At 64.5% G+C, this 55,376-nt stretch carries 39 protein-coding genes; 26 read left to right on the forward strand and 13 right to left on the reverse strand.

Features of this window, described 5'->3' with window-relative positions:
• The coding region (locus HL671_RS33980) for a hypothetical protein (protein ID WP_172242675.1) at window positions 1-691 on the forward strand (691 nt) is incomplete at its 5' end.
• Between the two features lie 72 nt (window positions 692-763).
• On the opposite strand, the gene HL671_RS33985 is transcribed toward HL671_RS33980, so the two are convergent.
• The 4 genes from HL671_RS33985 to HL671_RS34000 all read right to left on the reverse strand — a co-directional run bounded on the left by HL671_RS33985 (window position 764) and on the right by HL671_RS34000 (window position 4,426).
• On the reverse strand, window positions 764-1,804 hold the full coding sequence (locus HL671_RS33985; RefSeq protein WP_172242678.1) for a hypothetical protein: 1,041 nt from the start codon (window positions 1,802-1,804) through the stop codon (window positions 764-766).
• A 490-nt stretch (window positions 1,805-2,294) separates the two neighbouring features.
• Complete coding sequence (locus HL671_RS33990) at window positions 2,295-2,543, reverse strand: DUF3297 family protein (protein WP_006614234.1); 249 nt, start codon at window positions 2,541-2,543, stop codon at window positions 2,295-2,297.
• Window positions 2,540-3,028, reverse strand: a complete 489-nt coding sequence (locus HL671_RS33995) for a glutathione peroxidase (protein ID WP_012046161.1) — start codon at window positions 3,026-3,028, stop codon at window positions 2,540-2,542. Before HL671_RS33995 ends, HL671_RS33990 begins: the two co-directional genes overlap by 4 nt.
• 3 nt (window positions 3,029-3,031) lie before the next feature.
• On the reverse strand, window positions 3,032-4,426 hold the full coding sequence (locus HL671_RS34000; RefSeq protein WP_172242681.1) for an amidase family protein: 1,395 nt from the start codon (window positions 4,424-4,426) through the stop codon (window positions 3,032-3,034).
• 366 nt (window positions 4,427-4,792) lie between these two features.
• Here HL671_RS34000 and HL671_RS34005 point away from each other — a divergent pair, with 366 nt between their 5' ends.
• Together HL671_RS34005 and HL671_RS34010 are read left to right on the forward strand one after the other, a co-directional pair.
• The gene (locus tag HL671_RS34005; protein WP_172242684.1) at window positions 4,793-5,896 is read left to right on the forward strand and encodes a lactonase family protein; all 1,104 of its coding nucleotides are present in this window, start codon (window positions 4,793-4,795) and stop codon (window positions 5,894-5,896) included.
• Window positions 5,897-6,146: 250 nt separating this feature from the next.
• The gene (locus HL671_RS34010; protein ID WP_012046164.1) at window positions 6,147-6,581 is read left to right on the forward strand and encodes a group III truncated hemoglobin; all 435 of its coding nucleotides are present in this window, start codon (window positions 6,147-6,149) and stop codon (window positions 6,579-6,581) included.
• 97 nt (window positions 6,582-6,678) lie between these two features.
• On the opposite strand, the gene HL671_RS34015 is transcribed toward HL671_RS34010, so the two are convergent.
• Window positions 6,679-6,936 (reverse strand): DUF6894 family protein, encoded by a 258-nt coding sequence (locus HL671_RS34015; RefSeq protein WP_006614239.1) that lies wholly within the window; start codon window positions 6,934-6,936, stop codon window positions 6,679-6,681.
• A 305-nt stretch (window positions 6,937-7,241) separates the two neighbouring features.
• Between HL671_RS34015 and pqqA the strand changes: the two genes are divergently transcribed.
• From pqqA to HL671_RS34065, 10 genes are all read left to right on the forward strand, one after another.
• Window positions 7,242-7,322, forward strand: coding sequence for a pyrroloquinoline quinone precursor peptide PqqA (gene pqqA / locus HL671_RS34020; protein ID WP_012029362.1), 81 nt, complete (start codon window positions 7,242-7,244; stop codon window positions 7,320-7,322).
• Between the two features lie 290 nt (window positions 7,323-7,612).
• On the forward strand, window positions 7,613-8,542 hold the full coding sequence (gene pqqB, locus HL671_RS34025; RefSeq protein ID WP_012046165.1) for a pyrroloquinoline quinone biosynthesis protein PqqB: 930 nt from the start codon (window positions 7,613-7,615) through the stop codon (window positions 8,540-8,542).
• Window positions 8,543-8,562: 20 nt separating this feature from the next.
• A complete protein-coding gene (gene pqqC, locus HL671_RS34030; protein ID WP_012046166.1) occupies window positions 8,563-9,318 on the forward strand; it encodes a pyrroloquinoline-quinone synthase PqqC in 756 nt (251 codons plus the stop codon).
• 245 nt (window positions 9,319-9,563) lie between these two features.
• Window positions 9,564-9,872, forward strand: a complete 309-nt coding sequence (gene pqqD, locus HL671_RS34035; RefSeq protein WP_012046167.1) for a pyrroloquinoline quinone biosynthesis peptide chaperone PqqD — start codon at window positions 9,564-9,566, stop codon at window positions 9,870-9,872.
• Window positions 9,869-11,065: a pyrroloquinoline quinone biosynthesis protein PqqE gene (gene pqqE / locus HL671_RS34040; protein WP_172242687.1), complete on the forward strand. Its 1,197-nt coding sequence runs from the start codon at window positions 9,869-9,871 to the stop codon at window positions 11,063-11,065. Before pqqD ends, pqqE begins: the two co-directional genes overlap by 4 nt.
• The gene (gene pip, locus HL671_RS34045; protein ID WP_012046169.1) at window positions 11,058-12,047 is read left to right on the forward strand and encodes a prolyl aminopeptidase; all 990 of its coding nucleotides are present in this window, start codon (window positions 11,058-11,060) and stop codon (window positions 12,045-12,047) included. The genes pqqE and pip overlap by 8 nt, the downstream gene beginning before the upstream one ends.
• Before the next feature lie 151 nt (window positions 12,048-12,198).
• Window positions 12,199-12,870: a DUF4286 family protein gene (locus tag HL671_RS34050; RefSeq protein WP_172242690.1), complete on the forward strand. Its 672-nt coding sequence runs from the start codon at window positions 12,199-12,201 to the stop codon at window positions 12,868-12,870.
• A 471-nt stretch (window positions 12,871-13,341) separates the two neighbouring features.
• Window positions 13,342-15,141 carry an FAD-dependent oxidoreductase gene (locus HL671_RS34055; protein ID WP_012046171.1) on the forward strand — a complete coding sequence of 600 codons (1,800 nt, stop codon included), beginning with the start codon at window positions 13,342-13,344 and terminating at the stop codon, window positions 15,139-15,141.
• Window positions 15,111-16,961, forward strand: coding sequence for a 2-oxoacid:acceptor oxidoreductase subunit alpha (locus HL671_RS34060; protein WP_012046172.1), 1,851 nt, complete (start codon window positions 15,111-15,113; stop codon window positions 16,959-16,961). The genes HL671_RS34055 and HL671_RS34060 overlap by 31 nt, the downstream gene beginning before the upstream one ends.
• A gap of 166 nt (window positions 16,962-17,127) precedes the next feature.
• Window positions 17,128-18,183, forward strand: a complete 1,056-nt coding sequence (locus HL671_RS34065) for a 2-oxoacid:ferredoxin oxidoreductase subunit beta (protein WP_172242693.1) — start codon at window positions 17,128-17,130, stop codon at window positions 18,181-18,183.
• Window positions 18,184-18,313: 130 nt separating this feature from the next.
• On the opposite strand, the gene HL671_RS34070 is transcribed toward HL671_RS34065, so the two are convergent.
• On the reverse strand, window positions 18,314-19,582 hold the full coding sequence (locus HL671_RS34070) for a TMEM143 family protein (RefSeq protein ID WP_041750965.1): 1,269 nt from the start codon (window positions 19,580-19,582) through the stop codon (window positions 18,314-18,316).
• A 356-nt stretch (window positions 19,583-19,938) separates the two neighbouring features.
• On the opposite strand from HL671_RS34070, the gene HL671_RS34075 reads away from it, so the two are divergent.
• Window positions 19,939-20,349 carry a VOC family protein gene (locus HL671_RS34075; RefSeq protein ID WP_172242696.1) on the forward strand — a complete coding sequence of 137 codons (411 nt, stop codon included), beginning with the start codon at window positions 19,939-19,941 and terminating at the stop codon, window positions 20,347-20,349.
• A gap of 15 nt (window positions 20,350-20,364) precedes the next feature.
• Here the strand turns inward: HL671_RS34075 and HL671_RS34080 are convergent, their stop codons facing one another.
• The 3 genes from HL671_RS34080 to HL671_RS34090 form a co-directional block, all read right to left on the reverse strand.
• Complete coding sequence (locus HL671_RS34080) at window positions 20,365-21,903, reverse strand: SpoVR family protein (protein WP_172242699.1); 1,539 nt, start codon at window positions 21,901-21,903, stop codon at window positions 20,365-20,367.
• Window positions 21,900-23,177, reverse strand: coding sequence for a YeaH/YhbH family protein (locus tag HL671_RS34085; RefSeq protein ID WP_172242702.1), 1,278 nt, complete (start codon window positions 23,175-23,177; stop codon window positions 21,900-21,902). The genes HL671_RS34080 and HL671_RS34085 overlap by 4 nt, the downstream gene beginning before the upstream one ends.
• 222 nt (window positions 23,178-23,399) lie before the next feature.
• The gene (locus HL671_RS34090; protein WP_041750966.1) at window positions 23,400-25,343 is read right to left on the reverse strand and encodes a PrkA family serine protein kinase; all 1,944 of its coding nucleotides are present in this window, start codon (window positions 25,341-25,343) and stop codon (window positions 23,400-23,402) included.
• Window positions 25,344-26,491: 1,148 nt separating this feature from the next.
• On the opposite strand from HL671_RS34090, the gene HL671_RS34095 reads away from it, so the two are divergent.
• The 5 genes from HL671_RS34095 to HL671_RS34115 are packed head-to-tail and all read left to right on the forward strand — an operon-like array spanning window position 26,492 to window position 34,014.
• On the forward strand, window positions 26,492-29,338 hold the full coding sequence (locus HL671_RS34095; RefSeq protein WP_172242705.1) for a bifunctional transaldolase/phosoglucose isomerase: 2,847 nt from the start codon (window positions 26,492-26,494) through the stop codon (window positions 29,336-29,338).
• A 15-nt stretch (window positions 29,339-29,353) separates the two neighbouring features.
• Window positions 29,354-30,391, forward strand: a complete 1,038-nt coding sequence (gnd, locus tag HL671_RS34100; RefSeq protein WP_172242708.1) for a phosphogluconate dehydrogenase (NAD(+)-dependent, decarboxylating) — start codon at window positions 29,354-29,356, stop codon at window positions 30,389-30,391.
• Complete coding sequence (zwf, locus tag HL671_RS34105) at window positions 30,388-31,911, forward strand: glucose-6-phosphate dehydrogenase (protein ID WP_012046181.1); 1,524 nt, start codon at window positions 30,388-30,390, stop codon at window positions 31,909-31,911. Before gnd ends, zwf begins: the two co-directional genes overlap by 4 nt.
• A 4-nt stretch (window positions 31,912-31,915) precedes the next feature.
• Window positions 31,916-33,205 carry a 6-phosphogluconolactonase gene (gene pgl / locus HL671_RS34110; RefSeq protein WP_172242711.1) on the forward strand — a complete coding sequence of 430 codons (1,290 nt, stop codon included), beginning with the start codon at window positions 31,916-31,918 and terminating at the stop codon, window positions 33,203-33,205.
• Window positions 33,202-34,014 carry a Cof-type HAD-IIB family hydrolase gene (locus tag HL671_RS34115; protein WP_012046183.1) on the forward strand — a complete coding sequence of 271 codons (813 nt, stop codon included), beginning with the start codon at window positions 33,202-33,204 and terminating at the stop codon, window positions 34,012-34,014. Before pgl ends, HL671_RS34115 begins: the two co-directional genes overlap by 4 nt.
• Window positions 34,015-34,028: 14 nt before the next feature.
• Here the strand turns inward: HL671_RS34115 and HL671_RS34120 are convergent, their stop codons facing one another.
• Together HL671_RS34120 and malQ are read right to left on the reverse strand one after the other, a co-directional pair.
• Window positions 34,029-35,840, reverse strand: a complete 1,812-nt coding sequence (locus HL671_RS34120) for a glycoside hydrolase family 15 protein (protein ID WP_172242714.1) — start codon at window positions 35,838-35,840, stop codon at window positions 34,029-34,031.
• Window positions 35,841-35,882: 42 nt separating this feature from the next.
• Window positions 35,883-37,835 carry a 4-alpha-glucanotransferase gene (malQ, locus tag HL671_RS34125; protein WP_012046185.1) on the reverse strand — a complete coding sequence of 651 codons (1,953 nt, stop codon included), beginning with the start codon at window positions 37,833-37,835 and terminating at the stop codon, window positions 35,883-35,885.
• A gap of 341 nt (window positions 37,836-38,176) precedes the next feature.
• On the opposite strand from malQ, the gene treS reads away from it, so the two are divergent.
• Genes treS through treY form a run of 5 tightly spaced genes read left to right on the forward strand, consistent with a single transcriptional unit; the run spans window position 38,177 to window position 50,270 of the window.
• Window positions 38,177-41,482: a maltose alpha-D-glucosyltransferase gene (gene treS / locus HL671_RS34130; RefSeq protein ID WP_172242717.1), complete on the forward strand. Its 3,306-nt coding sequence runs from the start codon at window positions 38,177-38,179 to the stop codon at window positions 41,480-41,482.
• Complete coding sequence (gene glgB / locus HL671_RS34135; protein ID WP_172242720.1) at window positions 41,479-43,617, forward strand: 1,4-alpha-glucan branching protein GlgB; 2,139 nt, start codon at window positions 41,479-41,481, stop codon at window positions 43,615-43,617. Before treS ends, glgB begins: the two co-directional genes overlap by 4 nt.
• Before the next feature lie 4 nt (window positions 43,618-43,621).
• Window positions 43,622-45,697 (forward strand): glycogen debranching protein GlgX, encoded by a 2,076-nt coding sequence (gene glgX, locus HL671_RS34140; RefSeq protein ID WP_012046188.1) that lies wholly within the window; start codon window positions 43,622-43,624, stop codon window positions 45,695-45,697.
• The gene (gene treZ / locus HL671_RS34145; protein WP_172242723.1) at window positions 45,694-47,463 is read left to right on the forward strand and encodes a malto-oligosyltrehalose trehalohydrolase; all 1,770 of its coding nucleotides are present in this window, start codon (window positions 45,694-45,696) and stop codon (window positions 47,461-47,463) included. Before glgX ends, treZ begins: the two co-directional genes overlap by 4 nt.
• A 2-nt stretch (window positions 47,464-47,465) precedes the next feature.
• Entirely contained in the window at window positions 47,466-50,270 is a 2,805-nt protein-coding gene (treY, locus tag HL671_RS34150; RefSeq protein WP_172242726.1) for a malto-oligosyltrehalose synthase, read from the forward strand.
• Here treY and HL671_RS34155 read toward each other — a convergent pair whose 3' ends face one another.
• Window positions 50,271-50,582 (reverse strand): polyhydroxyalkanoic acid system family protein, encoded by a 312-nt coding sequence (locus HL671_RS34155; RefSeq protein ID WP_012046191.1) that lies wholly within the window; start codon window positions 50,580-50,582, stop codon window positions 50,271-50,273.
• A 171-nt stretch (window positions 50,583-50,753) separates the two neighbouring features.
• On the opposite strand from HL671_RS34155, the gene HL671_RS34160 reads away from it, so the two are divergent.
• A complete protein-coding gene (locus tag HL671_RS34160; RefSeq protein ID WP_006614022.1) occupies window positions 50,754-50,918 on the forward strand; it encodes a DUF3309 family protein in 165 nt (54 codons plus the stop codon).
• Window positions 50,919-50,989: 71 nt separating this feature from the next.
• Here HL671_RS34160 and ligD read toward each other — a convergent pair whose 3' ends face one another.
• The gene (gene ligD, locus HL671_RS34165) at window positions 50,990-53,677 is read right to left on the reverse strand and encodes a DNA ligase D (RefSeq protein ID WP_172242729.1); all 2,688 of its coding nucleotides are present in this window, start codon (window positions 53,675-53,677) and stop codon (window positions 50,990-50,992) included.
• Window positions 53,678-54,439: 762 nt separating this feature from the next.
• On the opposite strand from ligD, the gene ku reads away from it, so the two are divergent.
• Window positions 54,440-55,321, forward strand: a complete 882-nt coding sequence (gene ku / locus HL671_RS34170; protein WP_172242732.1) for a non-homologous end joining protein Ku — start codon at window positions 54,440-54,442, stop codon at window positions 55,319-55,321.
• Window positions 55,322-55,376 lie beyond the last annotated feature (55 nt).

The following is a 55,376-nucleotide window of genomic DNA, read 5'->3' on the forward strand; positions in this document are numbered from 1 at the left end:
GACTCTAGCCAAAAATGGTCCAGTTTTCCGGCCTCAGATCATACCCGAATTAATGACTCGAAGTAACGCAACGGAAATTTCAAAGCATCAACTACCTGACCTTAGCGCGCCATTTTTTCGAATGCCGCTAATGCGAAGAGACCTTTCAAGACAACATCAGAAGCTGGTTGAACTGGAAAAGGAATTTCCCGGCACCGTTCTTTACGCATCACCCGGCATGAAAAACCTGAGTCAATTCAACTTAGGCTATAAAGCCTGCCGCGTGCACGAGCTAACCGCATTTTTCTCACCTGCAGAAATTGGTCTGCTAGCTGACAATGCAGAACACGCAGTTGCCTATCAAATGGACCCACCTCTTGCGTACTTCTGCTCAACGCCGCGAGCTATCAACGCAATGACCTTTGAAGCGCTAACTAGAAATGCGAGGGAGCTGTTCCTCCGCCCAAGATATATGAGGCTGGAAAACTCATCTCACGAGCTCTTAAACGCCGTACGCCAGATGGTGAGCCCAGAGATGAGGGGAGCGGAAGGGGAAGTCAGGCGGCGCATCGGCATCCGACGGTCAGATCGGCGCCGGGAGCAGCCTGCTTCCCAGCGAACGGAACGAGCGATTGAGGACATCTTGCTTGCTCGGGAAATGGTCCGCGTCGATCTGGGCTTGGATGTATTAATCGCGCAACCCCGCGAGTAGCGACTTTCTTTCAGATCATTTGAAGCGGGGAGCGTGACGCGGGAGCCGCGAATTGACGTGCGGCCGGACCTCTTAGGGGCGCAGCCGCTGCACTGAGGTCGGCAGACTCGTGGTGACCCACTCCGCAATCACCTGCTGCTTCCGGTGATACGCCAGCCCCGCGGCCACCACCGCGACCCCGATCAGCGACAGCGCGAACGGGAACAGCAGCGAGTCCTTGAAGACGACGTCGGCGAGATGGCCGAGATACATCGTGATGCCGATGGCGCCGAACACGGCGTAGGCGCGGCGGACGATGATGACGGCGATTAGCAGCAGGCCGACGTTCATCAGGCAGTAGATCGCCTTGCCGAGCTCGGTGGCGCCTTCGGTGGCGCTGATGCCGCCCCAGAAGGCCAGCAGGCCGAACAGGTGCAGCCAGAAGCCGAGGTCGCGGCGGTCGCTGGTGGTGTCGACGATCCAGGCGAGAACGAGCATGCCGAGGCCGAACCAGATCGACACGATGCGGCGCATCTCCCAGTCGATATGGCCAAGGTTGAAGATCCAGGGCGAGAGGTCCATCGACATGAACCACAGCGCGACCGAGATGATCGCGACGATGAAGGGCACGCGGTAGAAGCGCAGCGCGATGCTGCCGGCCGCGATAGTCGCGATTTCCATGAACAGCCAGCTGCCCTTGATCCAGACGTAGAAGTCCTGGACCGTGCCGGGCTTGCCGAATTTGCCCCACCAGCCGAACTCCTCCTGCAGGCCGTAGACGGCGAGCGGCGCCATCGACACCGCGATCGCGATCAGCAGGCCGCCGGGGACGCGCAGATCGCGGCGCCAGAGGTGGTTGCCGGCGAAGCCGAAGGCTGCGGCATAAGCGAGCGCGCAGGCGGTCAGCGCGCGGCCGCCCATCTGCGAGAACGCCACCGTCGAGAACAGGCCCATGGCGCCGATCACGATCAGCGCGCCCGCGTACCAGAGCAGGTGCGCGGCATCGAATGTGGCGCGGGGCGTGGGACCCGCCTTCGCCTGTTGCTCGAGGTAGGTCAGCAACCGCTGCAACTCGTCAGGTGCGATCACGCCGGCTCCGGCGGCGGCGCGCAGATCTCGTTCCGAATAGGACATCGTTATCACCCTTTGCCACTCCGCCTGACGTACGCGCGGTCTGTCGCGGCAACGCCTGGGGCGCTGCGCGTCGCGAACCGGTGCCGACGTGGCGGATAAGGGTGAGTGTAGCGGAGCTTGAGCGACGTTCAAGATAATTATGAACAACGCTCAAAGTTGTTTGCGGTGGCTGGACGTGGGGTAACCTGCCAAGACCAGCATGGCACAGCGGCCTGCCCCACCCTCCGCCGTCATTCCTCGCGAAAGCGGGAATCCAGTACGCTGCGGCCACGCGATCCGTCACTGCCATCTCTGCAATACTGGATCGTCCGCTTTCGCTTTCGCGGACGATGACAGTTGGGGTGGAACGGGCTCCTTCCGCGTCATTGCGAGCGGAATGAAGCAATCCAGAGGCCTTGTGCGGCCCTGGAACGCGTCGCTTCGCTCGCGATGACGGTGTGGAGAAGCAGGCTTCCGAAACAATCCGACAGGCGGCGGACGCGCCCCGCCCTCAATCCTTGAAATACGGCTCCACCGGGCCGTGGACCTTGATGGTCAGCGGGTTGCCGTGCCGGTCCTTGGCGGTGCCGGCGGCGACGCGGATCCAGCCTTCGCTGATGCAGTATTCCTCGACATTGGTCTTCTCGGCGCCCTTGAAGCGGATGCCGACGTCGCGCGACAGGATCTCCGCATTGTAATAGGGGCTCTTCGGATCGACCGAGAGGCGGTCGGGGAAGGTGAAGGTCTCGTTGTCGCTCACAGCAGTGCCTCGATCTCTTTCTTCAACGCCTCGGGCGTGGTGGTCGGCGCATGGCGCGACACCACATTGCCTTGGCGATCGACCAGGAATTTGGTGAAATTCCATTTGATCGCCGAGCCCAAGAGGCCGGTCTTCTCGCCCTTCAGGAACTTGTAGAGCGGATGCGCCTCCGCGCCGTTGACGTCGATCTTCGCAAACAGCGGGAAGGTGACATCGTACTTCGTCGAGCAGAACGCACCGATCTCCTCGGCCGTGCCGGGCTCCTGGGCGCCGAACTGGTTACAGGGAAATCCGAGCACGGCAAAGCCCCTGTCCGCATAGGCGCGGTGCAACGCCTCCAGGCCGCGATATTGCGGCGTGAAGCCGCACGCGCTCGCGGTGTTGACGATCAGGAGCACCTGTCCCGCGAAGCGCTTCAGCGGCACCTCCTCGCCCGTGAGCGAGGCGGCGGTGAAATCGTAGATGCTGGCCGTTGGACTCGCCATGGCTCAGGCTGCCACCGGATCGATCGGCGATGGCGGCGTGCCGCCCGCCTCGATGGCTTCGCCGGCGGCGAGGCACATGTCCTCGCGAAAGCGCTGGCCGACGAGCTGCACGCCGACGGGCACGCGGCCGACCATGCCGGTCGAGACCGTCAGGCCCGGCAGGCCGAAGAACGGAATCGCGATCTGCGTCAGCTGCGCGTGCCAGACCTGCTTGAACGACTCCTCGTCCTTGCGGTCGAGCTGATCGGCGAAGGGCAGCATGCCGGAGACCGGCATCAGCAGCAGCGGATGCTGCTCCATGAACGTCAGCCACTGCCGGGTCAGCGCGGCGCGGCGCGCGAGCGTCTGCGACAGGTCGAACGGATGCACCTTGTCGCGGACGCCGCGCAGGCAGGCCAGCGCGCCGGGATCGCCCTCCTTCTCGGCCGCCGCGAGCTGGGCCTCGTAGCCGTCGCCGAGCCACAGCCGGGTTTGCAGCAGCGCGGCCTCCTGCATCGGCGGCGTGTCCTTGATTTCGTCCACGGTCCAGCCGGCGGCCTCCAGGCGCTTGGCAGCATCGCGCAGCGCGGCGACGACCTCCGGCACCGGATTCAGCCCGTCCGGGTTGACGCAGAGCTTGACGCGCTTCGGCAGATCAGGGCCTTCCAGCGGCACCGGCATCCACCAGATATCGCGGACGTCGCGCGCCGACATCGCCGCAAGCGCGATCCTGACGTCGTTGATGGTGCGGGCGAGCGGGCCGGAGACGGCGCTGATCTGGGGGCCGATCGGGCGCTCGGGGAGACAGGTATTGAAGGCGGGGATGCGGCCGACGGTCGGACGCAGGCCGTGGATGCCGCAGGCATAGGCCGGATAGCGCACCGAGCCGGCGATATCCGTGCCGTGGCCGATATGGCCGATGCCGGCGGCCGTCGCGGAGCCTGCGCCCCCCGAGGAGCCGCCCGGGGTGATGCCGGGATCGCGCGGGTTCTTGGTGTGGCCATGGATGAGATTGCTGGTGAACCAGCGATAGGACACCGCCGGCGTGTTGGTGCGGCCGAGCAGCACGGCGCCGGCCTTGACGAAGTTGTTGACGACCGGATTGTGCGCGGACGCGATCGCGTCCTTCTGCAGATTGAGGCCGTTGGTGGTGGCGTAGCCTGTCTGGTCGACATTGACCTTGATCGTCACCGGCACGCCGGCGAGCGGCCCCGGATCCTCGCCGCGCGCGAGCCGTGCGTCGATCGCGTCGGCCTGCTGCAGGACGTCCTCAGGACGATGGTCGATCACGGCGTTGATCTGATGATTGACCTGGTCGAGCCGCGCCAGCGCCGCGGTCGCGGCATCGCGGGCGGAAACCTGTTTCGACTTGATGAGGGCGGCGAGATCGGCAGCCGGCAGGCGCCAGAGATCGGTCATGGGGAGCTCCGTGGTGACCCCGCGTTCTTAGCGCGCGGAACGGCGGGGAGAAAGCCGTCGCGGCGCGGCACTCCGGGACAGCCTATGCGGCAAAGCGCATAGGTCTGGTTGCTGCTCGCTCTCTCCCCCTCGTCATGGCCGGGCCTGTCCCCGCCATCCACGTTGAGCCGCGCTCGCTGACCGACGTGGATGCCCGGGACGGAGCCCGGGCATGACGGAGACATGAGTTGGCGTCGCATTCAAAGGCGAAAGTCGCGCCGGCGATCAATACCGATCCTGCATCGATCGATCCGGAAACAAGCTTGGCCAAGCTTCGCAAACGACTTTAAGACCTCAAGCAACAACATCATAAACGGAGGAAACCAGATGATCAGATCGGGCACCATCATGGCCGCAACATTCGTTCTCGCCGCTGCAGCAACGCTGGCGCCGCGCGCGGCCTCCGCCGAGACCTACGCCTATGTCGGCAATGCCGACAGCAACGACATCAGCGTCTTCAAGTTCGACGCGATGACCGGCGAGATGGTGCCGGTGCAGACGGCCGCTTTCGTCGGCGTCGAGAAGCCGGGCTCGTCGACCCCGCTCGCGGTCAGCCCGGACAAGACGGTGCTGATCGCCGGCGTGCGCGCGCAGCCTTACCTCGCGGAGAGCTTTGCGATCGACGCCAAGACCGGCCAGCTCAGCCATCTCGGCAACGGACCGCTCGCCGACAGCATGGCCAACATCGCCTTCGACCGCACCGGCAAGGTGCTGTTCAGCGCCTCCTATGGCGGCAACAAGGTGGCGGTGAATCCGGTCCAGGCCAGCGGGGTCGTGGCGGCGCCGAGCCAGGTGATCCCGACCGGGCTCAACGCCCACGCCTTCCTGCCCTCGCCCGACAACCGCTTCGTGTTCGCGACCAATCTGGGCTCCGACCAAGTGCTCGGCTTCGCCTTCGATGCGGCCACGGGCACGCTGACGGCCAAGGAGGCGCTGACGGTCAAGACGCCGGAGAAGTCGGGACCGCGCCACTTCATCTTCCACCCGAACGGCAAGTTCATCTATCTGCTGCACGAGCTCAACGCCGATCTCGCGGTCTATGGCTATGACGCCGACAAGGGCCTTTGGAGCGAGCAGCAGCGGCTCACCACCCTGCCCGCCGGCTTCACCGGCAAGCCCTGGGCGGCCGATCTTCACCTCACGCCTGACGGCCAGTTCCTGTACGCCTCCGAGCGCGGCTCGAACACGCTCGCCGCCTTCAAGGTCGATGCGGCCAGCGGCCGGCTGACCTCGATCGGCAGCGTGCCGACGGAGACGCAGCCGCGCGGCTTCGCCATCGATCCCGGCGGACGCTATCTCGCCGCCGTGGGCGAGGTGTCGAACGGCATGACCGTCTATCGTATCGATGCCGCCAGCGGCGCGCTGGAGAAGATCAAATCATATGCCGTCGGCAAGAAGCCGAACTGGGTGGAGTTCGTCAGCCTGCCGTAATCGGCGACAGCTATTGAAGCGACACCTTCAACGCGGCCATCCTTCGAGACGCCCGCCTAGGGCGGGCTCCTCAGGATGAGGGCGGAGTTCGCAGCGATATTCATTGGCCGCATCGCGGATGTTCACTCTCATGGTGAGGAGCGCCGTCCTCGGCGCGTCTCCGGACGACGCTTCGCATCGCCGGGAGACCCATGAGGCCGGGCAAGCCCCGACATTCCCATCGGCGCGGTTAGCGCCTATATCCAGCGACATGAATAGCCCTGCTGCCCAGACCGACCGCCATCCTCTCGCGGTTCAACATCCGGAACTCGACGACGCCTCCATCCGGCTGCTGGTCGAGACCTTCTACGGCCGCGCGCGCGAGGACGCGCTGATCGGGCCGATCTTCAACCGCGCGGTGGCGGACTGGGACGAGCATATCGACCGGATCAGCGATTTCTGGTCGTCGATGTTCTTGAAGACCGGCCGCTACAATGGCGCACCGATGCGGCCGCATCTGGCCTTGTCACTGCAAGGCGCGCATTTCGATCGCTGGCTGCAGCTGTTCGAGGCGACGGCGCGCGAGCTGTTCGCGCCGGATCTCGCCGACCTCTTCATCATCCGCGCGCGGCGGATCGCCGACAGTTTCGAGATGGGGATCGCCAGCACGCGCGGCGAGCTGATGCGGCCCCGTCATTCGGTCTGACGCGGCCCGGCTGCCGCACGCCGTCATCCATGTGACCGACATCCATATGAGCGACCGACGGCAGGCAATGCCACGCCTGGCGCAGGTCCATCGGCGCTCAATGCCGCGTCATCGATTGCGCGGTCATGTTGAAGATGGCCTCGGAGAACGGAAACTCCAGCACGATCTCGCCATCCTCATCGGTGACCTCGATGACCGCCGTCATCAGGGCAGCATTGCCACCTTCGGTGCGGAGCAGTTCCTTGATCATGTCGCGCGCCACTTCCCAGGCGCGGTCGGGATTGCGTAGCACTTCACCGTCGGTGTCGGAGACCAGTTCCTCGCCGATCCGTGTGTTGAAGAAATATCTAGGCATCGTCAGTTTCCAATGGGGCGCGCGCTGGGATTTTGAAGGCTCGAACGTCTCACATCTGCTTTATCCAGGCAGCTCAGACCCTTGAAGCTAGGGGCTGAACTGAACCGCATTGCGAAGCCATCGATCACGAATCCGTTGTTTTCACGACCCGTTGCGGTGAAAACGGTTGCAATTCGCATCTGCGGCTTCGCACTGCAATAAACAGGCCTGAAAGGCTCAAAACAGAAAATTCCACTGGCGAACTTTTCGTGGCACGGTAGTTTAAATCTGAGGACGATAACCGTCCCGTCTTGAAGGAGAGGACAATGGCCTGGAAAGCACCGAAGATCGTTGAAGTGCCGGTTGGCATGGAAATCAACATGTATGCCTGCGCGGCTCGCAAATAATTCGCGGGTGTGACGTCCAGGTCCCGCCCGACCAGGACGTCGGCGCCAGAGGGTGGGCATCCGTGATCGCGTATGAGCCAGCCCCTACGCAGGTCCGATGTCCACCCTCGTCGCTCCTTTGCTGCTTCGCCAGCAGGCTTTGCTGTGTCGCTTGCTACGCTATCCACCTGCTCGCGCTTTGCTTGCTGCGTCGTGCCCCGCTTCACCCAGACTTGCGTCACTTTGACTGCTGGTCGTCCTGCCGCTGGTAATCGCGTGCGTCACCAGAGCTGAGATCCAGGAGACGGCTCATGCTTCGCCTCGTCGTCCTGGGCGCCGCCGCGGGCGGCGGAGTCCCGCAATGGAATTGTGGCTGCGCGGTGTGCCGTGCCGCGCGCACCTCACATCCCGAGATCCGCAACAGCCAGGCGTCAGTCGCCGTCAGCGCCGATGGCGCCAACTGGTTCCTGATCAACGCCTCGCCCGACCTGCGCCAGCAGGTCACCTCGACGCCGCAACTGCATCCGAAGCCGGGCGCGCTGCGCCACAGCCCGATCGCCGGCGTGATCCTGACCAATGGCGAGATCGACGCGATCACCGGGCTGCTGTCGATGCGCGAAAGCTCACCTTTCTCGATCCATGCGCACCCCAAGGTGCTTGCGATCCTGCGTTCGAACAACATCTTCGATGTGCTGAAGGACGAGACGGTCAAGCGCGTTCCGATCGTCATCGATGTTCCGTTCCGGCCGCTGCTGCAGGACGGCGCGCCGTCCGGCCTCGAGGTCACCGCCTTCGCGGTGTCCGGCACCAGCGCCTGGTATCTGCGTGACAAGCAGCACCCGGGCGGCAGCGCATCGGCCGGCGACACGCTGGGGCTGAGGATCGCCGACCTCGACAGCGGGCAATATTGCTACGTCATTGCCGCCTGCGCCGACGTCGACCATGAGCTGAGAATGAAATTGAAGGGCGCGCCGCTGGTGCTGTTCGATGGCACGGTGTGGCGCGACGACGAGATGATCCAGGCCGGACTCGGCAACAAGACCGGGCAGAGCATGGGACATATCGCGATGTCCGGAGAAAGCGGCGCGATCAAGCAGCTGGCGGACCTCGGGATCGGCAGGAAGATCTTCCTGCACATCAACAACTCCAATCCGGCGTGGCTGCACGCCTCACCCGAGCGGCAAACGTTGGAACGCGAGGGATGGGAAATCCCCGCTGAAGGGATGGAGATCGTATTGTGAGTGAGGTCAATCTGAGCGGAATGACGGCGCTGTCGATCGGACGCGGCGTGACGCTGAACAATGCTGCGGAACTGGAAGCGGCGCTGCGCCACATCGGCGCAACGCGCTATCACAATCACCACCCGTTCCATAAGCTGCTGCACAGCGGCAAGCTGAACAAGGGCCAGGTGCAGGCCTGGGCGCTCAATCGCTACTACTACCAATCGACGATCCCGCTGAAGGACGCGATGGTCATGACCCGCTTCCGCGACCGCGCCACGCGGCTGGAATGGCGGCACCGCATCGAGGATCATGACGGCGATGTCGGCAGCGAGGGCGGCATCGAGCGCTGGCTGAAGCTGACCGAGGGCCTCGGCCTCGACACGGCCTATGTGGAATCCACCGAAGGCATCCTGCCGGCGACGCGCTTCGCGGTGGAGGCCTATGTGCATTTCTGCCGCGACCGCTCGCCGCTGGAGGCGATCGCCTCATCGCTGACCGAGCTGTTCGCCCCGAGCATCCACGAGGAGCGCATCTCCGGGATGTTGGAGCATTACAGCTTCGTCAATCACGACACGATGAGCTACTTCAAGCGCCGCCTCACCCAGGCGCCGCGCGATGCGAATTTCGCACTGCATTACGTCAAGGAGCATGCGACCACGCCGGAGCAGCGCGCCGCGGTGTGCAACGCGCTGATCTTCAAGACCAACGTGCTGTGGGTGCAGCTCGACGCGCTGTATCACGCCTATGTCGAAGGCCACATCCCGCCCGGCGCCTTCGTGCCGAAGGAGGGGTGATCGTGGTCTTCGCGGCTCTCTCAACAGCACCGGTGCCACCATCCCCTGGAGGGGGAGGGTCGGTCCGCGCGAAGCGCGAGGCGGGGTGGGGTGGAGCCACCAGCCGCGGTGTGAATGGAGAGATCACCCCACCCCGCCGCGCATCGCGAGCGATGCGCGGCGACCCTCCCCCTCCAGGGGAGGGTGGGCACCGCCGATGCTGCAGCATCGGACAGAACGCAACCGTTATCGGCTAGAGACCCGCCATGGCCCCGCGTCACATCCAAGTTGCCGAGACCAGCCGCGTGGTACTGCCGCGGCATACCAAGCTGAAATTCGACGAGACGCGCCAGGTCTGGGTGATCCTGGCGCCGGAGCGGGTGCTGGCGCCGGATGAGATCGCGGTCGAGGTGCTCAAACTGTGCGACGGCGTGCGCAGCGTTGCCGGCATCATCGACGAGCTGGCGACGAAATATGCCGCGCCGCGCGACGTGATCGCGACCGACGTCGTGGCCATGCTACAGGATCTCGCCGACAAGGGCTTTCTGACCGAGGTTCGGGAGACGACCTCATGACCGAGCTGACTGAGACGACGCCGCAGGTCGACGCGAATGACGGGCTCGCCGTGCTGGAGCGGCGCGGTTCCGTGGCCGAGACTTACGGCATTCCGCTCGCCGTGCTGCTCGAACTCACGCATCGCTGCCCGCTGCAATGCCCCTATTGCTCCAACCCGTTGGAGCTCGATCGCGCCGGCCAGGAGCTGACCACCGCCGAATGGAAGAAGGTGCTGTCGGAGCTCGCCGAGATCGGCGTGCTGCAGGTGCATTTCTCGGGCGGCGAGCCGACCGCGCGCAAGGACATCGTCGAGCTGGTGCAGCACGCCAATGACGTCGGGCTCTACACCAATCTGATCACCTCGGCGGTGCTGCTGACGCGCGAGCGGCTGAAGGAGCTGGCAGATGCCGGGCTGTGTCACGTGCAGATCAGCTTCCAGGGCAACGAGCCCGTCGTGGCCGATCGCGTCGGCGGCTACAAGGGCGGCCATAGCAAGAAGCTCGAGGTCGCGAAGTGGACCCGCGAGCTGGACCTGCCGCTGACGGTGAACGCTGTGATGCACCGGCAGAACCTGCACCAGCTGCCAGACATCATCCAGATGGCGGTCGATCTCGATGCCGACCGGCTCGAGGTCGCCAATGTGCAATATTACGGCTGGGCGCTGAAGAACCGCGCCAGCCTGATGCCGACCTACGAACAGTTGGAGGAGACCGACCGTCTGGTCGAAGAGGCGCGCGAGCGGCTGAAGGGTACGCTGACCATCGACTACGTCGTGCCGGACTACTACGCGCTGCGGCCGAAGAAGTGCATGGGCGGCTGGGGCCGGCAGTTCTTCAACATCTCGCCGTCGGGCAAGGTGCTGCCGTGCCATGCTGCCGAGAGCATCACCGGGCTCGACTTCATGTCGGTGCGCTCGAACAACTCGATCGCCTGGATCTGGCAGAACTCCGAGGCCTTCAACCGCTATCGCGGCACCGGCTGGATGAAGGAGCCGTGCAAATCTTGCGAGTTCCGCGAGATCGATTTCGGCGGCTGCCGCTGCCAGGCCTTCGCACTGACCGGCGATGCGGCCAACACGGATCCGGCCTGCACGCTGTCGCCGCTGCACGAAAGCATCTTCAAGCAGGCCGAGCGCGACGCGGCCTCGGGCCAGGACCGCTTCCTCTATCGCAACTTTGCCGGCGGCACGCCGGAGAACGGCAACGATGCCTGATGCCGAAGCCGGCCGCGCCGCCGCGCGCCGCACCGATCCGTTCACGCCGCTGACGTCGGAATGGCTCGACGTCTCCGGCGGCCATCAGATCTATGTCGAGAGCGCCGGCCGCGTCGGCGGCATTCCCGCGCTCTATCTGCATGGCGGGCCGGGCTCCGGCTGCCAGCCGGATCACCGCCGCCTGTTCGATCCCGAGCGCTTCCATGCCGTGCTGTTCGACCAGCGCGGCGCCGGGCGCTCGCGCCCCACGCGCAGCCGCGACAACAACACCCTGCCCGACCTGATCGCCGACATGGAGGCGATCCGCGCGAAATTCGGCTTCGAACGCTGGCTCGTCGCCGGCGGCTCCTGGGGCGCGACCTTGGCGCTGGCCTATGCAGAGGCGCATCCGACGCGCGTGACCGGTCTGGTGCTGCGCGCGACCTTTCTCGGCACCCGCGCCGAGGTCGAAGCAGCGTTCGGCGAGACGCTGGCGCGGTTTCATCCGACGCTGCACCGCGACTTCCTGGAGATGCTGCCGGAAGCCGAGCGTGCCAATCCGTGCGACGCCTATTTCCGCCGCATCCTCGATCCGGATCCGGCCATCCACGGCCCCGCCGCGCGCGCCTGGCACGATACCGAGCGCGCCTTGTCCGAGGTCAAGCCGGCGCGCAGCCATCTCGACCGGCTCGCGATCCGCTCCGGCAGCGCGCTGCCGGCGACGCCGTTCATGGAGGCGCATTACTTCTCGCAGGACAGCTTCATGGCGCCGGACCAGCTGCTGCGCGACGCGACGAAGCTCGCCGGCATCCCCGGCATCATCGTGCAGGGCCGCTACGACCTGCTCTGTCCGCCCTCGACCTCGGCGCGGCTGGCGGAGGTGTGGCGCGACGCCGAAATCCGTGTCGTCGAGGCCGCAGGTCACAATCTTTATGACCCCGGCATCCGCGATGCGGTCATGAAAGCCATCTGCGATATGGCTAAGCGCACGGCCGCGCCTTAAACACACCCCTTCTTCCCCTCATGCTGAGGAGGCGCGCCAGCGCCGTCTCGAAGCATGAGGCCCGCGATCCCTCCGGGCCTCATGCTTCGAGACGGCCGCCTATGGCGGCCTCCTCGGGATGAGGATCAGCCACATGCACAGGAGCCTTAAGATGCCCATCGCCGGGAAAGGCATGCTTTTGACATCGATGAACATCGATGCCGAGCATGAAGCTGATTTCAACCATTGGTACGACAGCGAGCATCTCGAAGAGCGCGTGGCCATCCCCGGCTTCATCGAGGCGCGGCGTTATGTCGCCGAGCAGGGCAGCCCGAAATATCTCTGCCTGTATTCGACCGAGACCATCGACGTGCTCGACAGCGCGCCCTATCGCGCGCGGCTGGATGCGCCGACGGAATGGTCGAAGACCGTGATGGCGCGCTTCAAGAACATGATCCGCAGTGTCGCCCGCATCACGATTTCCAAAGGCGCGGGGCGCGGCGCCGTCCTCGGCATCATCCGCCTGCGGCCGAAGCCGGGACAGGACAAGGCGCTGCGCGACGCGCTGAAGATCGAGCTCGACCCGCGCGAACTCAAGGGCGTGATCTCGATGCACCTGCTCGAGGGCGATGCCGATCTCTCAGGGCCTGCCGCAGGCGTGCCCGCGAGTTCTCGCGACGCGGATTGGTTCATCCTGATTGACGGCACCGACAGCCACGCCATCGCCACCTTGATGACGACGCGCTTCGCCGCGATCGATGGTCCGCTGGCGACGCAGATCTCGGCCGGCATCTACCGCCTGATGTGGGATCTGAGCCGGGCTGACATCGCGGCGCATGAGTAGCGCACCTCTTACCACGCGTCATGCCCGGGCTTGTCCCGCCTGCGCGGCCGACGCCGCTTCGGCGCGGCGAAGGCCCGGGCATCCACGCCGCGCTCAGGATGCCGAACGACGTGGATGGCCGGGACAAGCCCGGCCATGACGACTGAGTGCGCGGCGGCTTCCTTGGCACACTCTTTTTCACCCACTCATTCCCATCGTCACATCCCGCATCGCAACACATGGCAGTATCGCGCCTGCAATGCGGCAGCGCACCACTGTGTATGACCAGCAGCGTTGCAAATTTGCCTTTGTGCGCGCCTTGGAATGGCTCTAGTCTGATAAGACTATTCAATTGAGCCATTCAAAAAACAGAAGGGCGACGACCAGGGCCTGCTCCGGACCTCAACCGATCCTCTGCTGATCCTGAACAAATAGTCGTCCTCATGTCAGGAAGGCCGCGCGCTCGTGGTTCGCCGCGCGGACAGGGTAGGAATGAGAGCGACTGATATTTCGGCCCCCGACTACTTTCACAAAGTGGTCGACTGCCAATGGGCTTGTCCCGCACACACGCCGGTCCCCGAATACATCCGCCTGATCGCCGAGGGTCGCTACAGCGACGCCTACATGATCAATTGGAAGTCGAACGTCTTCCCCGGCATTCTCGGACGCACCTGCGATCGCCCCTGCGAGCCCGCCTGCCGGCGCGGCCGTGTCGAGGAGAGCCCGGTCGCGATCTGCCGCCTCAAGCGCGTGGCCGCCGATTTCAAGGACGACGTGCAGCAGCGGATGCCGCGCCCGGCCCCGAAAAACAGCCGGCGCATCGCGCTGGTCGGCGGCGGTCCCGCATCGCTGACTGTGGCGCGTGACCTCGCGCCGCTCGGCTATCACTGCACCGTGTTTGACGCCGATCCCAGGCCCGGCGGCATGATGCGCTCGCAGATTCCAAAGTTCCGTCTGCCCGACAGCGTGATCGACGAGGAAACCGGCTACGTTCTCAGTCTTGGCGTCGACTACAAGGCCGGTCATCGCATCGACAGCCTCAAGAAGCTGCTGGCCGAGAACTATGATGCCATCTTCATCGGCTCCGGCGCGCCGCGCGGCCGTGAGCTGAACATTCCCGGCCGCAAGGAGGCCGCCGCTAACATCCATCTCGGCATCGACTGGCTGTCCGGCGTCTCGTTCGGCCACACCGACAAGATCGGCAAGCGCGTGATCGTGCTCGGCGGCGGCAATACCGCGATGGATTGCTGCCGCACCGCGCGCCGGCTCGGCGGCGAGGACGTCAAGGTCATCGTGCGCTCCGGCTTCGAGGAGATGAAGGCCTCACCCTGGGAGAAGGAGGACGCGCTGCATGAAGACATCCCGATCCTCAACTATCTCGTGCCGGTCGCCTTCACTCACGACAATGGCAAGCTCACCGGCGTCACCTTCCAGAAGGTGAAGGCCGTCTATGACGACAAGGGCGACCGCTTGCTGGTGCCGTCGGGCGAGCCTGATGTGACCTACGACTGCGACGATGTGCTCGTCGCGGTCGGCCAGGAGAATGCGTTCCCCTGGATCGAGGCCGATTGCGGCATCGAATTCGACAAGCGGCACATGCCCAAGGTCGATCCGACCACGTTCGTCTCGACCAATCCAAAGGTTTTCTTCGGCGGCGACGCCGCATTCGGCCCGAAGAACATCATCTGGGCGGTGGCGCAGGGCCACGAGGCCGCGCTGTCGATCCATCGCCTGCTCTCGGGCGAGGACATCACCGAGCGGCCATTGCCCGAGGTGCACATCTCCTCGCAGAAGATGGGCATCCACGAATGGAGCTACGACAACGACGTCTCGCCGGAGAAGCGCTATAAGGTGCCGCATCGCGACAAGGTCGTGGCGCTGAAGGACATCCGCACCGAGGTCGAGCTCGGCTATGACGTCAAGCTCGCGCTCGGCGAGGCGCATCGCTGCCTGAACTGCGACGTGCAGACGGTGTTCTCCAACACGCTGTGCATCGAGTGCGACGCCTGCGCCGACATCTGCCCGATGGACTGCATCACCTTCACCGACAATGGCGAGGAAGCGGATCTTCGCTCCCGGCTGAGGGCACCATCTGTTCATCCCGACCAGAGCCTCTACGTGTCGTCGGATCTGAAGACCGGCCGCGTGATGGTCAAGGACGAGGACGTCTGCCTTCATTGCGGCCTGTGCGCCGAACGCTGTCCCACCGGTGCGTGGGACATGCAGAAATATTTCATCGAGACGACTCACGCAGGTCACGCATGTCCCAGCAAGCGCCGCTCAGCAGCGTAAACGATTTCGTCGTTCGCTTCGCCAACGTCAACGGCTCCGGCTCGGCCAGCGCCAATGAATTGTTCGCGCGCGCCGTGCTCCGCCACGGCGTGCCGGTGTCCCCGCGCAACATCTTCCCCTCCAACATCCAGGGCCTGCCGACCTGGTACGAGGTGCGCGTGACTGAAGCGGGCCATCTCGGCGCGCGCGGCGGCGGCACCGATCTGATGGTGGCGATGAACCCGCAAACCTGGGACAATGACGTCGCCGGCATCGTGCCGGGCGGCTATCTGTTCTACGATTCGACCAAGCCGATGCCGTCGAGCAAGTTCCGTGACGACGTCACCGTCATCGGCGTACCGCTGACGGCGATCACCAACTCGACCTACTCAGATCCGCGCCAGCGCCAGCTGTTCAAGAACATCATCTATCTCGGTGCCCTCTCCGCCTTGCTCGACATGGATCCGAAGCTGATCGAGCAGCTGATCGGCGAGCAGTACAAGGGCAAGGAAAAGCTGCTCTCCTCCAATGTCCATGCGCTGCATCTCGGCCGCGACTGGGCGCTGCAGAATCTGAAATGTCCGATCGGGCTGCGCATTCGGAAGGCCGACAAGGTCGGCGACCGCATCTTCATCGAGGGCAACAATGCCGCCGCGCTCGGCGCGGTCTATGGCGGCGCCACGGTGTGCGCTTGGTATCCGATCACGCCGTCGTCGTCACTGGCGGAGGCCTTCACCAATCACTGCAAGAAGCTGCGGCACGATCCGGACACGGGCCGGGCCAAATATGCCATCGTGCAGGCCGAGGACGAGCTCGCCTCGATCGGCATGGTGGTCGGCGCGTCCTGGAACGGCGCCCGCGCCTTCACCACGACGTCCGGCCCCGGCGTATCGTTGATGACCGAGTTCATCGGCCTGTCCTACTTCGCCGAGATCCCGGCCGTGATCATGAACGTGCAGCGCGCCGGCCCCTCGACGGGCATGCCGACCCGCACCCAGCAATGCGACCTGATCGCCTGCGCCTATGCGTCGCATGGCGACACCAAGCATGTGCTGCTGTTCCCCGAAGATCCGGCGGAAGCGTTCGAGTTTGCCGCCGCGGCGTTCGATCTCGCCGAGCGGCTGCAGACCACGATCTTCCTGATGCTCGACCTCGACATCGGCATGAACCAGCGGCTGTGCCGGCCGCTGAAATGGGACGATGCCAAGCAGTATGACCGCGGCAAGGTGATGACGGCAGACATGCTCGAGGAAGGCCGCGATTTCGGCCGCTACCTCGACGTCGATGGCGACGGCATTCCGTTCCGCACCTATCCCGGCACGCATCCGACCAAGGGCTCCTACTTCACCCGCGGCACCTCGCGCGACCGCTACGCGCGCTATTCGGAAGAAGGCGCCGTCTATGCCGACAACGTGCAGCGCCTGCTGCGCAAGTTCCAGACGGCGCAGGACATGGTGCCACGGCCACTGCAGGCGAACGCGGCGAAGCCGACCAAATATGGCGTGATCTATTTCGGCTCGACCGCGCCGGCCATGGACGAGGCGATTGGCCTGCTGGAGGCGCGCGGTCATCAGCTCGACCGCCTGCGCATCCGCGCCTTCCCGTTCCATTCCAGCGTGGCGAGCTTCATCGCCGAGCACGACTTCGTCTACGTCGTCGAGCAGAACCGCGACGCCCAGCTGCGCCAGCTGATCGTCAACGAGAACGGCATCGATCCGGTGCGCCTGGTGCCGATCCTGCATTATGACGGCACGCCGATCACCGCACAGTTCATCGCGGCCTCGATCGGCACGCACCAGGACCAGATCAAGGTCACCCCGCTACGCAAGGCAGTGTCGTGATGGCCCCGCTCTCTCCACCATCATGCCCGGGCTTGTCCCGCCTGCGCGGCCGAAGCCGCTTCGGCGCGGCGAAGGCCCGTGCATCCACGTCTATCTTTCTCCGGGCACCCACGTGGATGGCCGGGACAAGCCCGGCCATGACGGCCGTGGGCGACAGGGTGCTCTCATGACCTACATCGCAAAGCCGAAATTCCAGCATCCCGGCATCAAGAAGAACGCGCTGGGCTACAGCCATCGCGACTACGAAGGCAAGATCTCGACCTTGTGCGCCGGCTGCGGCCACGATTCGATCACGGCCTCGATCATCGAGGCCTGTTTCGAACTGTCGATCGAGCCGCATCGGGTGGCAAAAATCTCCGGCATCGGCTGCTCGTCGAAGACGCCGGACTATTTCCTCGGCAATTCGCACGGCTTCAACACCGTGCATGGCCGCATGCCCTCGGTGCTGACCGGCGCCAACCTCGCCAACCGCGAGCTGATCTATCTCGGCGTGTCCGGCGACGGCGATTCCGCCTCGATCGGCTTCGGCCAGTTCGCGCACGCGATCCGCCGCGGCGTCAACATGACCTATATCGTCGAGAACAACGGCGTCTACGGCCTGACCAAGGGCCAGTTCTCGGCGACCGCCGACCGTGGCTCGAAGTCGAAGAAGGGCGTCACCAACACCGACAACCCCATTGACCTCGTCGGCATCGCATTGCAGCTCGGGGCCACCTACGTCGCGCGCTCGTTCTCGGGCGACAAGAAGCAGCTGGTGCCGATCATCGAGGGCGCGATCCGGCACAAGGGCGCGGCGTTCATCGACGTGATCAGCCCGTGCATCGCCTTCAACAATCACGCCGGCTCGACCAAGAGTTTTGACTATGTCCGCGAGCACAATGACGCCGTGAACCGGCTCGACGTGCTGACCGGCCGCGACCCGATCGAGATCGACCAGGATGCCGGCACGGTGCAGATCGTCGAGCAGCATGACGGCTCGCGGCTGGCGCTGCGCAAGATCGATGCCGACTACGATCCGCACGACCGCCTGGGCGCCATGACCTTCCTGCAGAAGCACGCGGCGCAGGGCCAGATCGTGACCGGGCTGCTCTATGTCGATCCCGAAGCCGACGATCTGCACAGCCACCTCAACACTGTGGAGCGGCCGCTCAACCGGCTGGGGGCGGCGGATCTGTGTCCGGGGCAGAGCGTGCTCGACAAGATCAATGCGAGCCTGCGCTGACGGTTGTCGCGACGCCCCTGCTGGCAGCAGCAGTGAAGCACACCTCTCCCCGACGGGGAGAGGTGGACGGAGATCGCGGCAACGGATCCGCTTCACCACAAGCCGTTGATCGTTGAAATGGATAGAGCTCTTAAGGTCGCCGCAGCGCCTGCGCCCAGACCCGTTCGAGCTGCGCGATAGCGTCCGGCAGCGGCAGTGCGGACAGCGCGTCGTCGCCGCCCGTCACCAGCCCGAACTCCCGCAACCTGATCAGCGCCTCCTCGACATTGAACGCACGCTGCAGTCCGAACATCTGCTGCAGCAATTCCTCGACGTGGCTGCCCAGCGCGGCGCGGCTCAGCGGCACGGACGCCAGCATCAGGCCGCCATAGGCCAGCACCGCCTCCTTCCAGTCCTGGTCCTCGGCCTCGCCGATCAGGTAGTTGAAGATGCCGGAATTGTTGTTGACGTTGCGGAAGTAGATGTTGTCGGTGACCTGCTTCTGATGGATCAGCGACTGGCGGTGGAAATTGCCCCATTGCCTCAAGATGAAGGCGCCGAGCGCGAACAGGCCCGACAGCGCCGCCAGCGCCTGCTCGGTGTCGTTGTCGTGCACGGTGCCACTGAGGCCGAGATAGAAGCCGGCGACGATGAACAGCACCGTCAATGTCGAGGCCAGCTTGAGCAGGATCGGCACGCCGCCGACCAGCGCCGGCACCCCCAAGGTCAGCTGCTCGCGCAAGCCCATGACGACGCGGACGTTCGGCAGCAGCGCCTCGAGGTCGAAGCGGGCGATATGGCGGAAATATTTGAACAGCACCGCGCCGCCGCGGATCTTGTTGCGGCCGCGCCAGGCGGCGATCTTGCGCTTCTTTCTGGCCGGCTCGTCGGGCTTGGTTGCGACCATCAGGACGATGTCATCATAGACCTCGACCTCCTGGGTCCGACGCCGCAGCCCATATAGCGCGGGGACCTCGATCGTCTCCTGATGCTGGCCGCGCCGGAACATGCGGACGGCACGGTAGTCCGAGATCGGCGCCTTCAGCTTGACGCGCACCAGCGCATGCTCCGCAAACGCGCGCTCGATCTCGTCATGCGCGATCTCGATGAAATTGGCGTCGCCGAGCACCCGGACGAATTCGTCGGTCAGGCTGTCATAGGCGGCATCGAGCTCCCGGGAGGAGCGATGGCGCCCGACCGGCACCTCGGGGTCGAAGTCGAAATAGGCGTCACGGAGACGATCGAGCTCGTCGAAATATTCATGGTGGAGAATGGCGCCCAGCATCCGGACGAGCTCGCGCAGATCGCTGGATTGGACGTCGTCCAGGCCGCCATGCAAAATGACCGCATCGAGCACGTCGGACTTGCGCACTGGAATGAACCGGTCCCGCCGGCTCGCCGTCACCTTTGCCTCAACCACGCGCTTACGCCTGAGCTTCGATTGCCGTCCTGCACTCGCCGGCATTTCAGCAGCCAGCCGTTAGCGCGCACCATAGCCGGCCGATCGACCTTGCGCCACTCGCTGCAAAATCCTGCTGGCCGGCTTCCTGATCTCGTCGGAAGATTTAGGCGGCCCCGTCGTTTTTGGCTAGCCCGCCGTGGCCAGCATCATTCGTCATGCCCGGGCTTGACCCGGGCATCCACGCCTTTCCAAAATTTCCGAAGGAGATGGATGGCCGGGTCAATCCCGGCCATGACGCAGCGAGGACTCTCGCAGAAGCCGCGTTTGCCTACTCAAGCGCGTGAACTCGCAATTCGGGAGACAGGAGAACGATCATGACAGACACGCGGCGCACCAAATCCGCGTTCAACGCCGTTCGTGCCATCGACTACACGGTCATCCTGGCGCGCGATTGGCACGCCATGCGCAATTTTTATGAGGAGATCCTCAGCTTTCGGCTGCTGCGCGAGCTGTCCCCGGGCTGGGTCGAATACCAGGTCGGCCCCAACATTCTGACGCTAGCCCGGCCGCAACGGCTGGCATCGGATCAGCCGACACCACCGGGCAGCGCATCGCTTCAACTGGCCTTCAAGGTGGGCCGCGACGATGTCGATCGCTGTGCCGCCGAGCTGACCCGAAAGGGCATCGCTCTCACGGAGCCGCCCACGGATCAGCCCTTCGGCCACCGCACCCTGTTCTTCCGGGATCCCGACGGCAATCTGCTGGAGGTGTACGCGGACATCTAGGGCTTGGCGGCCGCGCTACGCGGCCGCCGGTTGTATCCGGGGATTGAGCACATACTCCTTCAAGACTTTGTCGGTGGCGGCATCGACCTCGACCAGCGACACGTCGTAGCTCCAGAGATCGGCGAGATGCTGCAGCACCCGCTTGGTGTCGGTCTCGCTGAGCTGGGCGCCCTTGACCACGGTATGCCGCAGCATCAGGCGGCGGTCACCGGCGAGGTCGACATCGACCACCTCGATGTTCGGATCGATGTAGCCGACATCGTACTGCTTCGAGAGTTCGCGGCGGATGCGGCGATAGCCGCGCTCGTCGTGGATGGCGTCGACCAGGATGCCGGCCCGCTCGGCCGGGTCGTCATGCAGATGGAACAGCCGGAATTGCCGGATCAGGTTCGGGCTCAGGAACTGGCTGATAAAGCTCTCGTCGCGATAATTCGCCCAGACGTCGCGCAGCACCGCCATCTCGTCGCCGGTGCCGGCGATGTCCGGGAACCATTCGCGGTCCTCCTCAGTCGGGTCCTTCACGATGCGCTCGATGTCCTGCATGATGGCAAAGCCGAGCGCATAGGGGTTGAAGCCGGAGAAGCGCGGATCGTCGAACTCAGGCTGGAACACGACGTTGGTGTGCGACTGCAGGAATTCGAGGAAGTTGCCGTCGGTGAGGCGGCCTTCCTGGTGCAGGCGGTTCATGATCCGGTAGTGCACGTAGGTCGCCGTGCCCTCGTTCATGACCTTGGTCTGGCCCTGCGGATAGAAATACTGCGCGATGTGGCGGACGATGCGCAGCAATTCGCGCTGCCAGGGCGCCAGCCGCGGCGCGGTCTTCTCTAGGAAATACAGCAGATTCTCTTGCGGCAGGCCGAGCAGCGCCTTGCGGCGCTCGACGTTCAGCACCGCGCTGGTCTTGACGGGACCGGTCGGCACCGTGCGCCAGAGATCGTTGAACGTGCCCTCCTCATAGAGCCTGCGCTTGCCGGCGCGCTTCTCCTCCTCGCGGAAGTCGAGCTTCTTCTTGCCGGGGTAGCGGTCGACGCCATGCGACATCAGCGCATGCGCCGCGTCCAGCGTGTGCTCGACCGCGACCCGGCCGTAGCGCTCCTCGCATTGCGCGATATAGCCGCGGGCAAAGTCGAGATAATCGAGGATGCCGTCGGCATCGGTCCACTGCTTGAAGAGGTAGTTGTTCTTGAAGAAGTGGTTGTGGCCGAACGCGGCATGCGCGATCACCAACGTCTGCATCGTCGCCGTGTTCTCCTCCATCAGATAGGAGATGCAAGGCGAGGAGTTGATCACGATCTCATAGGCAAGACCCATCAGGCCCTTGCGATACGACGCCTCGTGATAGGCGAAATGCTTGCCGAACGACCAGTGCTTGTAGAACAGCGGCATGCCGACCGAGGAATAGGCGTCGAGCATCTGCTCGGCGGTGATGACCTCGATCTGGTTCGGATAGGTGTCTAGCCCGAGCTCCTTCTGCGCCACGCTCTCGCAGGCATCGTGGATGCGCTGCAGGGTGAGGAAATTCCAGTCGGCGCCTTCGAACAGCAATCCGCTCATGATGCCGCCCTTTCCTGCGTGGTGCCGCGACGCTGGAACAGGTCGTGGAAGACGGGGAAGATCTCGCTGCGGTCACGCACCTTGCGCATCGACAGCGGCTGGCCGTTGGCACGCAGGCGCTCATACAGCGACCACAGCGCGGAGTCCGGCATTTCGAACGAATAGGTGCCGGACTCGCCGACCTCCAGATAGGCGAAGAACTGCGACACCGGCAGGATGTTGTCGGTCAGGAGCCGCGCGACGTTCTCCGAGTCCGAGGTGGCGTTGTCGCCGTCCGAGGCCTGCGCCGCGTAGATGTTCCAGTCCGACGGGCGGAAGCGGGAGCGGACGATGTCGTGCATGCATTGCAGCGCGCTGGACACCAGCGTGCCGCCGGAGGCCGGGCCGTAGAAGAAGGTCTGCTCGTCGACCTCCTCGGCGCGGTCGGTATGGCGGATGAACACGATCTCGACATGGCGGTAGCGCCGGGTCAGGAACACGTAAAGCAGCATGTAGAAGCGCTTGGCGAGATCCTTCATGTGCTCCGACATCGAGCCGGAGACGTCCATCAGGCAGAACATCACCGCTTGCGCGATCGGCTTCGGCACCGCCTCGAAGCGGCGATAGCGGATGTCGATCGGATCGATGAACGGGATGCGCTTGGCCTTCGCCTTCAAGGTCTCCAGTTCGGCCACGAGCGCGGCCTTCTTCTCCTCGTCGGTCTCCTCGGCGATCCTGGCTTCGAGCTCGGCGATCGCCTCGGGCCGCGGCCGGCGCAGCGCAACGCGGCGGGCCATCGCCCGAGTGACGGTACGGCTGATCGAGATGTTGGCCGGCGAGCCCGAGGTCGAATAGCCGGCGCGCACCAGCCCCTCGCTCTCGGCCTCGGCGAATTTGCGCTTGGCAAGATCCGGCAGTTCGAGATCATCGAGGAAGAGATTGACGAACTCTTCCTTGCTGAGCACGAAGCGGAAGGCGTCCTCGCTGTCGCCCTGCCCCGGCCCCGACTTGCGGCCGCTGCCGTCGCCAGAGCGCGGCAGGATGTCGCCTTCGATGAATTTCTTGTTGCCCGGCAGCACCATGTCGCGGGTGCCGCCCTCGCGGCGGAAGCGCGGCTCGTCCATGCCGTCCAGCGGGATCGAGACCTCGCCGCCCTCCAGCACGTCCTTGATATCGCGGTCCTGCGAGGTCTTCTTGACCGCTCCCTGAACCAGGGCCTTGGCGCGGCGCAAAAATCGCTGACGATTTTCGAGACTTTTGCCGCCCGGATTCAGGCGCCGATCAATGATGTGCATGACCACGTTCCATACGCCTCCTGCTGCAGCGGCTTCGACTCCTGCTCTCCCCCGCCGCGATGCCGCGGTGCAGCGTCAGATCCGACACGGCACCTGCATCACCTCTTGTTCGACGCTCCAGCCAAGCTCGGCGTCGAACCTGTCGCGTCATTCACAGCCCAGGCGCCGATGTCAGACCGATGGCCTGCAGCACATGCAGTGAACACCGGCGCCGGACCATGATCAACCCGCCTGCTTCACCCGCATGTACCACTCGACCAGCCGGCGGACCTGCCGCTCGGTGTAGCCGCGCTCGACCATGCGCTGGACGAAGTCGGCGTGCTTCTTCTCGGTCTCGCCGTCCTTCTTGGTGCCGAAGGAGATGACCGGCAGAAGGTCTTCGACCTGCGAGAATATCCTCTTTTCGATGACTTCGCGGATCTTTTCGTAGGAGGTCCAGGACGGATTTTTTCCGCCATTCTGGGCCCGGGAGCGCAGCGAGAACTTGACAACCTCGTTGCGGAAGTCCTTCGGGTTGGCGATGCCGGCCGGCTTCTCGATCTTGGTCAGTTCCTGGTTCAACAGCTCGCGATTGAGCAACTGTCCCGTATCGGGATCCTTGAAGTCCTGATCCTCGATCCAGGCATCGGCATAATCGACGTAGCGGTCGAACAGGTTCTGGCCGTAATCGGAGTAGGATTCGAGATAGGCCTTCTGGATCTCGTGGCCGATGAATTCGGCATAGCGCGGCGCCAGATCGGCCTTGATGAATTCGAGATAGCGCTTCTCGATCTCCTCCGGCAACTGCTCACGCTTGATCGACTGCTCCAGCACATACATCAGATGCACGGCGTCGGCAGAGACTTCCGACGTGTCGTGATTGTAGGTCGCCGCCAGCACCTTGAAGGCGAAGCGGGTGGAAATGCCGTCCATGCCCTCGTCGACGCCGGCGGCGTCGCGATATTCCTGCACGCTGCGCGCCTTCGGATCGGACTCCTTGAGGCTCTCGCCGTCATAGACGCGCATCTTGGCGTAGAGCGTCGAGTTCTCATGCTTGCGCAGCCGCGACATCACCGAGAAGCGGGCCAGCGTGTCCAAGGTCGCCGGCGCGCAGGGTGCGGCAGCGAGCTCGGAGCCCTGGATCAGCTTCTCGTAGATCTTGCGCTCCTCGGTGACGCGCAGGCAGTACGGCACCTTGATCACGCAGATACGGTCGATGAAGGCCTCGTTGTTCTTGTTGGTCTTGAAGCTCTGCCACTCCGACTCGTTGGAGTGGGCGAGGATCACGCCGTTGTAGGGGATCGCGCCGATATTCTCGGTGCCGATATAGTTGCCTTCCTGCGTCGCCGTCAGCAGGGGATGCAGCATCTTGATCGGCGCCTTGAACATCTCGACGAATTCGAGGATGCCCTGATTGGCGCGGTTGAGGCCGCCCGAATAGCTGTAGGCATCGGGATCGTTCTGCGCATAGGTTTCGAGCTTGCGGATGTCGACCTTGCCGACCAGCGAGGAGATGTCCTGGTTGTTCTCGTCGCCGGGCTCGGTCTTGGCAATGCCGATCTGGCGCAGCCGCGACGGCTGGATCTTGGCGACGCGGAATTGCGAGATGTCGCCGCCGAAGGCTTCGAGCCGCTTGTAGCACCACGGGCTCATCAGGCCGGTGAGACGGCGGCGTGGAATGCCGTACTTCTCTTCCAGCATCGGGCCCAAAGTGTCGGGGTCGAACAGGCTGAGTGGCGATTCGAACACCGGGCTCAGCTCATCGCCGGCCTTCAGCACGTAGATGGGATGCACCTCCATCAGCTGCTTGAGCCGCTCGGACAGCGACGACTTGCCGCCGCCGACGGGACCCAGCAGATAAAGGATCTGCTTGCGCTCTTCCAAGCCCTGGGCGGCGTGGCGGAAGAAGCCAACGATGCGCTCGATCGTGTCTTCCATGCCGTAGAAGCCGGCGAAGGCAGGATACAGGCGAACCGTCCGGTTCAAAAAAATACGGCCAAGGCGTGGGTCCTTGGCCGTGTCAATCATCTGAGGCTCACCGATCGCAGCTAGTAGTCGCTCAGCGGCGTTCGCGTATCGCATCGGGTCGGTTCGACACGATTCAAGGTATTCCTGCATCGACATGTCGGTCTGGCTTCGTGCCTCGAACGACCTCGCGAACGCGTTGAACAACGAATCGTTGTACATGATCCCTCTCCACGTAGGTTCCGCCGCACTGCTGCAACGAGCCGAGATCGAAGTACGTTCCTCCGCTCTCGAACGACTCAGAGTGAAGCGCGCTAGCCCCTATTGGGCACCCTCTTGGTCCTCTTCCGCAACGCAAAGTGCATGCAGCATATGCCCTATCAACATGCACTTCGCTCAATAGTTCGGCAAAACGGCGCCAATCGACCCTATTTGTAACCCATTGTCTCCGCTTCGCAACATCCGCAATACCCCGGCACCGTAGTCTTCCCGCGCGCGCAAGGCGTTGTGAAAGCACGTGAACCTAGCCCCGCGAAGCAGCAAAACAGTGTCTCTGTCGAGGTGAACCGCAAGTGAACGTCAATCTTTCTCTGCGAAGCGCGCGAAGATTGGAACGTTTTCGCCGTTCGTCGCCGTGATGCGCAGGAGTCACAGCTCGAGACAAACGATATCAGTCGCAGCACTCACCGCGCCGAAGAGCTGACTTGTGCGAACCTCTCGCTGCCGTCTCACGGGCGCGATGATTGACGTCAGCATCTTCACCTGACGCGTGAGATCCACGCTGCAATGGCCGGATCGGCCTGACGTCCAGGCTGAAGAGACCCGCACGCTGTCAACGTCGCGACCTTGCGCACCATCTCGGCACAGACCGACTCGGATGCGACGTCTGAAAATAGATGTGGTACGCGCGTGGCGTTGCAAGGCGAAGGGCGACCATCGTGATACAGGCGCGGCCGGAAACGCCGGGGAGCGCCGAGCAACGGCCGCCAAGCGTCACCATCCATTTGAATGAAATCCATGCGAATGGCATCGACAGGTCAGCCCGGCTCTCGCGAACCCTCAGGCGCAGTGTCCGGAGCCCGCCCCGAGACGTGGCCAATTCGCTGATCCCCTCGCGACCGGAAGCGCTGCGCCGCTCACCCAGCCCACCGAGCGCGACAACATTGCCCGCGCGCCGCCCCCTCCTGAGCCCCTATCCCGGCAATCTCCTCCGAGCAAGATCCGCTTGGGATTTCAGAGGGATCAATCCATTATGAATGGCGTTATCCGAAGACGTGACGCATAGTCGTTCATATGAGGTCCATGTCGGTCTGGCACGATGCCGGGACTGGAACCCAAGAAAAGCAAGCCGACGCACATAGATAGGCATCATGAACCCGGTCAAAGCTCTCGAACAACACGGCCAGGCGGTCTGGCTCGATTTCCTCGCGCGCGGCTTTGTCGCCAAGGGCGACTTGAAGCGGCTGATCGACGAGGACGGCGTCAAAGGCGTCACCTCCAACCCGGCGATCTTCGAGAAGGCGATCGGCAGCTCGGACGAATATGACGCCCCCATTGCCAAAGCCTTGAAGGGCGGCGACCGCTCCCCGACGCAGCTGTTCGAAGCGGTCGCGGTCGAAGACATCCAGAACGCCGCTGACGTTCTCCGGCCGGTCTATGACAGCTTCAACGGCAATGACGGCTTCGTGAGCCTCGAAGTATCGCCCTATCTGGCGATGGACGCCAAGGGGACGATCGCCGAAGCCGAGCAGCTGTGGAAGGCGGTCGACCGGCGGAACTTGATGATCAAGGTGCCGGCGACGGAGGCCTGCCTGCCGGCCATCCAGCACCTGATCTCCCGGGGAATCAGCGTCAACATCACGCTATTGTTCGCGCAGGAGGTCTACCGGCAGGTCGCCGAGGCCTATCTCGCCGGCCTCGAAGCGTATGTCGCCGATGGCGGCGATCCGTCGCATGTCGCTAGCGTGGCCTCGTTCTTCGTCAGCCGCATCGACAGCGTCGTCGACAAGCAGCTCGACGAGAAGATCGCGCAGGCCAACGATCCGACCGAGAAGGAGCGGCTGACCGCGCTCAAGGGCAAGATCGCCATCGCCAACGCCAAGATGGCCTACCAGGACTACAAGCGCCTGTTCTCCGGTGCGCGCTGGGAGCGGCTGGCGGCCAAGGGCGCCAAGCCGCAGCGGCTGCTCTGGGCCTCCACCGGCACCAAGAACAAGGACTACAGCGACGTTCTCTATGTCGAGGAGTTGATCGGTCCCAACACCGTCAACACCGTGCCGCCGGCGACCTTGGACGCCTTCCGCGACCACGGCAAGGTCCGCGACAGCCTCGAGGAGGACGTCGAGGCGGCTCAGGCGGCGCTCGAAGCGCTGGCCAAGACCGGCATCTCGCTCGACGAGATCACCGCGGAGCTGGTGATCGACGGCGTCAAGCAGTTCGCCGACGCCGCCGACAAGCTCTATGGCGCGGTCGCGCACAAGCGCGAAGCCGTGCTCGGCGAGCGACTTGGGCAGCAGTCGATCGCGGTTGCTGCTGATCTCGACAAGAAGGTCCAGGCCGCGACCGAGGATTGGCGCAAGACCGCCAAGATCCGCCGGCTCTGGCACAAGGATTCCTCGGTCTGGACCGGCAAGGACGAGCACAAATGGCTGGGCTGGCTGACCTGCGTCGAGAAAGCCGACATCGCCGACTATGAAGATTACGCCCTGCGCGTGAAGGGGCAGAAATTCTCCGATGCCGTCGTGCTCGGCATGGGCGGCTCCAGCCTCGGGCCGGAGGTGCTCGCCAGGACCTTCCCGCGCAAGGCCGGCTTCCCCAGGCTGCACGTGCTCGACTCCACCGACCCGGCGCAGGTGCGCGCGATGGAAAAGGCCATCGATATTTCAAAGACGGTGTTCATCGTCTCCTCGAAATCCGGCGGCACCACCGAGCCGAATGCGATGAAGGACTATTTCTTCGCCCGCGTCAGCGAGGCGATCGGGGCAAACAAGGCCGGTCATCGCTTCATTGCCGTCACCGATCCCGGCTCATCGCTGGAGAAGGCAGCCAAAGCACAAGGCTTCGCGCGCGTCTTCCACGGCGAGCCCTCGATCGGCGGCCGCTACTCGGTGTTGTCGCCCTTCGGCCTGGTGCCGGCGGCCACCGCCGGCATCAACGTGCGCAAGCTGGTCACCAACGCGCAGGCGATGGTGCGCTCCTGCGGCCCCGACGTGCCGCCGCTGCAGAACCCCGGGGTACAGCTCGGTCTGGCGATGGGTCTTGCCGGCCTGGACGGCCGCGACAAGGTGACGATCTTCGCCTCGCCGAGGATCGCTGATTTCGGCGCCTGGGCAGAGCAGCTGATCGCGGAATCCACCGGCAAGGAAGGCAAGGGCCTGATCCCGATCGATGGCGAGCCCATCGGCGATCCTGCCGACTATGGCAGCGACCGCTTCTTCATCGACATCAGGGTCGAGGGCGACGACATCCCCGATCACAACGCGAAGCTCGCCGCGCTGGAAGACGCCGGTCATCCGGTGGTCCGCATCGTCATCAGCTCGATCGATCAGCTCGGGCAGGAGTTCTTCCGTTGGGAAATGGCGACCGCCGTCGCCGGCGCCGCGCTCGGCATCAACCCGTTCGACCAGCCGGATGTCGAATCCGCCAAGATCAAAACCCGCGAGCTGACGGCAGCGTTCGAGCAGACCGGCGCGCTTCCCGCCGAAGAGCCGGTCATTTCGGTCAAGGGCTGCGAGCTCTATACGGACGCGCAGAATGCCGAGAGCCTGCGCGAGCATGGCGCGGACGGAACGCTCGCCTCCTGGCTGAAGGCCCATCTCGGCCGCGCAAGCGACGGCGACTACATCGCTCTGCTCGGCTATATCGAGCACAATGGCGCCAACACCGACGCCCTGCAACGGATCAGGCTCAAGCTGCGCGACGCCAAACACCTCGCCACCTGCGCCGAGTTCGGGCCACGCTTCCTGCACTCCACCGGGCAGGCCTATAAGGGCGGACCGGACAGCGGCGTGTTTCTGCAGATCACCGCCGATGATGCCCAGGATCTGCCGATCCCTGGCCAGAAGGCGAGCTTCGGCGTGATCAAGGCAGCGCAAGCGCGCGGCGATTTCGATGTCCTCACCGAACGCGGCCGGCGCGCATTGCGGGTGCACCTGAAGGGCAATCTCAAATCGGGCCTGAAGATGCTCGACAGCGCCATCACCGAAGCACTGAGCTAGGAAGGGCCCGCATCGATGCAATTGGGAATGATTGGTCTCGGGCGGATGGGCGGCAACATCGTTCGCCGCCTGATGCGCGCGGGACATTCCTGCGTGGTCTATGATCGCGATGCCAAGGCGGTCGCCGCGTTGGTCTCCGAAGGCGCCACTGGCGCCGCGAGCCTGGACGACTTCGTCGGCAAGCTCGCGGCACCACGCCACGCCTGGATCATGCTGCCGGCCGGCAAGATCACCGAAGCCACCGTCGAGCAACTGACCGAATTGATGGCCCCCGATGACGTGATCATCGACGGCGGCAACAGCTTCTGGCAGGACGACGTCCGCCGCGGCAAGGCGCTCAGCGAACGCGGGCTGCATTATGTCGACGTCGGCACCTCCGGCGGCGTCTGGGGACTTGAGCGCGGCTATTGCATGATGATCGGCGGCGACAAGGCGGTGGTCGACCGGCTCGATCCGATCTTCGCCACGCTGGCGCCCGGCATCGGCGACATCCCGCGCACACCGGGCCGTGACGGACGCGATCCGCGCGTCGAGCAGGGCTACATCCATGCCGGCCCCACCGGCGCTGGCCATTTCGTCAAGATGATCCATAATGGCATCGAATACGGTCTGATGCAGGCCTATGCGGAAGGCTTCGACATTCTGAGGAATGCGAACAGCGAGGCGCTGCCCGAGGCGCATCGCTTCAACTTCGATCTCGCCGATGTCGCCGAGGTCTGGCGCCGCGGCAGCGTCATTCCGTCCTGGCTGCTCGACCTCACGGCAAGCGCGCTGGCGCGCCAGCCGGGACTGGACAAATATTCCGGCTATGTCGAGGATTCCGGCGAGGGCCGCTGGACGGTGAATGCCGCGATCGACGAGGCCGTCCCGGCCGAGGTGCTGACCGCGGCGCTGTTCGCCCGCTTCCGCTCCCGCCAGGAGCATACCTTCGCGGAGAAGATTCTGTCAGCCATGCGCGAGGGCTTCGGCGGACATAAGGAGCCCGAGCAGCATCCCGATCCAGCGCGGCAGAGCGCGCCGGAGATCGTCAAACCGAAGGCGGACCGCGCGTGACTCCCTTGCATCCGCACCAGCCGCCTCACCAGAAGCCCGACGCCTGCGCCTTCGTGATCTTCGGCGTGACCGGCGACCTCACCCATCGCCTGGTCCTGCCGTCGCTGTACAATCTCGCCGCCGGAAATCTGCTGCCGGATCGGTTCTGCATCGTCGGCATCGCCCGCAAGGGCATGTCGAGCGAGCAGCTGCGCGTCAATCTGATGGAGGGCCTGCGCAAATACGCGACGCGTCCGGTCGAGGACGAGATCGCCCAGCGCCTGCTGCAATGCGTGACCGCGATCGAAGCCGATCCGAAGGAGCCGGACAGTTTCGATCAGTTGAAGGAGCGACTGGAGAAGCTGGAGGCCGCGCGGGAGACCCATGGCAACCGGCTGTTCTATCTGGCGACGCCGCCTGCCGCCTTCGCGCCGATCGCGCAGCAGCTCGGCCGCGTCGGGCTGTTGAAGGAGGACGGCAAGGCCTGGCGCCGCCTGGTGGTCGAAAAGCCGTTCGGCACCGATCTGGCGTCGGCGAAAAAACTCAACGATCAGTTGCTCGAGCTCGTGACCGAGCACCAGATCTATCGGATCGATCACTATCTCGGCAAAGAGACGGTGCAGAACATCCTGGTGCTGCGCTTCGCCAACGGCATGTTCGAGCCGATCTGGAACAGGCATCACATCGATCACGTGCAGATCACCGTCGAGGAGAAGCTCGGCGTCGGCACCCGCGGCAGTTTCTATGACGCCACCGGCGCGCTGCGCGACATGGTGCCAAACCATCTGTTCCAGCTGCTCTCGCTGGTCGCGATGGAGCCGCCCGCACGCTTCGATGCGCACACCGTGCGGTCCGAAAAGGCGGAGGTGCTCTCGGCCATCCAGCCGCTCAGCGAGCAGGAAGCGCTGCTGAACTCCGTGCGCGGCCAATACAAGGCAGGGCTGGTGGGCGACACCGAACTGCCCGACTATCGCAACACCAAGGACGTGAGCGCCGACAGCGCGACCGAGACCTATGCGGCGCTGAAGCTGACCATCGATAATTGGCGCTGGGCGGGCGTGCCGTTCTATCTGCGCACCGGCAAGGCGCTGGGCGCCAAGCGCACCGAGGTCGCGATCAAATTCCGCCAGGCGCCGTTCGCGATGTTCAGCTGCACGCCGATCGACACGCTGGCGGAGAACTATCTCGTCATCGGCATCGAGCCGACCCAGAGCATCACCTTGCAGTTCAACACCAAGATCCCCGGCCCGACCATCCGCACCGACGGCGTGCAGATGAAGTTCAACTACAAGGACTATTTCCAGGCCGAGCCCGCCACCGGCTACGAGACGCTGATCTATGACTGCATGATCGGCGACAACATCCTGTTCCAGCGCGCCGACAGCGTCGAGGCCGGCTGGAAGGCCGTGGAGCCGTTCATCGAAGCCTGGAAGAAGGCCGGCCGCGACGGTCTGCATACGTACGAAGCGGGAAGCGAAGGGCCCAAGGCGGCAGCCGATCTGCTCGCGCGCGACGGCCGCAGTTGGCGAAAGCTGGCCTAAAGCCATGGGCCCGCCCTCTCCCGAACTGGTGCGCGTCGCCGACAAGGCGGCGATGGCGCGGACTGGCGCCGATCTCCTGCTGGCGCGGATCGCCGAAAATGCCGGCCGGATCGCGATCTGCCTGACCGGCGGCTCGAGTCCCAAGCAGCTCTACGAGCTGCTGGCGACGCAGGCCTATCGCGACCGCATCCCCTGGCCGCGCGTGCACTGGTTCATCGGCGACGAACGGTTCGTCCCGGCAGGCGACGCCCTGCACAACATGACCATGGCGCGCCACGCCTTCCTTGATGCCTGCGCGCCCGCCGCCAATATCCATCCGATCCCCACGGATACGGGCAGTCCCGAACGCAGCGCGAACGCCTATGCGCGCGAGCTGATCACATTCTACGGCGCCGACCAGCTCGATCCGGCCCGGCCCTTGTTCGACGTCGTACTGCTCGGTATCGGTCCCGACGGCCACGTGGCCTCGCTGTTTCCAGGCTACCCCGCCGTCGAGGTCCGGGACCGCTGGGTGGTGGGCGTGGACCAAGCCCATGTCGCGCCCTTCGTGCCGCGGGTCAGCCTGACACTGCCGGCCCTCGCCTCCTGCCGCACCATGCTGTTCGAGGTGGCGGGCGCCGACAAGCAACCGATCCTGACCCGGGTGCTGGCCGGCGAGGACCTGCCGGCCAATCGCGCCCGCTCGACCCATGAGACGACGTTCCTCATCGATGCGGCGGCGTGGCCGGAGACTGCGGCGGATCGATCACCGCCCGGGCTTCCGCATGCGCTCATCGTCATGGGTGTTTCAAGCTCAGGAAAGAGCACGGTCGGGCAAGCGCTCGGCCGGCGCCTCGGCTGGCGCTTCGAGGATGGCGACAGTTTCCACCCGCCGGCCAATGTCGCCAAGATGAGCGCGGGCCAGCCCCTCACCGACGCGGATCGCTGGCCCTGGCTGCAGGCGATCGCCGACGAGATTGCGCGCTGTCGCGCCCAGGGTGAGCCCATCATCATCGCCTGCTCGGCGCTCAAGAAGGCTTATCGCAAGATCCTGGTCGGCGATTGCGGCAACGTCCGGCTGGTCTATCTCGAAGGGGATCGGGAGCTGATCGGCGACAGGATGGGCCACCGCAAAGGGCATTTCATGCCGACCGGCCTGCTCGACAGCCAATTCGCGACGCTGGAACCACCGGGCGTCGACGAGCATCCTGTCACGGTCTCGGTCGACGCGCCGGTCGAGACCATCGTCGACGATATCCTGCAACAGCTTCACATCGGTCAGGACCGCCCTGACTGCGAACGGAACGGCTCATGACCCGCATCGCTCTCGTCGTGTCCGACGTCGACGGCACGCTATTGACCAAGGACAAGGTTCTGACCGAACGCGCGGCCAAGGCAGCCCGGCAGTTGCGCGAGGCCGGCATCGCCTTCACGATCACCTCCAGCCGTCCGGCCATCGGCATGGGTTTTCTGATCGCGCCCTTGCAGATCGACCTGCCGGTCGGGCCGTTCAACGGCAGTTCGATCATCGATCCCGCGATGCGTCCGCTCGAACAGAGCCTGATTCCCGCCGGGGCCGCCGCGCGCTGCGTCGATCTGCTCCAGCAGCGCGGCATCGATATCTGGGTGTTCACCAGCGATGCCTGGCTGACGCGCAACGCGGCCGGCGATTACGTGCCGAACGAGCAGCGCGCCATCCGGGCAGATCCGACCATCACCAGCGACTTCTCGCCGTATTTGGCCAAGGCCTGCAAGATCGTCGGTTCGAGCCGCGATTTCGACCTGCTCGCCCGCTGCGAAGGCGAGATGCGGGAGCTGTTGGGGACCGAAGCAACCGCCGTGCGCTCGCAGAGCTATTATCTCGACATTACCCCGCCGGGCCGCAACAAGGGCACCTTCGTCACCGCCATGGCTGCGCGGCTCGGCATACCGCTCAGCCAGGTCGCCACCATCGGCGATATGCACAATGACGTCGCGATGTTCGAGGTCAGCGGGCTGTCGATTGCGATGGGCAATGCCAGCGACGAGGTCAAGAGCCACGCCACGCGGGTCACCACCTCCAACCAGGACGAAGGCTTCGCCAATGCGATGGAGATGATCGTGGCGGAGAACGTGCAAGATTAGCGCGCGACCCCGCGTCAGGCCTCCGACCGCTGCTTGGCCGGCTTGTGTTCGGCCTTCTTGGCGCCGCTCAGATTCTGCGCCGTGTTGATCAGCGCGATATGCGTCAGCGCCTGGGGGAAGTTGCCGGTCTGCCGGCGCGCCTGCGTGTCGTACTCCTCCGCGAGCAGGCCGACGTCATTGGCGATGTCGACCACCCGCTGGAACAGCGTCTCCGCCTTCGCGATGTCACCGGCGAGCACATGCGCATCGGCGAGCCATAGCGTGCAAGCGAGGAACGCGCCTTCGATCGGCTGCTGCTCATCCGACGGGGCCTCGCGCGGATCGTGCCGCATCACCAGCCCGTCGCGGATCAGGTGCCGCTCGATCGCTGCGATGGTGTTGCGGATGCGCGGATCGGAGCATGGCAGGAAGCCGACCGCGGGCAACAGCAGCAGGCTCGCATCGAGCAGTTGCGATCCGTAGGAATCGACGAAGCTGCCGACACCGGCGTCGTAGCCCTTGTCGCAGACATCGCGATGAATCGTGTCGCGCAGCCGTTGCCAGCGTTCGAGCGGCGCGTTCAGCTGGAACCGCTCGGCGCTCTTGATCGCGCGGTCGAACGCCACCCAGGTCATCACCTTCGAGAAAACGTAGTGCCGGCCATCGCCACGACGCTCCCAGATGCCGTGATCGGGTTGATCCCAGACGTCGGTGAGATGGTCGAGCACGGCGCATTCGAGCGCCCAGGTGCCATCCTGCAGCCGCAGCTTGGTCATGCGCGCCTGATGAAACGCATCGATGAGCTCGCCATAGACGTCGAGCTGAAGCTGCGCATGGGCGGCATTGCCGATCCGGACCGGCAGCGAGCCTTCATAGCCGGGCAGCCATTCGGCCTGCCATTCCGTCAGCCGCCGCTGCCCCATGATGCCATACATGATCTGCATATGGGCGGGAGCGCCGGCGGCCGCGCGCAGCAGCCAATTGTGCCAGGCCAGTGCTTCCTCGGTATAGCCCGAGTTCATCAGCGCCAGCAGCGTGAACGTGGCGTCGCGCAGCCAGCAGAAGCGATAGTCCCAATTGCGCCTGCCGCCGAGCTTCTCCGGCAAGGACGTCGTCGGCGCAGCAACGATGCCCCCCGTTGGGGCATAAGTCAGGGCCTTCAGCGTGATCAGCGAGCGCATCACGAGGTCACGATGGTCGCCGCGGTAGCTGCAACGGCTCGACCAGTCGGTCCAGAAGGCCTCGGTGTCGGCAAGGGCCTGTTCGGGGTCGATCGCCTTGGGCGGCGGCAGATGCGACGGGCCATAGGTCAGCACGAAGGGAATGGTGTCGCCGGCCGTGACCTCGAATTCGGCGACCGTCGTCATGCTCTCGCCGCGCGTCTCGACCGGCGTATGCAGCACGGCCATGTCAGGTCCGCACACCGCGAACAGCGCGGAGCGGTCCTCGGTCCGCCGGACCCAGGGGATCTCGACACCAAACCCGAAACGGATGATCAGGTCCATCCGCATCGCGACCCGTCCGGACACACCGCGAACCAGACGGACGACGTCGGAGGCGCTGCCGCGCGGCGGCATGAAGTCGATCAGTTCGACGATGCCAGCCGGGGTCTCGAAGCGGGTTTCGAGGATGAGGCTGTCGCCACGATAGCGGCGCGACACCGCGCGGACCTCGTCCCGCGGTTCGATCAGCCAACGGCCATGGCCGCGATCGCCGAGAAGAGCCGCGAAACACGCGTCCGAATCGAACGCCGGCCAGCACAGCCAATCGATCGAGCCATTGCGGCTGACAAGCGCAGCCGTCTCACAATCGCCGATCAGCGCATAATCTTCGATCCTGCAGGGCATTCCACATCCGCATGCACATGCCCCCGCCCGATATCCCGTTCTCTAAACGCGGGCCGCGCTGATCCGTTCGGCGGTCGCGGATTTCAAGGCATCAATGCCCGCCGTCGCGGCGATGTCCTCGATGGCGACCGGCATCTTGCGGCGCCAGTTCGGATGCTCGTCGATGGTACCGGGAATGTTGGGCTGGTCGACGACCTCGAGCAGGTCCTCGAGCGAGATCGCCAGCAGCCGCGAGCGCGTTCGCGACAGAAACCTGATCGCGGAATGGACGTCATTGGCTGCAATGCCATTGTCGCGCAGCACCTCGTCCCAATAGCCGAGGGCGCGCCAGCGATCCTCGTCGCTCTCGCCGGGATCGATGCCCAAGCCGCGCTTGGTCCGGAGATCACCGAACGAGCGCCAGCCGGCATAGGTCGAGAGGTCGTGCGTGTTCAGCGTCACCAGGGCATTCGGCGGGTAATAATCGACGTCGCGGAAGCGCCCATTGTCGTCGCGCTCGAAGATCATCACCTTGTAGGACCACAGACCCCAATCGGCCATCTGCTCGCGAAAACCTTCGGGAACGGTGCCGAGGTCCTCGCCGATGACGACGCATTGGTTGGCCACGCTTTCGATCGCTGTGGCGGCGAGCAGTGCCTCGAACGGCATCTGGACGTAGGCGCCCTGCTTGGCCGGAAATCCGTGCGGCACCAGATAGAGCCGCTTCAGGCCGAGCACATGGTCCAGCCGGATCGCCCCGGCATGCCGCATTGACGCCCGCACCATCTCCCGGAACGGCTCGAAGTTCTTCAATTCCAGGCCCGGGGCGTTGAAACCCGCCAGGCCCCAGTTCTGCCCGACCGTATTCAACGGATCGGGCGGCGCGCCGACCGACAAGGTCCGTGAAATCGCGCCCTGCTCGTTCCAGGCATCGAAGCCGTCGGACTGAACGCCGACCGCGACATCGAGATAGAGCCCGACCTTCATGCCCAGCCGGTGCGCGAGATCCTTGCAATGGCGCAGCTGCCGCTCGGCCAGCCATTGGACATAGGCGACGAAATCGGCCTCGCGGCGATCCGGACCATTGAGCAGCGCCGCGCAGCGTGCTGCGTCAGGTTGCCGCCATTCCTCCGGCCATTCCCACCAGGGCTGCTGGAACCGGTGCCGCAACACCTCGAAACAGGTGAACCGCGCCAGCAGATCGCCACGCTCGGCGCGATAGGCCTTGAACTCCGCCGCGTCAGCGCTGTCGGGTGCGGCCAGGAATCGGTCGAAGGCGGCGCGCAAGGCCGGCCATTTCAACGCCGCCACGCCCTTGTAGTCGACCAACTCGCTCTGTCGCAGCGCCTCCAGCGTCTTGCTGTCCGGGCCGTTCCGGAACCCGGGCGCCTGCTCGACATCGACATAAAGCGCGTTGAGGAACAGCCGGCTGTTCGGCGCATAAGGGCTGAAATCGCCCGACCGGTCGTCGAACAACGCATGCAGCGGATTGAGACCGACGCCGTCAGCGCCCAGTTTGGCGCAGAGCTCGATCAGATGCGCGAGATCGGTGAAATCGCCCATGCCCCAATTGCGCCGGGAGCGGATGCCGTAAAGCTGCACCGCCAGCAGCCAGACACGATCGAAATCGCCCGAGAATGCCTGGCCGGGCGCGACCAAAAGCGGCAAGTCCTCGCGACACGAGGACGCATCGGTCAGCTGGACGCGATAGCTGCCCACCGCAAGGTCGGCCGGCCATTCAAGCAGCCCATCCTGCGTCTCGCCGCTGGCGGCCTCGACATCGCCACGCTTGATCGTCCATCTGACCGGCAGCTGGGCCGCCTCGTTGAGGCGGCTGCGCGCGGGCTGCCCCGCCCGAATCACCACGGCGTCGTTCAGGAGTCGGTGCGGCGTCGGCCTCGGGAAGGCCTCGACGATGATTTTGAGCGCCGCTTCATCGGTGACGCGGCGCTGCCCCTGACCGTCGTAGAATTCTGTCAGGATTCCGAGACTATGAGCTTGGCTGAAGAGATCCATTCGGCACGCGATCTGGACGTAAGGAGACCGTACGTCGTGAAATTGTTGTGGGACGGCAAGAGGATAAGCCCCTAACGCAGCGCGTCTGCCGTCGTTCCTTCGGGAACCAAACGAGGCTTGCCGCTTTGTAAGGAGGTTGTTTCGGGGCCTAGCGAACCGGGACGACGATTTCTTGTCAATGGCATCACCGTGAACAAATTTGCGCCCCCGTCCGAAAGCGTCATCCCTCGCGACGCTTTGTCCCCTATTCTGCCCTCTTTTGAGGAGAGCCGCTTCGGTCAGGGTCATCGGCCCTCCGAATCGCAGCCGATTCGTCATCCTCTCTCCTAGGCGAGGGCTTCATGAACCTGATGTCATCCCTGGACGCTCCCAACCTCCAGACCGCGACCGATGGCGACGGCCTTTGGTACAAGGACGCGATCATCTACCAGCTGCATGTCAAGGCGTTCGCCGACAGCAACAATGACGGCATCGGCGATTTTGTCGGCCTGACCGAAAAGCTGGATTATCTCCAGGATCTCGGGGTCACCGCGTTGTGGCTGCTGCCGTTCTATCCCTCCCCTGGGCGCGACGACGGCTATGACATCGCCGATTACGGCAGCATCAATCCAGATTTCGGCACGATGAAGGACTTCAAGCGCTTCATCCAGGAGGCCCAGCGCCGGGGTTTGCGCGTCATCACCGAGCTCGTCGTCAATCACACATCCGACCAGCACCATTGGTTCAAGCGCGCCCGGCGCAGCCCGCCGGGATCCAGCGCCCGCAACTGGTATGTCTGGAGCGACACCGACCAGAAATATCTGGGCACACGGATCATCTTCACCGACACCGAGAAGTCGAACTGGACCTGGGACCCCGAAGCCGGCCAGTTCTACTGGCATCGCTTCTTCTCGCACCAGCCGGATCTGAATTTCGACAATCCGCGAGTGGTGAGCGCGATCATCCAGGTGATGAAGCGCTGGCTCGATGCCGGGGTCGATGGCTTCCGGCTCGACGCGATCCCCTATCTCTGCGAGCGTGACGGCACCAACAACGAGAACCTCCCCGAGACGCATGCGATCATCAAGCGTCTGCGCGTCGAGCTCGACAACTATGCCAAGGACAAGCTGCTGCTGGCGGAAGCCAATCAATGGCCGGAGGATGTGCAGGAATATTTCGGCCATGGCGACGAATGCCACATGGCCTACCACTTCCCGCTGATGCCGCGCATCTACATGGCCATCGCGCAGGAGGACCGCTTCCCGATCACCGACATCCTGCGCCAGACGCCGGATATTCCCGCGACCTGTCAATGGGCGCTGTTCCTGCGCAACCATGACGAACTGACCTTGGAAATGGTCACCGACGTCGAGCGCGATTATCTGTGGTCGACCTATGCCAACGATCCGCGCGCGCGCATCAATGTCGGCATCCGCCGGCGCCTCGCGCCGCTGATGGACAATGACCGGCGCAAGATCGAGCTGATGAACTCGCTGCTGATGTCGTTCCCGGGCACGCCGATCATCTATTACGGCGACGAGATCGGCATGGGCGACAACATCTATCTCGGCGACCGCAACGGCGTGCGCACGCCGATGCAGTGGACGCCGGACCGCAATGGCGGCTTCTCGCGCGCCGACCCGGCCCGGCTGTATGCGCCGATGATCATGGATCCGGTCTACGGCTACGAGGCCGTCAATGTCGAGGCGCAGTCGCGCAGCCTGTCGTCGCTGTTGAATGCGACCAAGAAGCTGATCTCGGTGCGCAAATCGACGCCCGCCTTTGGCCGTGGCACCATGAGCTTCATCCGCCCGGCCAACCGCTCCGTGCTGGCCTATGTCCGGCAATACAAGGACGAAGTCATTCTCTGCGTCGCCAATCTGTCGCGGTCGGCGCAGGCGACGGAGCTCGACCTCTCGGCCTTCAAGGACCGGGTGCCGATCGAAATGCTGGGCCGGTCGCGTTTCCCCGCGATCGGCGAGCTGCCTTATATGATCACGCTGGCGCCGTACGGATTCTACTGGTTTCAGCTGCGCGAGCGGGAGAAGTCCGAACCGGTGGTCCAGCGCGCCGTGCCGGAGTTCGAGACGCTGGTGGTTCCCGTCGGGTCGACCTGGGTCTCGCTGGCGCGCACGCGGAGCCTGTTCGAACGTGATGTGCTGCCCGGACATCTGGCGCGCACGCGTTGGTATCCGGAACGGTCGGCCGATGCGATCCACCCGACGCTGACATCCGCCATTCCGTTCTGTGACATCGGCGACAACCGCCCCTGGCTGATCTTCTTCAAGGCCGCTGAACGCAAGGACGAGCTGCGCTATCTGCTGCCGATGTGGATCGACTGGGTTCGCTTCGATCGCGAGCGCTACAATCCGCAGGCGTTTGCCGCCGTGCGCCAGGGCGCGCGTGAAGGCACCGTACTGGATGCCGCGACCAGCCCGATCTTTCTCGCTCTGCTGCTGCGCAATCTCCGGCAGTCGCTGACCGTGGAGGAAGACGGGCTGCGCCTCGAATTTCGTCCGACCTCGAAATTCCCCGACCGGCCGATCAGCGAGTCCGAGCAGGTTCGCATCATCGAGACCGATCGCTGCAGCAGCAAGGCGGTCGTCAACAACGACTACTTCATCAAGATCCACCGTGAACTCGAGGCAGGCGTTCACCCAGAGATCGACGTCGGCCATTTCCTGACCGAGACTGTCGGCTTCGCCAACGTGCCGCCATTGCTCGGCAGCGTCGAGTTCATCCAGGACGACGAGCGCCGCACGATCGGCAGCGTTCATGGCTTCATCGAGAACCAGGGCGACGGCTGGACCGTCACCTTGGCCTATCTCGATCGCTACATCGACGACCAGCGGGTGTTCACCGCCCAAGGCGACGAGCGGCAGAACGAGGAGCGCTCCCCCTATCTGCGCTATATGACTCAGGCGGGCCGACGGGTCGGCGAGTTGCATGCGGCCCTGGCATCCCGCAACGACATCGCCGATTTTGCCCCCGAGCCGACCACAGCCGACAGCCTCGATCATTGGATCGACCGGCTTCGCGCCCAGGCCAACCGGGTCCTTGCCCGACTGATCGAGCGGCGCGACCACTTCAAGGACCCGGAACGCGGCCTCATCGATCAGGTGCTCGCCAGGCGCGGCGAATTGTCCGAGCGGCTGAGCCATCTGATCCCGCACCACGTCGGCGGCTGCGATATCCGCCTGCATGGCGATTTTCATCTCGGCCAGATCCTGATCGTCAAGGATGACATCTTCATCATTGATTTCGATGGCGACGAGGAGCAGCCGCTGGCCGAGCGTCGCCGCAAGGCGCCGCCGGCGAAAGATATCGCAGGCTTCCTGCGCTCGATCGACTGCTCGGTCCGTGTTGCGCTCGATCACGCCCTGCAGGCCGCCCCCGACGATCACAGCAAGCTGACCACGGCCTTGGCGGACTGGCGCGACCAGGCCAGCGCCGCGTTCTTGGCAGGTTATCGCGAGATCAAGGCCGCCCAGGGCCTTTGGCCTGACGATCCGCACACCGCAGAGGCGCTCCTGAGCTTTTTCCTGCTGGAAAAAGCGCTCGGCGCACTGGAATATGACCTCGCTCACCGGCCGGACTGGCTACGCGTCGCGCTGGGCAACCTGCTTCGCGTCCTGTCCGTACCAGCACCTGCCAGCGAGTCCTCATGACCCATCTTTCTCCCGAGGCGTTTGCGATCATCGAAGGTCGGCATGCCGACCCGTTTCGCTATCTCGGTCAACACGACGTCGACGGCCGGACCGTGATCCGCGCGTTCCTGCCCGAGGCCTCGCGCGTCGAGGCCGTCGGAGACAATGGCGAGGTGGCACCGCTTGCACGGATCCATGACGCCGGCCTGTTCACCGGGACCATGTCGGGGCCGCAGCGCTATCGGCTGCGGGCGACGTTCGGCGATCACGTCACCGACCTCGAGGACCCCTATCGCTTCCTGCCGATCCTGACCGATTTCGACCTGCATCTGCTCGGCGAAGGCAACCACGAGCGGCTCTACGACAAGCTCGGCGCCCACCCGATGGTGCTCGACGGCGTCGACGGGGTGGGCTTCGTGGTGCTGGCGCCGAACGCGCGTCGTGTCAGCGTGGTCGGCGATTTCAACTTCTGGAATGCGCGGCGTCACCCGATGCGGGTGCGGGGCAACGGCTATTGGGAGCTGTTCATTCCCCGAGCCAAAGCCGGGGATCACTACAAGTTCGACATTATCGGCCCGCAGGGCGAGCACCTGCCGCTGAAATCGGACCCGATGGCGTTCGCGGCCGAGATGCGTCCCAAGACGGCATCCATCGTCGTCGACGAAACGCGCCTGCCGCGACCGCGGCCGGCCCCCTCGGACATCAACAAGCTGGACAGGCCGGTTTCGATCTACGAGGTGCATCTCGGGTCCTGGCGGCGCAAGGACAACAACCAATGGCTCACCTATCGCGAGCTGGCCGAGCAGTTGCCGGCCTATGCGCGAGACATGGGTTTTACGCATATCGAATTTCTGCCGGTCAGCGAGCACCCGTTCGACGGCTCCTGGGGCTATCAGCCGACCGGCCTGTTCGCCCCGACCAGCCGCTTCGGCAGCCCGGAGGATTTCTGTGCCCTGGTGGACGCCTGCCACCGCGAGGGACTGGCGGTCTGGCTGGACTGGGTGCCCGGACATTTCCCCGATGATCCGCACGGCCTCGGCCATTTCGACGGCACGGCGCTGTACGAGCACGCCAACCCGATGCAGGGCCGCCATCTCGATTGGGGCACCCTGATCTACAATTACGGCCGCACCGAAGTGGCCAATTTCCTGCGCTCGAACGCGCTGTTCTGGCTGGAGCGCTACGGCATCGACGGCTTGCGCGTCGACGCCGTCGCCTCGATGCTCTATCTCGACTACAGCCGTCCGTCCGGCGGCTGGATCCCGAACAAGTATGGCGGGCGGGAGAACCTGGAGGCGATCGAGTTTCTGCGGCGAACCAATATCGAGGTGTTCGGCCATTTCCCGCAGGCGACCACGGCCGCCGAGGAATCGACCGCCTGGCCGCAGGTGTCGCGCCCGGTCGACATCGGCGGGCTCGGTTTCGGCTACAAGTGGAACATGGGCTGGATGCACGACACCTTGCGCTATGTCGGCAAGGATCCGATCCACCGCAAATATCACCACGGCGAGATCCTGTTCGGCCTGCACTACGCCTTTTCAGAAAACTTCATCCTGCCGCTGTCGCATGACGAGGTCGTGCACGGCAAGCGCTCGATCCTCGGCCGCATGCCCGGCGACGATTGGCAACGCTTCGCCAATCTGCGCGCCTATTACAGCTTCATGTTCGGACATCCGGGCAAGAAGCTGTTGTTCATGGGCTGCGAGATCGCCCAGGAGCGCGAGTGGAATCACGATTCCTCGCTCGATTGGCACCTGCTCGGCGACCCAAAATATGCCGGCATCCAGGCGCTGATCCGCGACCTCAACCATCTCTATCGCAATCAGCCCGCTTTGCATGAGCGGGATTGCGAGCCGGAGGGTTTTGACTGGCTGATCACGGACGATGCCGACCGCAATGTCTTCGCCTGGGTGAGAAAGGGCTTCGATGAGCGGGCTCGCTGCGTCGTGGTCGTGAACTTTTCGCCCAACGTGTATTACAATTACCGGGTCCGCGTGCCGCTCGGCGGCACATGGCGGGAAGTCTTCAATTCCGACTCCTCGCATTATGGCGGCAGCAATGTCGGCAACGTCGGCCAGGTCCATGCCTCTGAAGATCAACAGCTCAACCTCATCCTCCCGCCCATGGCAGCGGTATTTCTCGTCCCGGAAGCCTGACGCGATGCGCCTGTCGGCCGGAAGTCACGCCCGTCTCGGTGCCACCTGGGACGGACGGGGGACGAATTTTGCGCTGTTCTCCGCCAATGCCGAGAAGGTCGAGCTGTGCCTGTTCGATAGCCAGGGCCGGCGCGAGATCGAGCGCATCGAGCTGCCGGAGCGCACCGAGGATGTGTGGCACGGCTATCTCAACGATGTCTCGCCCGGGCAGCTTTACGGCTACCGCGTCTACGGCCCCTACGAGCCGGAACGCGGCCACCGCTTCAATGCCAACAAGCTGCTGCTCGACCCCTATGCAAAGCGGCTCGCCGGCCGGCTGGTCTGGAGCGACGCACATTTCGCCTATCGCGCGGGCTCGCCGCGCGAGGATCTATCCTTCGACCGCCGCGACAATGCGCGCGGCATGCCCAAGGCCGTCGTCATCGACGAGACCTTCAATTGGGGCCGCCGCGAGATGCGGCCGCAAATCCCGTGGGAGGACACGATCATCTACGAGGCCCACGTCAAGGGCCTGACCAACCGACGCGACGACGTGCCACCGAATCTGCGCGGCACGTTCGGCGGCCTGTCGGCGCCGGCGATGATCAAGCACCTGAAGCGGCTCGGCGTCACGACCATCGAGCTGTTGCCGATCCACGCCTTCATCGACGACCGCATGCTGGTCGAGAAGAAGCTCGTCAACTACTGGGGCTACAATACGATCTCGTTCTTTGCGCCGGAGCAGCGCTACGCGCAGGACAATCCGCTCGATGCCTTCAGAACCACGGTCGCGCGTCTGCATGACGCGGGCATCGAGGTCATGCTCGACGTCGTCTACAACCACACCGCCGAGGGCAATCATCTCGGCCCGACGCTGTGCTATCGCGGCATCGACAACGCCTCGTATTATTGGCTGCAGCCCGACAATCCGCGCTTCTACGACGATTTCACCGGTTGCGGCTCCTCGGTGAACCTGACGCATCCGCGCGTGCTGCAGATGGTGATGGATTCGTTGCGCTACTGGGTCGAGGTCTGCCACGTCGACGGCTTCCGCTTCGATCTCGCGACCACCCTCGCGCGCGAGAAGCACGGCTTCGATCGCCGCAGCGGCTTCCTCACCGCGGTCCGGCAGGACCCGGTGCTCGCCGGCGTGAAGCTGGTGGCCGAGCCCTGGGATGTCGGCCTCGGCGGCTATCAGGTCGGCGCCTTCCCGTCGCAATGGTCGGAATGGAACGATCGCTATCGCAGCGCCATGCGCCGCTATTGGAGCGGCGAAGGCAGCCTGATCGGCGAGGTCTCGAGCCGGATGACCGGGTCGTCGGACATATTCAATCACGACGGCCGCACCCAGCGCGCCAGCGTCAACCACGTGACCGTCCATGACGGTTTCACGCTTGCGGATCTGTTCAGCTACAACAGCAAGCACAACGAGGCGAATGGCGAGGACAATCGCGACGGCTCCAACGACAACCACAGCAACAATTGCGGTCATGAGGGGCCGAGCAGCGATCCCGCCATCAATGCGCTGCGCCGGCAGTTGCGCAAGAACCAGCTTGCCTGTCTGTTTCTCGCGCAGGGTTTGCCGCTGCTGCTCGCAGGCGACGAGGTCGGCAATTCGCAGAGCGGCAACAACAACGCCTATTGCCAGGATAACGAGGTCGGCTGGGTCGATTGGAGCGGCATCGGTCGCGAGGGCGACGACCTCACCGACTTCATCGCCCACATGACCGAACTGCGCCGTCGCTTCGGCCAGATCCGTGCGCGCCGCTGGCTCGACGGTCGTCGCGCGGACGGCAGTTTCGGCGTGCTGTGGCTGACGCCCTCGGCGGAGGAAATGACGCAAACCGACTGGACCTTTCCCGACGGACGATTTCTCGCCTATGTCCTCGCGCCGGTGGAACAGGAGCAGGCTCCGATCTTTATCGTTCTGAACGCCGCCCCCGAAGAGATCGGATTCAAATTGCCCAAGCTCGCCGAATACAAGACGTGGCAACAGGTCCTCGACACCACCGAGATCCAGCAGAAACCGGCCGACTTCGCGGCTGGGGCTGATCTCAAGGCGCCGCCTCGCTCCGTCCTTGCCTATGCAGGCGTATCATGAGTGGGCGTCAATTCGGACCGCGGCTATCCGAGCATGGCACCAGTTTCCGACTGTGGGCGCCCGCGGCCAGGCGCGTCGATCTGGTGCTCGATGATGGCAGGCGCGAGATGCAACGCCGTGACGGCGGCTGGTACGCGCTTGACGCTCCGGGCATTGGGGCCGGCACCCGCTACAAGTTCCGCATCGACGACGAGCTCGACGTGCCCGATCCCGGTTCGGATTTTCAGCCCGAGGACGTCTCGGGTCCGAGCGAGGTGATCGACCACTGCGCCTACGTCTGGCGCGCCAAGGACTGGCGCGGCCGGCCGTGGCAGGATGCGGTGTTCCTCGAAAGCCACGTCGGCACCTTTACCGAAGAGGGCACCTATCGCGCGATGATCGACAAGCTCGATCATCTCGTCGAGACCGGCATCACCGCGCTGGAACTGATGCCGCTCGCGGACTTCGCCGGGCGCCGCAACTGGGGCTATGACGGTGTTCTCCTCTACGCGCCGGACAGCGTCTATGGCCGCCCCGACGATCTGCGCGCGCTGATCGACGAGGCGCATCTGCGCGGGCTGATGGTGTTCCTCGACGTCGTCTACAATCACTTCGGACCGGAAGGAAACTATATCGCCCGCTACGCGCCGACCTTCTTCACCGATACGCATACGCCGTGGGGGAGCGCCATCGACTATCGGCGGCCCGAAGTGCGCGCCTTCGCGATCGAGAATGCGCTGCATTGGCTGACCGATTATCGCTTCGACGGGCTGCGCTTCGACGCCGTCAACCATATCCTCTCCAATGAGGGTGAGATCCCGATGCTGCACGAGCTGAGCGCCGCGGTCGGCAGGCTCGTCGCGCGGACCGGGCGGCACATCCATCTCGTGCTGGAAAATGGCGACAACCGCGCCAGCATGCTCGACGCGGCGGAAGAGCCGCCGCGTGGAAAATTCCGTGCGCAGTGGAACGACGACTATCATCACGTCTGGCACGTCATGCTGACGGGCGAGACCGCAGGCTATTACGGCGACTACCAGGACAACCCGCGTGCCGGCCTCGCACGCGCACTCGCGTCCGGCTTTGTCTATCAGGGCGAGCAGGCGGCGTTCTGGGGCGGCATCCGGCGGGGTGAGCCGAGCGGTCATCTCGCCCCCGGCGCCTTCGTGAACTTCCTGCAGAACCATGACCAGATTGGCAACCGCGTGTTCGGCGACCGGCTCGAAGCGCTGGCGCCGCCGGAAGGCATTGCCGCGGCCCTTGCCGTCACGCTGCTCGCGCCGACCGTGCCGATGCTGTACATGGGCGAGGAGTGGGGCTCGAAGCAGCCGTTCCCGTTCTTCTGCGATTTCCAGGGCGATCTCGCCCATGCCGTGCGCAAGGGACGCCGCAAGGAATATGAATGGGCGTATGCCAAATATGGCGACGAGGTTCCCGACCCGCTGGACATCGAGACGTTCAGATCTGCGATCATCGACTGGGATGCGCGCAACGAACTGCCCGGCCGCGAGCGGCTGGCGCTGGTGCGCGATCTCCTCGCCGTGCGGCACAGCAAGGTGGCACCGCTTCTGCCTGGAGCGACCTTCGGCGCAGCCGATGTGACCGATGAGGGCCGCCTGACCGCACATTGGACGATGGGTGATGGCAGCCAGCTGCGGCTTCTCGCCAACGTCTCGGACAAGGAGATCGCGGGTCCATCCAACGACGTCAGCGGCACGCCGATCTGGGGCGGCACGCCGGGTTATCGCCTGCCGCCCTGGTCCGTGTACTGGAGCATCGGAGGATAATCATGCCTCCGTGGATTCCGCTCGCAACCTACCGCCTGCAGCTCACCGCCGATTTCAATTTCGAGGCGGCGGCCCGCGTGGTGCCCTATCTCAAGGCGCTCGGCATCAGCCATGTCTACGCCTCGCCCTTCATGAAGGCACGCAAGGGCTCGACGCACGGCTATGACATCACCGATCATGCCAAGCTCAATCCCGAGCTCGGCGGCGAGGAAGGCTTTGCGAAACTGAGCGCCGCCCTGAAGGCGAACGATCTCGGGCTGATCCTCGATTTCGTGCCGAACCATGTCGGGGTACATTTCGACGACAATCCGTGGTGGCTCGACGTGCTTGAATGGGGCCAAGCGTCGCCGCATGCCGCCTCCTTCGACATCGACTGGGACCAGCTGCCCTATCGCGCACGCGGCGGCGTGCTGCTGCCGATCATCGGCACCTCCTATGGCCACGCGCTCGAGCACGGCGACATCGCGCTGCGCTACGATCCCGGCGAAGGCTCGTTCTCCTGCTGGTATTTCGAGCATCGGCTGCCAATCGCACCCGAACGCTATGGCGAGATGCTGCGCATCATCATCAAGGAGGCCGGCGAGGAGAGCAGCGACGCCGGCAAGGCGATCCTGGAGCTGGTCTCGCGCTATCCGGGCCTGCGTCATCCCAATCGCAAGGAAGCGCCAGGCTTCAAGGCGGCGCTCAAGGCCATTCCGGGCGCGGCCGAGATCATCGCCCACGGGCTGTCCGCCTACAAGGCCGGCGAGGGCCGGCCGGCCCAGACGCAGGCCTTGCACCATCTGCTCGAGCGGCAGCATTACAAGCTCGGCCACTGGCGGCTGGCGTCGAGCGACATCAACTATCGCCGCTTCTTCGACGTCAACACGCTGGCAGGCCTGCGCGTCGAGGATGCAGCAACGTTCGAAGCCATTCATCGGCTGGTCAAGAGATTGATCGCCGACGGCCAGCTGCAGGGGCTGCGGCTCGACCACATCGACGGCCTGCGCGATCCCGCGCAATATTTCCAACGCCTGCGCCGTCTTATTCGTGATGCCCGCGGACCCGCGGCAGGACCGTTCTACGTCGTGATCGAGAAGATCCTCTGCGAACATGAGAAGCTGCCCAGCTTCGCCGGCGTGCATGGCACCACCGGCTATGAGTGGATGAATGTCATCACCCAGCTCTTGATCGATCAGAACGGTCTGGAGCCGCTGGACGAGATCTGGCGCCAGATCAGCAACAAGCCGCCAAAGCTCGCGCCGGTGATCAAGGAAGCCAAGCGGCGTGTCCTCGAGACCCTGCTGACCAGCGAGTTCATCGTGTTGACGCGGCTGCTCGCGCGCATCGCCAATGGCCATTACGCCACGCGCGATTATTCGGAAGACAGCCTGCGCCAGGCGCTCGAGCTCTACGTGCTGCACTTCCCGGTCTACCGCACCTACCTCACCGGCGCTGGACCGACGGAGGCCGACCGCAAGCTGATCAATCACGCCATTGCCGGCGCCCGCGCCGAATGGTTCGCGTCCGACGGCTCGATTTTCGACTTCCTGCGCGATGCGCTGACGATGGATCTCATCAAGCGCGACCGTACCACCACCCACAGCGTTCCCCGCCTCCGCCGCTTCGCCCTGAAGGTTCAGCAATTCACCGGGCCGATGATGGCCAAGTCGCTGGAGGACACCGGCTTCTATCGGTTCCACCGGCTGCTCGCGCTCAACGAGGTCGGCGGCGATCCGGCGGCTCATGCGTTGTCGATCGGGGATTTCCATGCGCTCATGCGGCAGCGCGCCAAGCATTGGCCGCACGGCATGACCGCCACCGCCTCCCACGACACCAAGCGCGGCGAGGATGCCCGCACGCGCCTTGCCGCGCTCACAGAGCTGCCCAACGACTGGACCTCCGCGGTGGCGCGCTGGAAGACGATGAACGCGCCGAACGTGGTGACAGACGGCCATATGCGCGCACCGTCGGCGGCGTTCGAATATATGCTCTATCAGACCCTCGTCGGCATCTGGCCGGCGACAGGTTCGGATGACAGCATGCCCGAACGTCTCCAGGCCTACGCGCTCAAAGCGGCGCGGGAGGGCAAGGAGGAAACCAGCTGGCTCAATCCGAACGAGGCCTATGAGAACGGCCTGCGCAGCTTCATCGCACGCATGCTCGATCGCGAGCGTTCGGCCGAGTTCCTGCAGGCCATGGAGACCCTGGCCAAGCGGGTCGCGCTGCTGGGCGCGCTGAACTCGCTGACGCAACTCACGCTCAAGGCCACTTTGCCCGGCGTGCCCGATTTCTACCAGGGCACCGAGTTCTGGGACCTCTCGATGGTCGATCCGGACAACCGCCGCCCGGTCGATTTCGCCGCGCGCGAGCGGGCGCTGCGCGACAGCGAGACGCCCGACTGGACCGATCTCATCGCGCACTGGCCGGACGGTCGCATCAAGCTGGCCTGGACGCGGCAGCTTCTCAAGCTCCGCAATCAGCTGCCCGGAGTCTTCACCGACGGTTCCTACGAACCGCTCGATGTGTCGGGCCGTGACGCCGATCACATCATCGCCTTTGCGCGCCGTCGTGGCCGCGAGGCGGTCATTGTCGTGGTCGCGCGTGCCTTGGCGCCGTTCACGGACAGCGGCCGGGTCTGGCCGCACGCCGACGCGTTCGACGCCATTGTGCATAGTCCAGGCTACACTGCCCCTCAAATGCAGGACGGCGCGCTCTCCGTCTCATCGCTGTTCACTCACCTCCCGGCAGCCCTGCTGGCAGCCCGCGTGGAGAACTCCGCCGATCACGGCGCCAGGCAAGCCCCTGTACTGGCGCCCCCCACCTGATCAGCTCTTCTTGGTCAGCAGCAGCTGGCCGCGGCTGCGGATCGCGGCCTGCGCCGCCTCGGCAAAGCGCTGCAGCAGCCAGGGCAATGTGACTTCGACGCGGACGTGATCCTCGGCAACATCGACATGGCCCGACGCTGCCTGCCCGAGCGCACGGACGCGGAACAGCATCTTGTCACCGTCCCAGCGTTCCTCATCTACGCTGAGCACGGGAATGCTGCTCGCCGCCCGGCGGAGTCCAGACTGCAGCCGGCGCACGGCCTCGTCCTTTCCGAGGCGGTGCGGAATGGAAACGACAAGCGGTCTTGACATCGCGATCTCCTGACTAACAGCCCTCAGCATGTAGTCATCGGCCGAGACGACCGCAAAGCCACACTTCCGATTTTACCTGATCCAAGTCGGGAACTTTCGAAGTTCCGACCAGTTTGCTCGGCGAAGGCAGAGTGAAGCACCGCCCCGCTGCCGGGCTCTGGAGGGAAGTACATGTCCATCGGAACGATCATCCTCATCATTCTCATCATCGCGCTGCTCGGCGGCTTCTCCGGCATCGGCGGCGGACCGTTCTACGGCACCGGCTATTATGGCGGCGGCGGTCTCGGCCTGATCATCGTCATCGTGCTGATCCTCGTCCTGCTCGGACGGATCTGATTCACCTATGATAATTCTTCGGCGGGCAGACGCGGCGCACACCCTGTCTGCCCGAACGAGCTAACAACCTTCTACAATTTGTCCGTCAGCTTCTTGATCGCCGGCTTGATCGATCGGGCCGCGTCGTCATACCCCTCCCATGCCTTGGTCTTGGCCAGCAGCGCCGGGACCGTGCGAACGGTGTAGCGCTTCGGATCGAGCCCGTTCTTCACCTGCGCCCAGGTCACCGGCATCGACACCGTCGCGCCTTCCCGCGCCCGGGGTGACAACACCGCCACAGCCGTCGACATCCGGTCGTTGCGCAGATAGTCGAGGAAGATCTTTCCCTTGCGCAGCTTCTTCGACATGTTCAGCAGATAGTCATCTGGACTGTCATTGGCCATCCACTGGCACACACCCTGCGCAAAGGCCTTCGCCTCCGGCCACGTCACCCTGTCGCGCGCGCCATGGCGCAGCGGCACCACGACGTGCAGGCCCTTGCCGCCGGTGGTCTTGCAGAAGCTTTCCAGGCCGAGGCTCTCCAGTCGCTGCCGCATCTCCTTGGCGGCTGCCATCACCGCCTCAAATGCCACATTCGGCGCCGGATCGAGATCGAACACCAGCCGGCCCGGCACGTCATAGGCGTCAGGCGCGCAGTTCCATGGATGCAGCTCGACCGCTGCGACCTGAGCCACGGCAATCAGTCCCTCGACACGATCGATCTGCAGATAGGGCTTGCGATCGCCGGACACTTTGACGAGTTCGAGCAGGTCGGACATGCCCTGCATGCCGTGCCGCTGGAAGAAGGTCTCGCCAGCGATGCCATCGGGCGCGCGGACGATCGAGCACGGCCGTCCCTTCAGATGCACGATCATCCAGTCGCCGACCGCGGCGAGATAGTTCGCCAGATCGAGCTTGGTGACCAGTTCGCCGTCGCCGGCGTCCGGCCACAGCGCCTTGTCGGGTTTCGAGATCGCAACGCCCATCACCGTGGCTGAGCTCTTCGACCGCGACGGCGTCTTGTGCACGGTGGCGCCGCCCGTCGCGACCGTCGCCGCAGCACGCGCCACCGGCTTCGTCACTTTCCTGGCGACGACCGGCTGCTCCGCGACGACCTCGCGTGCCGGCTTGTCCTGACGCAGGCCCTTGAACGAGGCCTGCCGGACATTGCCGTCGCCGGTAAAGCCTGCAAACTCGATCTCGGCGACCAGCTCGGGCTTCACCCAATGCACGTCGCGCGCCTTGCGGGGCGCGTTCTTGCCGCCGAACGGGCTCTTGTCGGCCGCGGCCGCCTGCAGCGCCGGCATGATCTCCTTCACCGTGTCCTGGCCGAAGCCGGTGCCGACGATGCCGACATAAGCGAGATGATCGTCCTGGGTGACGCCGACCATCAGCGAACGGAAGTTGCCATTGGTGGTCTTCCAGCCGCCAATGACGACCTCGTGGCCGGGCCGGGTCTTGGCCTTGGTCCAGCTCTCGGTTCGCCCGGAGTGATAGGCGGAGTCGAGCTTCTTCGAGACGATGCCTTCGAGCTTCAGCTTGCGCGCGGACTCCAGCACCGCCTCGCCGTCGCTCTCGAAATGCTCGACATAACGAATGCGCGGCGTCTTGCCCTTGATGCTTGCCTTCAAGAGCTTTGCGAGCCGCGCCTTGCGCTCGCGCAGCGGCTGACGGCGCAGGTCGAACTCGTCGACGAACATCAGGTCGAAGGCAAAGAAGATCAGCTCATCAGTCTGGCCCGCAGAGATCGCCGCCTGCAGCGCCGAGAAATTCGGATTGCCGTCCTGGTCGAGCGCGACGATCTCGCCATCGATGATCGCGTCGGGCAGCTTGCCGGCTTCCTCGGCAATGGCGCCGAACTTGGCGGTCCAGTCCAGGCCCTTGCGCGTCTTGAGGGTGGCCCTGCCGTCTTCGACCCTGATCTGCACGCGGTAGCCGTCGAACTTGATCTCATGCGCCCAGCCCTCGCCGCTCGGCGGCTGCGCCACGGAGGTGCAGAGCTCGGGCGGGACGAAGTCCGGCAGCGATGCCACGCTCCGCAGCGCGGCCTGTTTCGGCCGACCGGCGACCTTCGCCGGTTTGGATTTCGGCGCCAGCTTCCGCTCGGGCGAGGCCTTGCTGTCGCTACGGTTGGAGTGCCACACCGCGTCGGCATTCATGCGCTTCGTCTTGCCGAGCATGAAGGGCTTGGGCGCCCTGCCCTTGCCGGCCGCGATCTGCGCCATCGTGCGCCCCGACGCGACGGATCTATCGGCCTCCAGAATGTCGTTGGCCGCGCCCTCCCGGGCGAACTCGTCGCGATGCTTGATCAAGAGCCAGTTGGTACGCTTGCCGCCGGTGCGATCATTGCGCATCCGCACCAGCACCCAGCTGCCATGCAGCTTCTTGCCATCGAGGGTGAATTTCAGATCGCCCTTCTCGAAGCCGCGCTCGGGATCCTCGCTATCCCAATAGCCGCGATCCCACAGCATGACGGTGCCGCCGCCATATTCGCCTTCCGGAATCGTGCCTTCGAAATCGCCGTAGTCGAGCGGATGGTCCTCCACCTCGACCGCGAGCCGCTTGTCGTGCGGATCAAGCGATGGCCCCTTGGTCACGGCCCATGACTTGAAAACGCCGCCAAATTCCAGCCGTAGGTCGTAATGCAGCCGCGTCGCATCATGCTTCTGGATCACAAAGCGAGGCCGCGGGGCGGGCGCGACCTTGGCGTCGCCGGACGGCTCTGCCGTTTTCTCGAAATCGCGCTTCTTGCGGTAGGTGGAAAGCTTCTTGAGCGCCACGATGATCCCTCGCGTTGAGCGGTAGCGTAGCAAAGCCGGCGGGGTCGTGGAACCGGCCGATCCGCATGATAACACCGGACAAAGTTCCGCGTTCCCAGCGCTCGACGAGCCCAGGTCTTGCTGCCGTCCGCCCTCTGTAGAAGCGAGAGGGTGCAGGGAAGGCCGGGTGCTGACCGCGGCCCATGGCCCGCCTGCAGAAAAAAAGCAGGCGGCAGTCACCACAGGTACGGCCACCAACCGGCCTTCCCTGCGCGATGGTGTTAACGCTTACTCCGCGATCTCCCCGGTGTCCGGCTTGTTAGCCACCGTCGCCCGCCCGCCTCGTCAGCGGCCCGGACTTGACGCCAGCTTCGGGGCGCCAGGACCACGCGACTTCACGTCCGGGAGACAGCGCTCGTCCACGCTGATGCGCACGCTGCCGTCCCGTCCATCGCCTCCCGCACTCCACGTATCGTGACGACGCGTACGCCCTCTGCATGAGGCGGGATGCGCGAAACATCGATCTGATTTGCCCGACGACGCAAGCGTCGACAGCTGCGACATAACAACCCGACGGGCAAAGAGGGCCGCTCGGCACCTTCGGTGCCGCCATGCTGAGTGAGGCATCACCGCTCCCTCGGCACCGTCATGGCCGGGCACGAGGAGCAACGAATCAGCAGCGCTTCTGACGTGGCCCTCTCATTGTCGCAGCCATTCCTCGGAGGGAACCGGGATGGATGCTCGCCCGTTGCCGCCACGTCCTCATCGCTCACGGAGACCACGATGGCCCCCCGCGCCTATTGGAAAGGCTCGCTCAAACTTTCGCTCGTCAGCTGTCCCGTCGTGCTCTATCCGGCGTCGACCTCGGTGGAGAAGACGCGCTTTCACCTGATCAACCGCGAGACCGGCAACCGGCTGAAACAGCAGATGGTGGATGCCGAGACCGGCGACATCGTCGAGGGCGAGCAGAAGGGCCGCGGCTACGAGCTGGCCAAAGGCCAGTATGTCGAGATCGAGCCCGAGGAGCTGGAGGCGGTGCAGATCGAGAGCAACCACACCATCGACATCGACAGCTTCGTGCCGCGCGAGGAGATCGACCAGCGCTATCTCAACCACCCCTATTACATCGCCCCTGACGGCAAGGCCGCGCTCGATGCCTTCGCCGTGATCCGCGACGCCATGAAGGACCAGGACCGCGTCGCCCTGGCGCGCATCGTGCTGACGCATCGCGAGCACGTCATCGCTATCGAGCCGATGGGCAGGGGCCTGCTCGGCACCACCCTGCGTTTCCCCTATGAGCTGCGCGACGAAGCGGAGTTCTTCGACGACATCAAGTCGCCCCGGATCACCAAGGACATGGTCGAACTGGCCAGCCACATCCTGCAAACCAAGGCGGCGCATTTCGACCCGTCGGAGTTCAAGGACCAGTATGAGACCGCGCTGAAGACGCTGGTGAAGCGCAAGGCCGCGGGAAAGCCGATCAAGCTGCCGGAACCGGAGCAGCGCTCGGACAATGTCGTCAGCCTGATGGACGCGCTGAAGCAGAGTCTCAAGGGCAAGAGCGGCGCCAAGGGGACGCGCGCCCCAGCGCGGCGGCCGAGCCCGCAGCGCCGCGCCGCGAAGAAGGCGCATCGCTCGGCGGCGCGGCAGAGGAAGGCGGGGTGACGAGGCTGACGAAGGCCGTAGATGGGGTAACGGGCCGACCACCCGAGCGGCACGC

It is taken from the genome of Bradyrhizobium denitrificans (genome assembly GCF_013179005.1).
Classification (GTDB): Bacteria; Pseudomonadota; Alphaproteobacteria; order Rhizobiales; family Xanthobacteraceae; genus Bradyrhizobium; species Bradyrhizobium denitrificans.

What these genes read in the sequence shown, in the direction of transcription:
- HL671_RS34080 (WP_172242699.1), bottom strand. Translation starts at nt 21,903, where the DNA reads ATGAGCGGATTGCTGTTCGAAGGCGCCGACTGGAATTTCCTCACCCTG.
- HL671_RS33995 (WP_012046161.1), bottom strand. Translation starts at nt 3,028, where the DNA reads ATGGCGAGTCCAACGGCCAGCATCTACGATTTCACCGCCGCCTCGCTC.
- pqqD (WP_012046167.1), top strand. Translation starts at nt 9,564, where the DNA reads ATGGCCCCGCGTCACATCCAAGTTGCCGAGACCAGCCGCGTGGTACTG.
- HL671_RS34000 (WP_172242681.1), bottom strand. Translation starts at nt 4,426, where the DNA reads ATGACCGATCTCTGGCGCCTGCCGGCTGCCGATCTCGCCGCCCTCATC.
- gnd (WP_172242708.1), top strand. Translation starts at nt 29,354, where the DNA reads ATGCAATTGGGAATGATTGGTCTCGGGCGGATGGGCGGCAACATCGTT.
- pgl (WP_172242711.1), top strand. Translation starts at nt 31,916, where the DNA reads ATGGGCCCGCCCTCTCCCGAACTGGTGCGCGTCGCCGACAAGGCGGCG.
- pip (WP_012046169.1), top strand. Translation starts at nt 11,058, where the DNA reads ATGCCTGATGCCGAAGCCGGCCGCGCCGCCGCGCGCCGCACCGATCCG.
- HL671_RS33985 (WP_172242678.1), bottom strand. Translation starts at nt 1,804, where the DNA reads ATGTCCTATTCGGAACGAGATCTGCGCGCCGCCGCCGGAGCCGGCGTG.
- treZ (WP_172242723.1), top strand. Translation starts at nt 45,694, where the DNA reads ATGAGTGGGCGTCAATTCGGACCGCGGCTATCCGAGCATGGCACCAGT.
- pqqB (WP_012046165.1), top strand. Translation starts at nt 7,613, where the DNA reads ATGCTTCGCCTCGTCGTCCTGGGCGCCGCCGCGGGCGGCGGAGTCCCG.
- pqqA (WP_012029362.1), top strand. Translation starts at nt 7,242, where the DNA reads ATGGCCTGGAAAGCACCGAAGATCGTTGAAGTGCCGGTTGGCATGGAA.
- HL671_RS34005 (WP_172242684.1), top strand. Translation starts at nt 4,793, where the DNA reads ATGATCAGATCGGGCACCATCATGGCCGCAACATTCGTTCTCGCCGCT.
- HL671_RS34095 (WP_172242705.1), top strand. Translation starts at nt 26,492, where the DNA reads ATGAACCCGGTCAAAGCTCTCGAACAACACGGCCAGGCGGTCTGGCTC.
- HL671_RS34060 (WP_012046172.1), top strand. Translation starts at nt 15,111, where the DNA reads ATGTCCCAGCAAGCGCCGCTCAGCAGCGTAAACGATTTCGTCGTTCGC.
- HL671_RS34085 (WP_172242702.1), bottom strand. Translation starts at nt 23,177, where the DNA reads ATGCACATCATTGATCGGCGCCTGAATCCGGGCGGCAAAAGTCTCGAA.
- HL671_RS34075 (WP_172242696.1), top strand. Translation starts at nt 19,939, where the DNA reads ATGACAGACACGCGGCGCACCAAATCCGCGTTCAACGCCGTTCGTGCC.
- HL671_RS34010 (WP_012046164.1), top strand. Translation starts at nt 6,147, where the DNA reads ATGAATAGCCCTGCTGCCCAGACCGACCGCCATCCTCTCGCGGTTCAA.
- pqqC (WP_012046166.1), top strand. Translation starts at nt 8,563, where the DNA reads ATGACGGCGCTGTCGATCGGACGCGGCGTGACGCTGAACAATGCTGCG.
- treY (WP_172242726.1), top strand. Translation starts at nt 47,466, where the DNA reads ATGCCTCCGTGGATTCCGCTCGCAACCTACCGCCTGCAGCTCACCGCC.
- pqqE (WP_172242687.1), top strand. Translation starts at nt 9,869, where the DNA reads ATGACCGAGCTGACTGAGACGACGCCGCAGGTCGACGCGAATGACGGG.
- glgX (WP_012046188.1), top strand. Translation starts at nt 43,622, where the DNA reads ATGCGCCTGTCGGCCGGAAGTCACGCCCGTCTCGGTGCCACCTGGGAC.
- HL671_RS34065 (WP_172242693.1), top strand. Translation starts at nt 17,128, where the DNA reads ATGACCTACATCGCAAAGCCGAAATTCCAGCATCCCGGCATCAAGAAG.
- HL671_RS34090 (WP_041750966.1), bottom strand. Translation starts at nt 25,343, where the DNA reads ATGTACAACGATTCGTTGTTCAACGCGTTCGCGAGGTCGTTCGAGGCA.
- HL671_RS34155 (WP_012046191.1), bottom strand. Translation starts at nt 50,582, where the DNA reads ATGTCAAGACCGCTTGTCGTTTCCATTCCGCACCGCCTCGGAAAGGAC.
- HL671_RS34160 (WP_006614022.1), top strand. Translation starts at nt 50,754, where the DNA reads ATGTCCATCGGAACGATCATCCTCATCATTCTCATCATCGCGCTGCTC.
- HL671_RS34050 (WP_172242690.1), top strand. Translation starts at nt 12,199, where the DNA reads ATGCCCATCGCCGGGAAAGGCATGCTTTTGACATCGATGAACATCGAT.
- HL671_RS34055 (WP_012046171.1), top strand. Translation starts at nt 13,342, where the DNA reads ATGAGAGCGACTGATATTTCGGCCCCCGACTACTTTCACAAAGTGGTC.
- ku (WP_172242732.1), top strand. Translation starts at nt 54,440, where the DNA reads ATGGCCCCCCGCGCCTATTGGAAAGGCTCGCTCAAACTTTCGCTCGTC.
- malQ (WP_012046185.1), bottom strand. Translation starts at nt 37,835, where the DNA reads ATGGATCTCTTCAGCCAAGCTCATAGTCTCGGAATCCTGACAGAATTC.
- glgB (WP_172242720.1), top strand. Translation starts at nt 41,479, where the DNA reads ATGACCCATCTTTCTCCCGAGGCGTTTGCGATCATCGAAGGTCGGCAT.
- treS (WP_172242717.1), top strand. Translation starts at nt 38,177, where the DNA reads ATGAACCTGATGTCATCCCTGGACGCTCCCAACCTCCAGACCGCGACC.
- HL671_RS34115 (WP_012046183.1), top strand. Translation starts at nt 33,202, where the DNA reads ATGACCCGCATCGCTCTCGTCGTGTCCGACGTCGACGGCACGCTATTG.
- HL671_RS34015 (WP_006614239.1), bottom strand. Translation starts at nt 6,936, where the DNA reads ATGCCTAGATATTTCTTCAACACACGGATCGGCGAGGAACTGGTCTCC.
- HL671_RS34120 (WP_172242714.1), bottom strand. Translation starts at nt 35,840, where the DNA reads ATGCCCTGCAGGATCGAAGATTATGCGCTGATCGGCGATTGTGAGACG.